The sequence below is a fragment of the Nocardia albiluteola genome, from assembly GCF_018860155.1.
Lineage (GTDB): Bacteria > Actinomycetota > Actinomycetes > Mycobacteriales > Mycobacteriaceae > Nocardia > Nocardia albiluteola.
In genome coordinates this window covers 186,181-243,569 of record NZ_JAHKNI010000001.1, presented here as the reverse complement: position 1 = coordinate 243,569, position 57,389 = coordinate 186,181, and the positions used below count along the sequence as shown (strand labels likewise).

General features: G+C 68.0%; 55 protein-coding genes and 3 tRNA genes (2 of these 58 only partly in view). 29 read left to right on the top strand and 29 right to left on the bottom strand.

Translation table 11 applies throughout. The features are described from left to right. Positions 1-1,462, bottom strand: the 5' portion of a protein-coding gene (locus tag KO481_RS01120) for an MFS transporter (protein WP_215915038.1). It extends 224 nt beyond the left edge of the window; 1,462 of the gene's 1,686 nt are visible here — the first part of the coding sequence; the start codon lies at positions 1,460-1,462; its stop codon lies off the left edge, out of view. 328 nt (positions 1,463-1,790) lie between these two features. Between KO481_RS01120 and KO481_RS01115 the strand changes: the two genes are divergently transcribed. The 6 genes from KO481_RS01115 (at position 1,791) to KO481_RS01090 (ending at position 7,397) form a co-directional block, all read left to right on the top strand. Continuing rightward, entirely contained in the window at positions 1,791-2,360 is a 570-nt protein-coding gene (locus KO481_RS01115) for a TetR/AcrR family transcriptional regulator (protein WP_308166205.1), read from the top strand. A gap of 145 nt (positions 2,361-2,505) precedes the next feature. Further along, positions 2,506-2,934: an ester cyclase gene (locus KO481_RS01110; protein WP_215915036.1), complete on the top strand. Its 429-nt coding sequence runs from the start codon at positions 2,506-2,508 to the stop codon at positions 2,932-2,934. 58 nt (positions 2,935-2,992) lie between these two features. Then, complete coding sequence (locus KO481_RS01105; protein WP_308166204.1) at positions 2,993-3,919, top strand: hypothetical protein; 927 nt, start codon at positions 2,993-2,995, stop codon at positions 3,917-3,919. Next, a complete protein-coding gene (locus tag KO481_RS01100) occupies positions 3,916-5,040 on the top strand; it encodes a DUF4129 domain-containing protein (RefSeq protein WP_308166203.1) in 1,125 nt (374 codons plus the stop codon). The genes KO481_RS01105 and KO481_RS01100 overlap by 4 nt, the downstream gene beginning before the upstream one ends. Positions 5,041-5,050: 10 nt before the next feature. Next, positions 5,051-6,034 carry an AAA family ATPase gene (locus tag KO481_RS01095; protein WP_215915035.1) on the top strand — a complete coding sequence of 328 codons (984 nt, stop codon included), beginning with the start codon at positions 5,051-5,053 and terminating at the stop codon, positions 6,032-6,034. A gap of 4 nt (positions 6,035-6,038) precedes the next feature. Next, positions 6,039-7,397, top strand: a complete 1,359-nt coding sequence (locus KO481_RS01090) for a DUF58 domain-containing protein (protein ID WP_215915034.1) — start codon at positions 6,039-6,041, stop codon at positions 7,395-7,397. 356 nt (positions 7,398-7,753) lie between these two features. On the opposite strand, the gene KO481_RS01085 is transcribed toward KO481_RS01090, so the two are convergent. Beyond that, positions 7,754-8,602, bottom strand: a complete 849-nt coding sequence (locus tag KO481_RS01085; RefSeq protein ID WP_215915033.1) for an RDD family protein — start codon at positions 8,600-8,602, stop codon at positions 7,754-7,756. Positions 8,603-8,769: 167 nt separating this feature from the next. Between KO481_RS01085 and KO481_RS01080 the strand changes: the two genes are divergently transcribed. Then, the gene (locus KO481_RS01080; RefSeq protein ID WP_215915032.1) at positions 8,770-9,720 is read left to right on the top strand and encodes a stage II sporulation protein M; all 951 of its coding nucleotides are present in this window, start codon (positions 8,770-8,772) and stop codon (positions 9,718-9,720) included. Positions 9,721-10,437: 717 nt separating this feature from the next. On the opposite strand, the gene KO481_RS01075 is transcribed toward KO481_RS01080, so the two are convergent. Together KO481_RS01075 and KO481_RS01070 are read right to left on the bottom strand one after the other, a co-directional pair. Beyond that, entirely contained in the window at positions 10,438-11,871 is a 1,434-nt protein-coding gene (locus KO481_RS01075) for a hypothetical protein (protein ID WP_372451866.1), read from the bottom strand. Between the two features lie 420 nt (positions 11,872-12,291). Beyond that, a tRNA-Leu gene (locus tag KO481_RS01070) sits at positions 12,292-12,374 on the bottom strand. Positions 12,375-12,608: 234 nt separating this feature from the next. Between KO481_RS01070 and KO481_RS01065 the strand changes: the two genes are divergently transcribed. From KO481_RS01065 to pknB, 7 genes are all read left to right on the top strand, one after another. Further along, positions 12,609-14,003, top strand: a complete 1,395-nt coding sequence (locus KO481_RS01065) for an FHA domain-containing protein (protein ID WP_215915031.1) — start codon at positions 12,609-12,611, stop codon at positions 14,001-14,003. Positions 14,004-14,189: 186 nt separating this feature from the next. Further along, positions 14,190-14,657, top strand: a complete 468-nt coding sequence (locus KO481_RS01060; protein WP_215915030.1) for an FHA domain-containing protein FhaB/FipA — start codon at positions 14,190-14,192, stop codon at positions 14,655-14,657. After that, positions 14,654-16,156 carry a PP2C family protein-serine/threonine phosphatase gene (locus KO481_RS01055; protein WP_215915029.1) on the top strand — a complete coding sequence of 501 codons (1,503 nt, stop codon included), beginning with the start codon at positions 14,654-14,656 and terminating at the stop codon, positions 16,154-16,156. Before KO481_RS01060 ends, KO481_RS01055 begins: the two co-directional genes overlap by 4 nt. Further along, on the top strand, positions 16,156-17,637 hold the full coding sequence (locus KO481_RS01050; protein WP_215915028.1) for an FtsW/RodA/SpoVE family cell cycle protein: 1,482 nt from the start codon (positions 16,156-16,158) through the stop codon (positions 17,635-17,637). The genes KO481_RS01055 and KO481_RS01050 overlap by 1 nt, the downstream gene beginning before the upstream one ends. Further along, positions 17,634-19,097 carry a peptidoglycan D,D-transpeptidase FtsI family protein gene (locus tag KO481_RS01045; RefSeq protein ID WP_215915027.1) on the top strand — a complete coding sequence of 488 codons (1,464 nt, stop codon included), beginning with the start codon at positions 17,634-17,636 and terminating at the stop codon, positions 19,095-19,097. Before KO481_RS01050 ends, KO481_RS01045 begins: the two co-directional genes overlap by 4 nt. A 31-nt stretch (positions 19,098-19,128) precedes the next feature. After that, a complete protein-coding gene (locus KO481_RS01040) occupies positions 19,129-20,745 on the top strand; it encodes a protein kinase domain-containing protein (protein ID WP_245400215.1) in 1,617 nt (538 codons plus the stop codon). Beyond that, positions 20,742-22,646: a Stk1 family PASTA domain-containing Ser/Thr kinase gene (pknB, locus tag KO481_RS01030; RefSeq protein WP_215915025.1), complete on the top strand. Its 1,905-nt coding sequence runs from the start codon at positions 20,742-20,744 to the stop codon at positions 22,644-22,646. The genes KO481_RS01040 and pknB overlap by 4 nt, the downstream gene beginning before the upstream one ends. Before the next feature lie 2 nt (positions 22,647-22,648). On the opposite strand, the gene KO481_RS01025 is transcribed toward pknB, so the two are convergent. Genes KO481_RS01025 through KO481_RS01015 form a run of 3 tightly spaced genes read right to left on the bottom strand, consistent with a single transcriptional unit; the run spans position 22,649 to position 24,492 of the window. Continuing rightward, positions 22,649-23,098, bottom strand: coding sequence for a deaminase (locus KO481_RS01025; RefSeq protein WP_245400214.1), 450 nt, complete (start codon positions 23,096-23,098; stop codon positions 22,649-22,651). A 25-nt stretch (positions 23,099-23,123) separates the two neighbouring features. Further along, positions 23,124-23,831 carry a RibD family protein gene (locus KO481_RS01020; protein WP_215915024.1) on the bottom strand — a complete coding sequence of 236 codons (708 nt, stop codon included), beginning with the start codon at positions 23,829-23,831 and terminating at the stop codon, positions 23,124-23,126. A gap of 22 nt (positions 23,832-23,853) precedes the next feature. Then, positions 23,854-24,492, bottom strand: coding sequence for an aminodeoxychorismate/anthranilate synthase component II (locus KO481_RS01015; RefSeq protein WP_215915023.1), 639 nt, complete (start codon positions 24,490-24,492; stop codon positions 23,854-23,856). 173 nt (positions 24,493-24,665) lie between these two features. On the opposite strand from KO481_RS01015, the gene crgA reads away from it, so the two are divergent. After that, entirely contained in the window at positions 24,666-24,929 is a 264-nt protein-coding gene (gene crgA / locus KO481_RS01010) for a cell division protein CrgA (RefSeq protein ID WP_215915022.1), read from the top strand. 163 nt (positions 24,930-25,092) lie between these two features. Then, entirely contained in the window at positions 25,093-25,539 is a 447-nt protein-coding gene (locus KO481_RS01005) for a PH domain-containing protein (RefSeq protein ID WP_308166201.1), read from the top strand. 7 nt (positions 25,540-25,546) lie between these two features. Here the strand turns inward: KO481_RS01005 and KO481_RS01000 are convergent, their stop codons facing one another. From KO481_RS01000 to KO481_RS00975, 6 genes are all read right to left on the bottom strand, one after another. Beyond that, positions 25,547-26,419, bottom strand: a complete 873-nt coding sequence (locus KO481_RS01000) for a rhomboid family intramembrane serine protease (protein ID WP_215915020.1) — start codon at positions 26,417-26,419, stop codon at positions 25,547-25,549. A gap of 23 nt (positions 26,420-26,442) precedes the next feature. After that, entirely contained in the window at positions 26,443-26,973 is a 531-nt protein-coding gene (locus KO481_RS00995; RefSeq protein ID WP_308166199.1) for a peptidylprolyl isomerase, read from the bottom strand. A gap of 308 nt (positions 26,974-27,281) precedes the next feature. After that, positions 27,282-27,488 (bottom strand): hypothetical protein, encoded by a 207-nt coding sequence (locus KO481_RS00990; protein ID WP_215915018.1) that lies wholly within the window; start codon positions 27,486-27,488, stop codon positions 27,282-27,284. Between the two features lie 64 nt (positions 27,489-27,552). Next, positions 27,553-28,389, bottom strand: a complete 837-nt coding sequence (locus KO481_RS00985) for an ABC transporter permease (protein ID WP_215915017.1) — start codon at positions 28,387-28,389, stop codon at positions 27,553-27,555. After that, positions 28,386-29,381, bottom strand: a complete 996-nt coding sequence (locus KO481_RS00980) for an ATP-binding cassette domain-containing protein (protein WP_215915016.1) — start codon at positions 29,379-29,381, stop codon at positions 28,386-28,388. Before KO481_RS00980 ends, KO481_RS00985 begins: the two co-directional genes overlap by 4 nt. Positions 29,382-30,092: 711 nt before the next feature. After that, on the bottom strand, positions 30,093-31,145 hold the full coding sequence (locus KO481_RS00975; RefSeq protein WP_215915015.1) for an adenylate/guanylate cyclase domain-containing protein: 1,053 nt from the start codon (positions 31,143-31,145) through the stop codon (positions 30,093-30,095). A 149-nt stretch (positions 31,146-31,294) separates the two neighbouring features. Here KO481_RS00975 and KO481_RS00970 point away from each other — a divergent pair, with 149 nt between their 5' ends. The 3 genes from KO481_RS00970 to KO481_RS00960 all read left to right on the top strand — a co-directional run bounded on the left by KO481_RS00970 (position 31,295) and on the right by KO481_RS00960 (position 33,569). Beyond that, complete coding sequence (locus KO481_RS00970; RefSeq protein WP_215915014.1) at positions 31,295-32,200, top strand: LysR family transcriptional regulator; 906 nt, start codon at positions 31,295-31,297, stop codon at positions 32,198-32,200. Positions 32,201-32,346: 146 nt separating this feature from the next. Further along, entirely contained in the window at positions 32,347-32,535 is a 189-nt protein-coding gene (gene dmpI / locus KO481_RS00965) for a 4-oxalocrotonate tautomerase DmpI (RefSeq protein WP_215915013.1), read from the top strand. Positions 32,536-32,753: 218 nt separating this feature from the next. Beyond that, the gene (locus KO481_RS00960; protein WP_215915012.1) at positions 32,754-33,569 is read left to right on the top strand and encodes an alpha/beta fold hydrolase; all 816 of its coding nucleotides are present in this window, start codon (positions 32,754-32,756) and stop codon (positions 33,567-33,569) included. Between the two features lie 70 nt (positions 33,570-33,639). Here KO481_RS00960 and KO481_RS00955 read toward each other — a convergent pair whose 3' ends face one another. From KO481_RS00955 to KO481_RS00935, 5 genes are read right to left on the bottom strand one after another with little or no spacing between them, the layout of a single operon-like run. Next, positions 33,640-34,083: a Fur family transcriptional regulator gene (locus KO481_RS00955; RefSeq protein WP_215915011.1), complete on the bottom strand. Its 444-nt coding sequence runs from the start codon at positions 34,081-34,083 to the stop codon at positions 33,640-33,642. Then, on the bottom strand, positions 34,055-34,903 hold the full coding sequence (locus KO481_RS00950; protein ID WP_245400330.1) for a metal ABC transporter permease: 849 nt from the start codon (positions 34,901-34,903) through the stop codon (positions 34,055-34,057). Before KO481_RS00950 ends, KO481_RS00955 begins: the two co-directional genes overlap by 29 nt. Positions 34,904-34,905: 2 nt before the next feature. Next, positions 34,906-35,805 (bottom strand): metal ABC transporter permease, encoded by a 900-nt coding sequence (locus tag KO481_RS00945; RefSeq protein ID WP_215915009.1) that lies wholly within the window; start codon positions 35,803-35,805, stop codon positions 34,906-34,908. After that, a complete protein-coding gene (locus KO481_RS00940; RefSeq protein ID WP_215915008.1) occupies positions 35,802-36,704 on the bottom strand; it encodes a metal ABC transporter ATP-binding protein in 903 nt (300 codons plus the stop codon). Before KO481_RS00940 ends, KO481_RS00945 begins: the two co-directional genes overlap by 4 nt. Before the next feature lie 9 nt (positions 36,705-36,713). Next, positions 36,714-37,652, bottom strand: a complete 939-nt coding sequence (locus tag KO481_RS00935) for a metal ABC transporter solute-binding protein, Zn/Mn family (protein WP_215915007.1) — start codon at positions 37,650-37,652, stop codon at positions 36,714-36,716. 222 nt (positions 37,653-37,874) lie between these two features. Between KO481_RS00935 and KO481_RS00930 the strand changes: the two genes are divergently transcribed. After that, entirely contained in the window at positions 37,875-40,556 is a 2,682-nt protein-coding gene (locus KO481_RS00930; RefSeq protein WP_215915006.1) for a helix-turn-helix transcriptional regulator, read from the top strand. 107 nt (positions 40,557-40,663) lie between these two features. On the opposite strand, the gene KO481_RS00925 is transcribed toward KO481_RS00930, so the two are convergent. After that, positions 40,664-41,989, bottom strand: coding sequence for an FAD-binding oxidoreductase (locus KO481_RS00925; protein WP_215915005.1), 1,326 nt, complete (start codon positions 41,987-41,989; stop codon positions 40,664-40,666). A gap of 29 nt (positions 41,990-42,018) precedes the next feature. Continuing rightward, on the bottom strand, positions 42,019-42,393 hold the full coding sequence (locus tag KO481_RS00920) for a DUF4267 domain-containing protein (protein ID WP_215915004.1): 375 nt from the start codon (positions 42,391-42,393) through the stop codon (positions 42,019-42,021). Positions 42,394-42,612: 219 nt separating this feature from the next. Here KO481_RS00920 and KO481_RS00915 point away from each other — a divergent pair, with 219 nt between their 5' ends. Both KO481_RS00915 and KO481_RS00910 read left to right on the top strand, forming a co-directional pair. Further along, positions 42,613-42,825 (top strand): hypothetical protein, encoded by a 213-nt coding sequence (locus KO481_RS00915; RefSeq protein WP_308166197.1) that lies wholly within the window; start codon positions 42,613-42,615, stop codon positions 42,823-42,825. A gap of 273 nt (positions 42,826-43,098) precedes the next feature. Then, complete coding sequence (locus tag KO481_RS00910; RefSeq protein WP_215915003.1) at positions 43,099-43,515, top strand: DUF3224 domain-containing protein; 417 nt, start codon at positions 43,099-43,101, stop codon at positions 43,513-43,515. Positions 43,516-43,691: 176 nt separating this feature from the next. Here KO481_RS00910 and KO481_RS00905 read toward each other — a convergent pair. Then, positions 43,692-43,764 (bottom strand) — tRNA-Ala (locus KO481_RS00905). Between the two features lie 112 nt (positions 43,765-43,876). On the opposite strand from KO481_RS00905, the gene KO481_RS00900 reads away from it, so the two are divergent. The 4 genes from KO481_RS00900 (at position 43,877) to KO481_RS00885 (ending at position 46,446) form a co-directional block, all read left to right on the top strand. Next, positions 43,877-44,791 carry an AraC family transcriptional regulator gene (locus tag KO481_RS00900; RefSeq protein WP_215915002.1) on the top strand — a complete coding sequence of 305 codons (915 nt, stop codon included), beginning with the start codon at positions 43,877-43,879 and terminating at the stop codon, positions 44,789-44,791. A 122-nt stretch (positions 44,792-44,913) separates the two neighbouring features. Further along, positions 44,914-45,453: an MmyB family transcriptional regulator gene (locus tag KO481_RS00895; RefSeq protein ID WP_372451916.1), complete on the top strand. Its 540-nt coding sequence runs from the start codon at positions 44,914-44,916 to the stop codon at positions 45,451-45,453. Positions 45,454-45,495: 42 nt separating this feature from the next. Continuing rightward, positions 45,496-46,311 carry an SAM-dependent methyltransferase gene (locus tag KO481_RS00890; RefSeq protein ID WP_215915000.1) on the top strand — a complete coding sequence of 272 codons (816 nt, stop codon included), beginning with the start codon at positions 45,496-45,498 and terminating at the stop codon, positions 46,309-46,311. A gap of 27 nt (positions 46,312-46,338) precedes the next feature. Continuing rightward, entirely contained in the window at positions 46,339-46,446 is a 108-nt protein-coding gene (locus KO481_RS00885; protein ID WP_215914999.1) for a DLW-39 family protein, read from the top strand. Between the two features lie 83 nt (positions 46,447-46,529). On the opposite strand, the gene KO481_RS00880 is transcribed toward KO481_RS00885, so the two are convergent. Further along, the gene (locus KO481_RS00880; RefSeq protein ID WP_215914998.1) at positions 46,530-47,411 is read right to left on the bottom strand and encodes a CE1 family esterase; all 882 of its coding nucleotides are present in this window, start codon (positions 47,409-47,411) and stop codon (positions 46,530-46,532) included. 226 nt (positions 47,412-47,637) lie between these two features. Between KO481_RS00880 and KO481_RS00875 the strand changes: the two genes are divergently transcribed. Further along, a complete protein-coding gene (locus KO481_RS00875; protein WP_308166196.1) occupies positions 47,638-48,582 on the top strand; it encodes a hypothetical protein in 945 nt (314 codons plus the stop codon). 184 nt (positions 48,583-48,766) lie between these two features. Here the strand turns inward: KO481_RS00875 and KO481_RS00870 are convergent, their stop codons facing one another. Continuing rightward, complete coding sequence (locus KO481_RS00870; protein ID WP_215914996.1) at positions 48,767-49,363, bottom strand: TetR/AcrR family transcriptional regulator; 597 nt, start codon at positions 49,361-49,363, stop codon at positions 48,767-48,769. A gap of 174 nt (positions 49,364-49,537) precedes the next feature. On the opposite strand from KO481_RS00870, the gene KO481_RS00865 reads away from it, so the two are divergent. Together KO481_RS00865 and KO481_RS00860 are read left to right on the top strand one after the other, a co-directional pair. Then, complete coding sequence (locus tag KO481_RS00865) at positions 49,538-51,106, top strand: FAD-dependent monooxygenase (protein ID WP_245400322.1); 1,569 nt, start codon at positions 49,538-49,540, stop codon at positions 51,104-51,106. Between the two features lie 108 nt (positions 51,107-51,214). Beyond that, a complete protein-coding gene (locus KO481_RS00860; protein ID WP_215914994.1) occupies positions 51,215-52,081 on the top strand; it encodes an NmrA/HSCARG family protein in 867 nt (288 codons plus the stop codon). Between the two features lie 377 nt (positions 52,082-52,458). On the opposite strand, the gene KO481_RS00855 is transcribed toward KO481_RS00860, so the two are convergent. The 6 genes from KO481_RS00855 to gyrA all read right to left on the bottom strand — a co-directional run. After that, positions 52,459-53,421, bottom strand: a complete 963-nt coding sequence (locus KO481_RS00855) for a LysR family transcriptional regulator (protein ID WP_215914993.1) — start codon at positions 53,419-53,421, stop codon at positions 52,459-52,461. Positions 53,422-53,572: 151 nt separating this feature from the next. Continuing rightward, on the bottom strand, positions 53,573-54,418 hold the full coding sequence (locus tag KO481_RS00850) for an alpha/beta fold hydrolase (protein WP_215914992.1): 846 nt from the start codon (positions 54,416-54,418) through the stop codon (positions 53,573-53,575). A gap of 520 nt (positions 54,419-54,938) precedes the next feature. Further along, entirely contained in the window at positions 54,939-55,298 is a 360-nt protein-coding gene (locus KO481_RS00845; RefSeq protein WP_215914991.1) for a hypothetical protein, read from the bottom strand. Between the two features lie 297 nt (positions 55,299-55,595). Next, positions 55,596-55,669 (bottom strand) — tRNA-Ile (locus tag KO481_RS00840). A 139-nt stretch (positions 55,670-55,808) separates the two neighbouring features. Continuing rightward, positions 55,809-56,723 (bottom strand): DUF3566 domain-containing protein, encoded by a 915-nt coding sequence (locus tag KO481_RS00835; protein ID WP_215914990.1) that lies wholly within the window; start codon positions 56,721-56,723, stop codon positions 55,809-55,811. A gap of 54 nt (positions 56,724-56,777) precedes the next feature. After that, positions 56,778-57,389 carry the 3' portion of a DNA gyrase subunit A gene (gyrA, locus tag KO481_RS00830; protein WP_215914989.1) on the bottom strand. 1,893 nt of this gene lie beyond the right edge of the window, so the window shows 612 of its 2,505 coding nt (coding positions 1,894-2,505); its start codon lies off the right edge, out of view; it ends in the stop codon at positions 56,778-56,780.

Sequence of the window (57,389 nt, the reverse complement as noted above, 5' to 3'; positions counted from 1 at the left end):
GGGATTCGCTGGCCGCCGCAGCCTGGGCGTCCGACAGACCGGACAGGTCCAGACCGTTCCGGAACACCGCCATCACCACGCTGCCCAGCACCGCGACGCCGAGTGCGAGGCCCGCCTCGTAGGCGGTCTCGGAGACCGCGGCCGCCGCACCGGCGCGCGCCGCCGGTGCCGAACCGACCACCAGATCCGACGAGATCGTCAGCGCCACACCGACACCCGTGCCGATGAGCAGGAAGCCCGCGACGAACGGCGCGATGCCCGGCCCCGAACCCAGCCACAGGAATGCGGCCGCGCCGAGCGCCGCTACCGCCAGTGCGCCCGCGAGCACCCGGCCCGGCCGCCACCAGCGCACCAGCCAGGCCGAGAACAGGGCCGCGACCATGCTCGCCAGCATCCCCGGCAACAGCAGCAGCCCGGCGTCCAGCGGCGAACGGCCCTGTACCAGTTGCAGATACTGCGAACCGAAGAACAGCACACCCGCCAGCGCGAACACCGCCAGCAGGTTGGTCAGCACCGCGGTGCGGAACCGCGGCCGCGCGAACAGCCGCAGGTCCAGCATCGGATCGGGCAGGCGACGCTGCCTGCGCACGAACAGCACGCCCGCGGCGACACCGACCGCCGCGATCATCAGTAGCAGCCCGCTCACGCCGTGTGCGGCAATCTCCTTGACCGCGTATACGATCGGCACCAGCGTCAGCATCGACAGCCCCGCGCTGACCAGGTCGAAGCGACCCGGCTTCGGATCCTTGGACTCGGGTAGCAGCAGTGGGCCGAGGGCGATCAGCACCAGCATCACCGGCAGGTTGACCAAAAAGACCGAACCCCACCAGAAATGCTGCAGCAGCCAGCCGCCCAGCAGCGGGCCCAGCGCCGCACCGCCGCTGGCCGCCGCACTCCACACCGCGATCGCGGTGGTGCGCTCGCGCGGATCGGTGAAGATGGCACGGATCAGGCCGAGCGTGGCGGGCATCAGGGTCGCACCGGCGATGCCCTGCAGGACACGCGCGGCGATCAGCATCGCCGGGCTCACCGACCACGCCGCCAGCACCGAGGCCAGCCCGAATCCGGCCGCGCCGATGAGTAGCAGCCTCCGCCGGCCGATCCGGTCGCCGAGCGCTCCCATCGTCACCAGCAGACCCGCCAGCACGAACGAGTAGACGTCGATGATCCACAACAGCTGCGGCGTGCTGGGTGCGAGATGCGCGCTGATCGCGGGGACCGCGATGTCCAGCACTGTCGCATCGACGGAGATGAGCAGCAGCGCGAGTACCAGGACGCCCAGCCCCGCCCAGCGTTTGCCCGCTCGATCGACCGGGCTTTCCGGCCCGCCGATACCTCGGGTTCGGGCAGCTTCGCGTCTCCCGTCTTCACCCGCACCGACTCGGCGAGCACCGACGACGGCCCGCACGCGCTGCTTTCCGGCACCGCCGACACCGCGAACATCCTCGCCGTTACAAGCCATTTCGCCCGCGCCGTCCGCTCGATCGACCAGCCTTCTCGGCCCGCCGACTCCACGTGTTCCGGCCGCTTCGCGTCTCCCGTCTTCACCTGCACCGACTCGGCGAGCATCGTCGTCGGCCCGTCCCGCGTGCGTTCCGGCACCCCCGAGGCCGCGGACTCTGTCGGCGTACCGGTCCGTTCTCCGGGCTTTCTCCACGGTACGACGCGCGGAACCGTCGCCGACGGACCTCTCCGTGGTCGCGTGATGGGTAGTCATGATCCCTTCCATTGATAAACCGTCCAGACGGTACAGTACCAGAGGCAACCGTCCAGACGGTACAGTGATTACCGTGACAGCGACCCGCGACCGGATCCTCGACGCCCTCGAAACCCTGCTGCTGGAGAAAGGCGTCTCCCAGGTCACCCTCGAAAACGTCGCCGCGGCGGCCGGGGTCTCCAAGGGCGGGCTGCTCTACCACTTCAAGAGCAAGGACGCGCTGCTCGCCGGGCTGGTCCGCCGCCTCGGCGAGCGCGCCGACCAGCAGCTGACGCAGGCCGTCGCGCAGGGTCGATCGGTGGCCGAGTGGTATCTGCAGAGCCCCAGCACCGACAGCGATTCCGATGCCCTCGAGCTGGCCCTGTACCGCTCGATGATGGCGGCCATGCGGACCGTCGATGCCCACGACCAGCGCGACAATGAGGCACAACGCGCGCTGACCGCGGTAATGGACGCCTGGAAATCAGGACTGGACACCGAATTCGACGACCCGGTGCACGCCGAGATCGTCCGCCTGGTCGGTGACGGCGTCTACCTGCGCGCCCTGCTCGGTCTCCCTCCGATCCCCCCGGACCACTACCGCGCGGTCATCGACCGCCTGCTCACCCCGGACCAGGATCACACCGCGCCCGCCGCGAACTGAACCAGCCAACTCGGAATGGCCCGAGCACCGGGCTGTTCCGCTCGCACACTTCCCAAAGGTGGGAAGCAGCGCACAGGTCCGCTCGGTAGCGTCGGCGCGTTCGACGGTGTCCAGTGTTTCGGAGTTGGTGGTTCCCATGCGGGATGTGGCTGTGCGGAGTCTGGAGATCATGGGGGCGGGTGAGCGCGCCGATTTCGATGCCGTTTATCACCCGCGGGCGCGAAATCGGGAGGCTCGACGGGAGCCGCTCGCGTGCCGGGAACCGGGACCGGCCGGGTTCTATGCGACCGCGCTGTGGCTGCGGGGCGCGTTCTCCGGCATCCAGCATCGGGTGAACACGGTCGTCGCCGAGGGGGATCTGGTGTGCCTGGACACCGTGATGAGCGGGCGTCAGGTCGGGCCGTTCGTCGTGTTCACGCCCGAGGGTGAGGTGGCCCGGGAGTTTCCCTCGTACGGCCGGACATTCGAAGTGGTACAGACACACTGGATACGCATCGAGAACGGCCTCGTCGTCGAGCACTGGGCCGCGCGCGACGACCTGTCTCGCGCCCAGCAGCTCGGCTGGATCGCCTGATTCGCACCGTATTGCCTGAAAGGCGGACAACCGACAGTTGGCGGATAGACTCTGCCACGTGCTTCCCGCTGCCGCCGATCGGGCCGGTCTGTCGTCCGGGCCCGCCGCGATGGCGCCTGTCCCCGGCTCCGATGCCCAGGACTTCGGGCTCGATGCCGGCGAGTCGGTACCGATCCGGCCGCTGTCGTTTCGCGAGCTGCTGGATCTGCCGTTCGCGGTGATCCAGGCGGACATCAAGAAGCTGGCGGCCCTCGGCCTGGCCGGGCTGGTGCTGGCCGAGGACATCGTCGTCGCGATCACCGTCGCCGGTTCCGCCGCGACGCAGGGCTCGGATGCCGGAACCGCCTGGTCCGCAATACTTTCCACGGCCGTCACCGGCTGGCTGCTGCGACTGTTCCTGCGCGGGGTGACCGTGCCGATCGGCCTGGCCGGTGTCCGCGGACGACCGATGACCTGGCGCGGGGCGCTGCGGCAGCTCGGCCGCCGACTCGGTCCGCTGCTGGGCGATCGGCTGTTCTACACGCTGCAGGGTATCGCCGTACCGGCGATGGGTCTGCTCGTCGTGTTCGCCGGAATCCTCGGGGCGATACCGCTGCTGGGGTGGCTGCGGGCGCGGCGACTGTGCCTGGTTCCGGCGCTGTTCGAGGAGCAGGCGACGTATCGTGGTGCCGTGGGGAGGGCGAAAATCCTTGCCGCCGGAGCGGAATGGCGGCTGGCCGGGCTGTGGCTCGCGCAGCGCGTACTTTTTCTGGTGATGGCGGTGCCGCTGCTTGGTGTGCCCCTGTTCATCTCGGACTTCTCCGGCACCCATCGCTGGGCGGTCATTGTCCTGGCCACCTCCGGCGTACTGCTCATCGCGGCATTCACCGAGGTCGTCGACGCGGCCACGAGTGTGGTCGGCTATGTCGACCGGCGCTGCCGCCGCGAGGCCATGGACGTGCGGATTCCCGATCCCGCCAAGCGAATTCCGGGGACGATACGGTGAACCGCGGCGACAGTCCAGAATTCGCCGCACCCGAACCTCCACCCCGGCCGATGGATGCGGGCGAGCGCGATGCCCCATTCCACGACCTGCCGGCATCGGGGGGACAGTACTTCGGCCCCGGCACGCCGTCGGTCCCCCCGGTTCCCGCGCTGGGCCCGGCGGGCACCCACCGCGCCACCGCGGATCAGGCTGCCCTGCACCGCGATTTCACCACCGCGCTGCGCGAACGCTTCCGCGCGGTGACCCGCGGACTGGAACAGAACGGCCTGCTAGAGGTCCAGCGCTCCCGCACCGCGCGGGAGACCGCCGACGCCGCGGCCACCACCGCACAGGCCACCGAACTGCCGAGCGCGGCACGGAGTTTCGACGAGGTCGTATACGGCGGGCGATCCGCCACCGAGGCCGAGTATCGCCTGCTCGAACAGGCCGACCGCTACTCGCTCGCGCCGCCGCCTCCCGACGAACCCGTCGAGACGATCGAACGCGAACGCCGGACCGTGCGGTGGCGGCCCCCGCCCCTGCCCGAGCTGCTGCGCAGCCCCAAGTTCTGGGCCGCGGTGTTCGGCGTGCTGCTCGTGGCGTTGATCATCTACGTGCTGCTGCATCTGTCCGGGGCGCCCAAGGCTCCGCCCATGCCCTCGGAACCGATCGTCCCGCCCGACGAGCCGAAGCCCCCGCCGCCGAATATCAATGACGCGGGCAGCGATTCGATCTTCGGGCGACTGCCGCACTGGCTGGCCTACGGCGGATTGCAGTGGCTGATCTGTGCCGTGCTGGTGGTCTGGTGGCGAGCGCGCCGGCGTGGTGCGCTGGTCGGTGAGCCGCGTCCGGTGCAGGTCGCGGCGAACGAGCTGCTCGCCGGGCAGGCCGCGCTGTACCGCCGCGCCAAGGATCGGGACCATACGGCCGCGAAGCTGCGGGCGGCGATGTTGCGCCGGATCCGGCCCGCACTGGGCTTGACCGCCGATGCCCCGCCGGAACGGGTGGTCGGGACGCTCGCCGCGCGCCTCGGGGGCCCCGCGGATCGGTACGGCGCGGCGCTGTACGGCCCGGTGCCCGACGACGCCACCCTGGAATTGATTGCCGCACAACTGGACCTGATCGAATCGGAGATCGTATGACGGAGATCGCATGACACGGGCGGATATCGACCACACCCCCACCGCACAGGACGCCCATCGCGCACTGGGCGCGCTGCGGGCCGAGATCGGCAAGGCCGTCGTCGGCAACGACCAGGCCGTCATGTTCCTGGTGCTGGCGCTGCTGTGCCGCGGCCATGTGCTGCTGGAAGGCGTTCCGGGCGTGGCAAAGACGCTGCTCGTGCGGGCGCTGGCCACGGCGCTGGAACTCGAGCATTCGCGCGTCCAGTTCACCCCCGACCTGATGCCCGGCGATGTGACCGGCTCGCAGATCTACGATCCACATTCCGCGGAGTTCACCTTCCGCCGCGGACCGGTCTTCACCAACCTGCTGCTGGCCGACGAGATCAACCGTACGCCGCCGAAAACCCAGTCGGCACTGCTGGAGTCGATGGAGGAGCGGCAGGTCTCGGTCGACGGCAAGCCGCGGCCGCTGCCGGATCCGTTCGTCGTGATCGCGACCCAGAACCCGATCGAGCAGGAGGGCACCTATCCCCTTCCGGAGGCGCAGCTGGACCGGTTCCTGTTCAAGGTCGACATCCGCCTGCCCGAGCGCGAGGACGAATTCCGCATCCTGCAGCGCCATGCCGCCGGCTTCGATCCGCGCGACCTGGACGCCGCGGGACTGCATCCGGTGGCGGGACCGTCGCATATCGCGGTGGCCCGGGCCGCGGTCTCCGAGGTGACGGCCAGCCCCGAGGTGCTGGCCTACATCGTCGACTTGTGCCGGGCCACGCGCAGTTCGCCCGCCGTGCAGCACGGCGCGTCGACCCGCGGCGCCACCGCGCTGCTGGCCGCCGCACGGGCGTTCGCGTGGCTCAACGGCCGCGGCTTCGTCACTCCCGACGACGTGAAAATCGTTGCGGTGGCTGTGCTTCGGCATCGCTTGCAGCTGCGGCCGGAGGCGGAACTGGACGGGGTGACCGCCGAGGGCGTGATGTCCTCGCTGCTGATGTCCGTCCCGGTTCCGGTGTAGCGCAATGGTTGTCAGCGGCCGGTTGGCCGCGGTCGCGGCGGTGGCGGCGCTCGTGGTGATGGTCGCGGCGCCCTCGTGGCTGGGCGTGCTCATCGTGAGTATGCTGCTGCTCGCGCTGATCGTGGCCGACAGCGCGGCGGCGGGAAGGGCGGCGAGCCTGGAACTTTCGCGCCCGTCGCTGTCCACGGTGCGCGTCGGGCGTGAGACCGCCGTGGAACTGACCGTCATCAATCGCGGCGCGCGGCCGATCCGCGGGTACCTCTGGGACGACTGGCCCGACAGCGCCCGCGCCGACCGCCGTATTCATCGCCTCCGCCTGGGACCGAACACCAAGATCCGGATCACCACCACCCTGACCCCGACCTATCGCGGCGACCGGGTGGCCGGTCCGGTCACGCTGCGCCTGCTGGGCCCGCTGGGCCTGGCCGGCTGGCAGTCCCGGCGGGCGGTGGATGCCCGGGTGCGCGCGCTGCCCGCGTTCCGCAGCGAGCGGGTGCTGTCCTCGAAGGTCAAGCAGCTCCAGCAGCTCGAGGGCCGCAACGTGGTGAACATCCGCGGACAGGGCGCCGAATTCGATTCCTTCCGTGAGTATGTCGCCGGTGACGACGTGCGCGCCATCGACTGGCGAGCCACCGCCCGCGCGACCGACGTGCTGGTTCGCACCTGGCGTCCCGAACGCAATCGGCACGTGCTGATGCTGTTGGACACCGGGCGGTACAGCGCCGGATTGGTCGGCGCGAGTTCGGGATTCGTGACCGGCGGCGCAACGACGCCCGACAGGCGTCCGGTCGACCCCGCCGAGGGCACTCGGCTGGAGGCGAGCATCGAGGCGGCGCTGCTGCTGGGCGGGCTCGCCACCGCGGCCGGGGACATGGTCGCCCTGCTCGCCTACGACCGGCAGGTGCGGGCCGAGGTGCGCACCGCGGGCGGAAAGGGACTGCAGTCCAGGCTGATGCACGCGCTGGCCGGTGTCGTCCCGGCGCTCGTGGATACCGACACCGCGGGCCTGGTGCGGGCAGCGATCCAGCGCGCGCGCCGCCGCAGCCTGGTGGTGTGGTTCACCGGCCTGGACGGCGCCATGGTCGAGGAGAACCTGCTCCCGGTGCTGCCCGTGCTGGCGCAGCGCCATCGCGTCCTGCTGGTCTCGGTCACCGATCCGGACATCGCCGCGGCCGCCACCCGCCGCGGCACCCCCGCTGACATCTACACCGCGGCGGCCGCGGAAAATCTGCTCGCCGAACGCGCCCTCGTCCGGGAATCACTGCGCCGCAAGGGGATCGACGTCGTGGCGACCTCCCCCGACCGCCTCCCCGAGGCCCTCGCCGACGAATACCTGGAACTCAAGCGCTCCGGCGCCATGTGATCCCGGCACTCCGGTCCCGAGTCGCATCGCGCCACAACATCTCTCACCACGAGGGCGCATTGCCCCGCCACTAGGAGTCCACTGTCGCGATGGGCCGTGCGCCCAAGTCCGTGCCACGAATCGGCGATCGCCAGCCGGGGAACCGACAGAGCCTTGATGAGGTGCAATCCGCCTTCGCCTCCGGCGATCGTGAACTTCGGGGGCACCACACGTACACCGTTGCGATCGCGAGCGGCAGCGCCCGCGAATTATGGTGGGTTGGAGATGGAGCCGGCGCGCCGATGATGCGCGCGGCGGATTCACTGACGACGCCAGATCAGGTCGGCATCCGGCGATCGATCGGCCGGGCCTCGGGATCAGGCCGGGCGCTGCCAACCCGAGTCGATGGAGGGCGCGAAAGGTGTGGGCGCGAAGGACATCGGGGCTACCAGAACCGGCGCCGCGACCACCGATCGCTGGACGGTGAGGGTGCGGCGCTGGCGTTCGGAGATCAGGGCGCCGAGGATCTGCAGTGGGGGGTGGCCGGCGGGCGGGACGACCCGCAACTGGGTGCAGACGGCGGCGACCAGGGCGTTGCCGAGGTTATACTGCACCTCGGGGGTGAGGCTGGCGTAGCGGGTCAGGTACTGACGGATCGGCAGGGCCAGATCTTCGCCCAGTCCGGACAGGTCCAGGTGCTGCGCCCAGCCCTGCAGCCAAGGCGGCGCAACGGCCAAGGCGGGCAACGGAATCGTGGCGCGATCGTGCACCACGACGGTGCCTGCGAGCACATCACCCACGCGGCGGGCGCGCGGCGAGCACAGCGAGGTGACGACCGCGACCGCGCCGAAGCCGCCCAGGCTCCAGAAGTCCACGATCACCCAGGACAGGCCGCGGGTGAGCGCGTGCCGGAAGTCGATGGGGCCGCCGTCGCCGCGCACCACGCGCAGGCCCAGCACGAGCTTGCCGACGGTCCGGCCGTGCATCAGGGTTTCGCAGGTGACCGGATATCCGACCAGGATGGCGACGAAGGTGACCAGGGTGATGGTGTTGAACCACGCGCTGTCCGGCTGGATTTGCAGCATGACCGCGGCGATGGCGAGCACCAGGATCCAGCCCACCATTGCCTGCAGCAGAAGATCGATCAGCATCGCCGCGGCCCGGGTCGGGATCCGCGCGATGGGAAGGTCGAGGGCGACGGCCTCGCCGGTGGTGAATACGGCCATGATCTGTTCACCATAACGGGCGTCGTGACCGGCCGGACCGACAGCGAACGATTCGTCGGACCGGAGAGATACCATCCCCGTGCGGCCCGCGCGGAGCGTGCCGCGAGAGCGAAGACGCGGCCGGACGCCGCACGGAAACCGGAGCGCGGCGGAGGGGCACGAAGACAGTGGACGTGGACGCATACACATACACGCACCGCCAGTCGTGGTACCGGCTCGACCAGCTGTCCCGGCAGCACCGGCTGTCCGGCGCGGAGGCCGACGAGCTGATGGCGCTGTACCGGCGCACCTCCCAGCAGTTGTCCCGGTTGCAGTCCCATTCGCCGGATCCGGAGCTGATCGGCGGCCTGTCCGCGCTGCTCACCAGGGCACGCGGCCGGGTGCTCGGCACCCGGGTCGAGGCGTGGCGCGCGGTCGGGCGCTTCTTCACCCACAGCTTTCCCGCGGCGGTCTACCGGATCTGGCCGTGGTGGACCGGCGTGGCCGCGGCATTCGTGGCGATTGCGGCGGGGCTGGGTGTCTGGGTCTCCGGATCCGGTTCCGCGCGCAGGATTTTGGGCGTGCCCGCCGATCCGGGCAGCCTCACCAGCCCCGGCGGCGAGTTCGAGACCTACTACTCCGCGCACCCGCACGACGCGTTCGCCGCGCAGGTCTGGACGAACAACGTCTGGGTGTCCGCGGTCGCGCTGTTCACCGGGCTGCTGATCCTCCCCGCGGTGTACGCGCTGTTCATGAACGCGCTCAACGTCGGCGTCTCGGCGGGCCTGATGGCCGATGCGGGCCGGTTGGACGCCTTCTTCGGATTCATCCTCCCGCACGGCATGCTCGAGCTGACCGCGGTCTTCGTGGCCGGGGGCGCGGGCCTGAAGCTGGGCTGGACGCTGATCGATCCGGGCCGGCGCAGTCGTGCGCAGGCGCTGGCGCGGCAGGGCCGGGCCTCGGCGACCGTGGCGCTGGGCCTGGTCGCGGTGCTGGCGGTATCCGGGACGATCGAGGGTTTCATCACGCCCAGCGGCTGGCCCGCGCCGGTCCGGATCGGCATCGGGCTGATCGCCGAGCTGGGCTTTCTGGTCTACGTGTTCGGGGTCGGCCGTCGGGCCGCGAAGGGGTCGGTGTAGTTACCGCCGGGCGCACAATCGGCTAACAGCGCGTAATTGGCTTGCGTAGCGAGGCGCGGTGACCCAAGATCGAGTCGGATAATTTGAGAGCCACTGGCCGCAGCGAGTCCAGCTCAGCTGCGGCCAGCGTTACCGTCAACTCTACACAATCGTTATCCCGATGCAACCTCCCCTCCGCCTGGCGCGTGTGTAGGTCACGGCCCGAAAGCGGTGGTCCGGCAGGGACAATCGATCCTTCGGCAAATCCGTAGCGCCCACTCTGTTGCGAGTCCGGAACATCCAGCGTGGCGTTGTGCCCGATCCCTCCCATTCGGCCCGGAACGGGCTGCGGCATATGTCCGAAAACGCCCATCGCAAGGTTAACCAGCCTCGTAGAATCGCCACCTTCTAGGCACATCAACACCGCACAACCAGGGCATATACCACGGAAATTACCGATGACGGAACGGTTGCCATATAGTAAACAAACCTCAAGTTTGTTAATGCGGGCCAATTCCGGAATGCAGTTAGGTGATAGGGCCTTATCTGCGTACGGACACCCAAATACGCGGCGGAGATACCGCTCCGTGATCATTTTGTTCGTGCCCGCAACCAAACCCGCGCGCCCCGCGCCCTCACCGTGGATGCGGCGAAGATCACACCGCGACGGAAAACCTTCGCCCGGACCTCGTCCGGGATTCACCACCGGTACACGCGAATCGGTCCGGGAGCGAGTCGCTAACCGATGCGCAGGATGCCGCTGAGTGTGCCCTGCAGTATCCGGTGGTCCCGGGTGATCAGCGGCGCGGTCTGCAGGGGATCCTCGGCGATCGTGCCGGGCAGCGGGCTGCGCGAAACGACCGCCCCGGTCTCGGCGTCGACCGCGGCGAACTCGAAACCATCCAGCGGCGTGGCGTCCGGCAGGCCGACCCGGTCCACCGTGTAGATCAGGCCGTCCGCCGCGGACAGGATCGGCACCGCCGAGCTGCGCACCGGGCTGTCCCAGACCGTGTGACAGCCGTCCGCGCCGACATCCACCCGCGTCATGCCGCCGGTGAACGACGCACTCGACGGCACGGACGGACCCGCGCCCTGCGGCAGCGTCGGATACGGATAGCCGTAGGTGCTGGCCACGACCACCGTGCGGCCCAGGCCGATCGGCGCGTTCTCGCTACCCGGGCCGCCGCGCGTCAGCACCGGCTGGCTGCACACCAATTGCCCGGTGCCGGAACGAAATACGAGCAGATGCGCGGCTCCGGCGGCATTGTCGACGATGGTCACGTAGTCCGCGCCGGTCTTCGGGCCGAAGTAGACGGGTGTGGATCCGGTGCCCCAGCTGAGCTGCCCCGGCTTGCGGCCGGGGCCGCGGTCGTAGGCGCGGCGCCAGGAGATCTCGGGGCGGCCGGAGTCACCAGTGTGGAATTCGTAGAGCGCGAACGTGGTGGCGACGGCGATTCGGCCGTTCGGGGTCGCGGAGATGCTGTTCTCGACCATCTCCCCGGCCGGAAGGGAGACCGCCGAGACTCCCCCTGCCGCGCCCACCCGCCCGACGACCGCGTGCTCGGTGGCGAACCACACCGCGCCGCTGGAATCCGGAACCAGTCCCACGACACTGTCGCCCGCGGGCACCACGCCGGACAGATCGACCGACGACGTCACCGCGAGGGCCCATCGTCCCGCCGCGTCCCGCGCGTGCCCGATGCGCAGCAGGTGGCGGTTCCCGTCGACGACCACCAGCCGGTTCTCGTTGTCCAGGAAGGCATAGACGCCGCCGAGCAGTCCGCCCTTGGCCAGGGTCAGGGTCGCCGCGGCGGTTCCGAAACCGAGCGGTCCGGTTGCCCGGGGACCGATGAGTTCCACGGTCGGCGCCCGGTCGGCGATCGTGGTGCACAGCGCCACGACCAGCCCGTCCGTACCCTGCAGCAGCGTGGGACAGGCGTCCGCCAGCGGGTAGACCGTCGCGGAGACCGGCCGTGCACCCGGTCCGGCCAGCGGAGTCGCATCGGACGATCCGGCATCCGAATGCATCGTCGCCGAACCGAGCGGACCCAGGTAGGGGTTCGGCGCGGCGAATGGGCCCCATCCGGTGGAGGCCTGCGCGGGCGCGGCGAACGCCAGCAGCCCGGCGGTGCACAGTGCGGTCGCGATCATCCCGGGAAGACGTCGAATCATGGTGTGCACCTGCCCATTCCGCTGCGGTCACGGCATGGTCACGCCGCGACTCGAGCACAGTACCCGACCAGCCCGCACCCGACCCGACAGTCAACTGACCAAAAGATGGAAGCACCGGTCGCACCCGTTGGGCAGTTCGACGCCTGACCAGCTGGTCGTCGGCCGTCCGGTTCCCGTCGACGAGTGACCCGATGACACGCCCGGCCGCGTGAGACGCGTCTCTCACCCCGGACAGCGGCAATCAATCCTCGCGCGGTGACACAGAACATGTGTCCGGTCCGGACACAACCGCCCGATCTCGCTGCCCAGCACCGGGAATGGCGCGGGCCGAGGTGAGAAGAGACACAGCATGACGACGGCGGGTCAATGACAAACAGAAAGGCCGCAGACCGAATCCGGTCTGCGGCCTTCCCGCACCTGTGGGCGAAGGGGGACTTGAACCCCCACGTCCCGAAGGACACTGGCACCTGAAGCCAGCGCGTCTGCCATTCCGCCACTCGCCCGAGCGACTTGGAGACAGTAGCACGGGGTCGCGATCGGAACGAAATCGCCTGTTCACGGGCCTACACGGGGGATGGACAGCAGATGGGAACCGCCGAGCGTTGCCAGGAGTTACAGGTGTGGACGATCGTGGATATCATGCAATGACCGTGTCCGACCGTCGACACGCCCTATCGGCGTGTCGCGAATCCTGAACAGACGACCGACGCACACGCATACCGAAGGGAGGGTCGGCGATGGGGATAGTGACCAGGTTCGAACGGCGCCTGAAGGATGCCGTCGGCGACGGCTTCGCCCGTGTCTTCGGTGGCAGTGTCGTCCCCCAGGAGGTGGAGGCGGCGCTGCAGCGTGAGGCTTCCGATCGGGTCACCGAACTCGACGGCGGCCATCTGCTGGCCCCCAACAGCTACACCATCACCATCAACGCGGCGGACCTGCGGCAACTCGATGCCGACCATGACCTCACCACCCGGGCGTTCGCCAAACATCTGCAGGAATACATCCGCGATCAAGGGTGGCAGACCTACGGTGATGTGCATGTCGAATTCGAACCATCCCCTACGCTGCACACCGGGCAGTTCAGGACACGCGGACGGGTAGACCCGGACGCGGGCCGTCGCGAACAGACGGTCCGCGGTCCATCTCCCGGCCGTTCCGGACCGCCCCGACAACGAACCGCACACCCGCAACCAGGAGCTGGCCCCATGACGCAGAACTCAGGCTACGACCCCAGCCGTGAGCCCGCGGAGTCCGATCCACGCAACCGCGGGTACGCGCCGCCGCCCGCGGGCCGCCCGGGTCAGCAGGGCTACGACGAATACGGCCAGCAGGGCGGGTACCAGGCTCCCGCGGGTGGCGGATATCAGGCGCCGGGCGGCGGCGACTACGGCGAGTACCAGAACGGCCACGACTACCAGCAGGGCGGATACGGCCAGCAGGGTGGCTACGAGCAGCACGGCGGGTACGAGCAGCAGGGCGGCTACGGCCAGCACGGCGGGTACGAGCAGCAGGGCGGCTACGGCCAGCAGCAGGGCTACGGCGACCAGGCGTACGGCCAGCAGCAGGGGTACAGCGACCAGGCGTACGGCCAGCAGGGCTACGAGCAGCAGGCCGGCCACGGCCAGCAGCAGGCGTACGGTCAGGCCCCCGGCGGGTACGACCAGGGCTACGCCCAGTCCCCCGGCGGGTACGAGCAGGGCGGCTACGGGCAACAGCAGGGCTACGGCCAGCAGGGGTACGAGCAGCAGGGCGGGTACGGCCAGCAGCAGGGCTACGGCCAGCAGGGCGGTGCCCAGGGGGGCGGCTACGGCGCGCCCGCACAGGCCGCTCCCGCGGGCGGGTCGAGCTATTCGGCCACTCTCCAGCTCGACGACGGCAGCGGGCGCACCTATCAGCTCCGCGAGGGCAGCAACATCATCGGACGCGGCCAGGACGCACACTTCCGGCTCCCCGATACCGGCGTGTCCCGCCGCCACATCGAGGTCCGGTGGGACGGTCAGGTCGCGATGCTCTCGGACCTCGGATCGACCAACGGAACGCTGGTCAACGGGTCGCCGGTGCAGGATTGGCAGCTCGCCGACGGCGATATCATCCGCGCCGGACATTCCGAGATCCTGATCCGGATCGTCTGATCCCGTAAGCTCGCCGATACAGATCACGTTATGGCGCGAAATCCTCGCCCGTATCGTGATCGCAACCGGTCATCGGCCCTATGATGCTGCCAGCCCTCGCCCCGGCAGCAGGTCCGTGCTGACCCAGCAGGCCGGTTGGGGGACAAGGCGTCGTACTCGACTCGGTCGAACAGGAGGTGGAGCACCGTGCAGGGACTGATCCTGCAACTGACCCGTGCGGGGTTCCTACTGTTGTTGTGGCTGTTCGTATGGGCGGTGCTCCGTACCCTGCGCAGCGACATCTACGCGGCATCCGGCATCCGGATCCAGCCCCGGGCCGCACGCGGTTCCGCGGTGCTGCCTTCCTTCAGCCGTGGCCAGAAGGGCGCCAAGTATCTAGTGGTGACTCAAGGTTCACTCGCCGGCACTCGAATCACACTCGGCGCGCAGCCGGTGCTCATCGGGCGTGCCGACGATTCCACGCTGGTACTCACCGACGACTATGCCTCCACCAGGCATGCTCGGCTCTCGCCGCGCGGCGACGACTGGTACGTCGAAGATCTAGGATCCACCAATGGGACGTACCTCGACCGCGCGAAAGTCACTACCCCCGTGCGGGTTCCGCTCGGGTCCCCCGTCCGTGTCGGTAAGACAGTGATCGAGCTGCGATCGTGACCCTTGTTCTCCGTTACGCGGCGCGCAGCGACCGCGGTCTCGTTCGAGGTAACAACGAGGATTCCGTCTACGCGGGCGCGCGCCTGCTGGCGCTCGCCGACGGCATGGGCGGCCACGCCGCCGGCGAGGTGGCCTCCCAGCTGATGATCGCCGCCCTGGCCCATCTCGACGACGACGAGCCCGGCGACGATCTGCTGGGCAAGCTCGACCGGGCGGTGCACTCGGGCAATGCCGCCATCGCGGATCAGGTCGAGGAAGAGCCCGAACTGGACGGCATGGGCACGACGCTCACCGCAATCCTGTTCGCGGGCAAGAAACTCGGCCTCGCGCATATCGGCGATTCGCGCGCCTACATGTTCCGCGACGACGTGCTGACCCAGATCACCCGCGACGACACGTTTGTGCAGTCACTGGTCGACGAGGGCCGCATCACCGCCGAGCAGGCGCACACCCACCCGCAGCGATCGCTGATCATGCGGGCGCTGACCGGCAACGAGATCGATCCCACACTGACTATGCGCGAGGCGCGCGCGGGCGATCGCTACCTGCTCTGCTCGGACGGCCTGTCCGATGTGGTCAGCGACGAAACCATCGCGAATACGTTGCGCGAGGGCAATACCGACGAGTCCGCGGACCGGCTCATCGAGCTCGCCCTGCGCAGCGGTGGCCCCGACAATGTCACGGTCGTCGTCGCCGATGTCATCGACCTGGACTACGGCCAGAGCCACCCGATCGTGGCCGGCGCCGCCTCCGGCGAGGACGAGGACACCCCGCCCCCCAATACGGCAGCCGGACGCGCGGCGGCGATGCGCCCTCCTCGCGCGGCGCCGCGACGACCCTCAGTGGCCCCGGAACCACCGGAGCCGCGTAAGAGTCACAAGCTCCGCTGGATCCTGCTGACGCTGGCGCTGATCGCCGCCGTGGTGGTCGGACTCGTGGTGGGCTACAAGATGATTCGCAACAACTACTACGTCGGCGCCGATAACGGCAACGTGGTTATTGTGCGCGGGCTGCCCGGATCGGTGCTCGGATATTCCATCCATGACGTGGATCAGCTCGCCTGCGTGCAGCGCGACGGCCAGGTGGGCCTGGCGAGCCCGGGAGAGGACTTCCCGGACGGATGCCGGCAACTCCAGGTCGCCGATCTGCAGCAGACCGGACGCGACAAGGTGAACAGCGGCCTGCCCCCCGGCGCGCTGGACGATGCGCACCGCCAGCTGGACAAGCTCGCCCAGCAGGATCTGTTGCCCGCCTGCACGACCACCGTCCCGGTCTCGACGCCGCCGTCGAGCACTCCCACCGCCGCCTCGCCCACGCCCACCGCTCCGGGCGGCGCCCCGGGCAGCACCGGCACGCCCGGCACTTCCGGCGTTCCGATTCCCGCCAGCAGCGATGCCCGGCCCGGTACTCCCGGACCGGCCAGCGCCGTACCCGCCCCGCCGACGACCACGTCGTCGGTCCCGCAAACCCCGGGGGAGAACTGCAGGAAGGCGGACTGATGTCCGCACCGGCACCGCCATCCGCGGGGGCCTTCCCCAGCCCCCCGGGCGGGTTCGCCCCCGCTCCCCCGCCCTCGACCCGTCGCAATATCGAACTATTGCTGCTGGTGGTCGCTGTCGTCATCACGATGGTGGCGATGGTGCTGGTGGAGGCGAGTCTGGACCAGCGGCTCTCCTGGGAGCTGGCCAAACTCGGCCTGTCCTATCTGGCCCTGGTCGGGGTCGCCCATCTGGCGGTGCGCCGGTTCGCCTCGTTCGCCGATCCGCTGCTGCTACCGATCGCGGCGCTGCTGAACGGGCTGGGCCTGGTGCTGATTCACCGCCTGGACCTGGCCGGCCCGCAGACCGTCGGCGGCAGCGACGCCGACCACCAGATGCTCTGGACCGCCGGCGCGGTCCTGGTGTTCGCCGCGGTGCTGGTGGTGGTGCGCGACTACCGCACCCTGGCCCGATACAATTACACGCTCGGACTGATCGGCGCGGCCGCACTCCTGGTTCCAGCCGTGCTGCCCGAGAGGTATTCGGAGACGAACGGGGCCAAGATCTGGCTGCGGCTGCCCGGATTCACGGTGCAGCCGGGCGAATTCGCGAAGGTGCTGCTGGTCGTCTTCGTCGCGGCGTTGCTGGTGGCCAAGCGCGATCTGTTCACCGCCGCCGGACGCCGCGCGTTCGGGGTGGAGCTGCCGCGCCCGCGCGACCTCGGTCCGATCCTGCTGGTCTGGGTCGTCTGCGTCGGCGTGCTGGCGTTCGAGCGGGATCTGGGTGTGAGCCTGCTGATCTTCGCAACCGTGCTGGCGCTGCTGTACATCGCGACCGAGCGGGTGGGCTGGCTGGTCACCGGCGGAGCGCTGCTGATCCTCGGACTTGCCTTCGCCTACAACACATTCGGGTTCATGCGGACCCTGGTGCACACGTGGCTCGACCCGTTCGCGGTGTACAACAGCACCGGCTACCGGATCGCCCAGTCGCTGTTCGGGCTGGCAACCGGCGGCCTGGCGGGCACGGGCCTGGGCAGCGGGCGCCCCGATCAGGTGCCCTTCGCCAAGACCGACTTCATCGTCGCCACCGCCGGTGAGGAGCTGGGCCTGATCGGGCTGGCGGCGATCCTGCTGCTGTTCACCGTGTTCGTCGTGCGCGGGCTGCGCACCGCACTCGCGGTGCGGGACAGCTTCGGCAAGCTGCTGGCGGCCGGGCTGGCGTTCACCATCGCGGCACAGGTGTTCCTGGTCGTCGGCGGTGTGACCAAGCTGATCCCGCTCTCGGGCCTGGCCACCCCGTTCGTCTCCTACGGCGGCTCGGCGCTGCTGGCCAACTATGCGCTGCTGGCACTGCTGATCCGGATCTCCGACTCCGCGCGCGCCCCCGCGCCGGTCCGCAAGCGCGAGCCCGCACCCACCGAGGTGTTCGGCGCGGTGAAAACACAGATCATCAAACCGGACAAGACCGACTTGATCCGCCTGGCTGAGGGGGAACCGGCATGAACACACCACTGCGCCGCGTCGCCATGGCCGTGCTGGTGATGATCGTCGCGCTGCTACTGAACGCCACCTACGTCCAGGTGATCAAGGCTGACAGCCTGCGCAGCGATCCCCGCAACTCGCGTGTGCTGCTGGACGAGTACTCCCGCCAGCGCGGGCAGATCTCCGCCTCGGGCACGGTGCTGGCCAGCTCGGTCGCCACCGACGACCGCTACAAGTACCTGCGCACCTACCCCACCGATCCGGCGGCGTACGCGCCGGTGACCGGGTTCTATTCGATGCAGTACGGGCGCACCGGACTCGAGCTCGCCGAGGATTCGGTGCTCAACGGATCGGACAGCAAGTTGTTCGGCCGCAGGCTGATCGACCTCATCTCCGGTCGCGATCCGCGCGGCGGCAATGTGGTCACCACGATCAACCCGATCATGCAGAAGGTCGCCTACGACCAGTTGACCAGCAACGGCTACACCGGCTCGGTGGTCGCCATCGAGCCGAGCACCGGCCGCATCCTGGCCATGGTGTCCACCCCGAGCTACGACCCGAACCAGCTAGCCTCGCACGACGGCGCCGCCAGCACCAAGGCGTGGGACCAGCTCAGCTCGGACCAGAAGCAGCCGCTGCTGAATCGCGCGATCTCGCAGACCTATCCGCCCGGATCCTCGTTCAAGGTGATCACCTCGGCCGCGGCGCTGGAGTCGGGCATCCAGACCACCGATCAGTTCTCGGCCGACCCGCGAATCACGTTGCCCGACACCAACACCACGCTGGAGAACTTCGACGGCGAGCACTGCGGCAACGGCGCCACCGCGACGATGGAGCTGGCCTTCGCCCTGTCCTGCAACACCGCCTTCGCGCAGATCGGCATGAAGGTGGGCGCGGCCAAACTCAAGGACACCGCGGCCGCATTCGGCATCGGCACCCACTCGGGCATTCCGCTGCCGGTGGCCGACAGCACGGTCGGCACGATTCCGGACCAGGCCTCGCTCGCCCAGAGCAGCATCGGCCAGCGCGACGTGGCGATCACCCCGCTCGACGACGCGGTCGTCGCGGCCACCGTCGCCAACGGCGGCGTGCGGATGGAACCGCACCTGATCGATCAGACCCAGGGGCCCGACCTGAGCGAGCTGTCCCGGACCAAGCCGGTGGCGGCCGGTCAGGCGATCAGCCCGCAGGTGGCCTCGACGCTGACGAACATGATGATCGACTCGGAGAAGAACACATTCCAGGGCAATACAACCCCCTTCCAGATCGCCTCCAAGACCGGCACGGCCGAACACGGCGCGGATCCCGGCACGACTCCGGCGCACTGCTGGTACGTCGGCTTCGCCCCGGCGCAGAACCCGAAGATCGCGATCGCTGTCGTCGTCGAGAACGGTGGCAACATGGGACTGCGGGGCACCGGCGGATTCGTGGCATCCCCCATCGCACGAGCCGTGCTCGAGGCCGGTCTGCAGGGGGGCTGAACGTTATGAAACAGAGCCTACGGGGGCTGGAATGCTGACCAATGGTGCGCTGATCGCGGACCGCTACAGACTTCAACGCTTGATCGCCACCGGCGGCATGGGCCAGGTATGGGAGGCGCTGGACACGGTGCTGGACCGCCGGGTGGCCGTGAAGGTACTCAAGGCGGAGTTCTCGGCCGATCCGACGTTCCGGCTCCGGTTCCGCACCGAGGCCAAGACGACCGCGCAGCTCAATCACCCGGGCATCGCCGGCATCTACGACTACGGCGAGACCATGGACCCGCAGGGCGGCGAACTCGCCTACCTGGTCATGGAATTGGTGCAGGGGGAACCGCTGAACGCGGTGCTGAACCGGCTCGGGCGGCTGTCTGTCGTGCAGGGGCTGGACATGCTCGAGCAGACCAGCCGCGCGCTCGAGGTCGCCCATGCCGCCGGCGTCGTGCATCGCGACGTGAAGCCCGGCAATATCCTGGTGACCCCGACCGGCCAGGTGAAGATCACCGACTTCGGCATCGCCAAGGCCGTGGACGCCTCGCCGGTGACCAAGACCGGCATGGTGATGGGCACCGCCCAGTACATTGCGCCCGAGCAGGCGACCGGCGAGGACGCCACCTCCTCCAGCGACGTGTACTCGCTGGGTGTCGTCGGCTACGAGGCCCTCGCCGGGCAGCGGCCGTTCACCGGCGACGGCGCGCTGACCGTCGCGATGAAGCACGTGCGCGACACCCCGCCGCCGATGCCGTCGGATCTACCGCCCAATGTGCGCGAGCTGATCGAGATCACCATGGCCAAGGATCCGGCGCGGCGTTATCGCAGCGGCGGGGAGTTCGCCGACGCGGTCGCCGCGGTGCGGGCGGGCCGGCGTCCGCCGACGCCGCGCAGCATGCCCGGCGGACCGCTCCCGGCCGGTGCGGCGCGGGTGTTGCCGCCAACGGGCGCGACCACCGTGCTGCCCCGCGACTACGACCGCGATTACGACCACGACTACGACGACGAATTCGACGACGACGCACACTATTCCGCCCATCCGCCCGGGGCCACCACGGGCCTGCCCGGCGGCCGCGGCACCGTTCCGCCCGGTACCCGGGCCGCCGCCGGCCTGGACGACGAGCCCGGGCTGAGCCGGGCGGCCAAGGCGATGATCGGCCTCGGGGTCGGCGCCGTGCTGCTCGGCGGCGCCGCGGCGTGGGTGCTGTTGAGCGGGCATCCGCCGCAGAATTCCGTGACTCCCTCGGTGCGGACGTTCACCTCGACCGTCGCCCCGACGACCACCACGACCGCACCGCCGACCACCACCGAAGAAACGACGACCACGAGGCGGTACGTGCCGCCTCCGGTCACCACGACCACCACAGCCCCGTCCACGACGACCACGACGCCGTCGGCGACCACCACCCCCTCCGACACGACCACCGAGGATTCGACCACCCCGACAACCACCCGCAAACACCGTCCGGGTGTACCGCCATGGGCCACGGGTGACCAGACTTACCCCACCTGGGAACTACCATATCCAGGGGTTCCGGGTGCCAACGGAACGAGCAGCGAGAACACTCCGGGTCGGTACGGGCAGGGCCCGTACGGCCCCTACACGCACGGCCAATACAACAACAGCGCCCCAGCTACCTCCTCGCAAGGAACGCCATGACCACCCCGAAGAATCTGTCTTCTCGCTATGAGCTTGGCGAGATCATCGGATTCGGCGGTATGTCCGAGGTCCACAAGGCCCGGGACGAACGGCTGGGCCGCGATGTCGCCATCAAGGTGTTGCGCGCGGATCTGGCTCGCGACCCGACGTTCTATCTGCGGTTCAAGCGGGAGGCGCAGAACGCCGCGGCGCTGAACCATCCGGCGATCGTCGCGGTCTACGACACCGGCGAGGCGGAGGTCGACGGCGGGCCGCTGCCCTACATCGTGATGGAGTACGTCGACGGCGACACCCTGCGCGACATCGTGCGTGGCAAGGGGCCCATGGCGCCGCGGCGCGCCATGGAAGTCATCGCCGATGTCTGTGCGGCACTGGATTTCAGCCACAAGAACGGCATCGTGCACCGCGACATGAAGCCGGCCAACATCATGATCAACCGCCACGGCGCGGTGAAGGTGATGGACTTCGGCATCGCCCGCGCCATCGCGGACGGCGCGAATTCGATGACCCAGACCGCGGCGGTGATCGGTACCGCACAATATCTTTCGCCCGAGCAGGCCAGGGGCGAACAGGTCGACGCGCGCTCGGACGTGTATTCGGTCGGCTGCGTGCTCTACGAAATCCTCACCGGCGAACCGCCTTTCACCGGCGATTCCCCGGTGGCGGTGGCCTATCAGCACGTGCGCGAGGATCCCCAGCTGCCTTCGCACGTGCACCCGGGAGTGCCGCGCGAGCTGGATTCGGTCGTACTCAAGGCGATGAGCAAGAACCCGGCCAACCGGTACCAGACCGCGGCCGAGATGCGCGCCGACCTCATCCGGGTGCTCGGCGGGCAGAAGCCGCAGGCGCCCATGGTGATGACCGAGGAGGACCGCACCACCCTGCTGGGCAGCGCCGACGCGCAGCCGCGCTACCGCGGCGGCGACCGCGACAGCGATACCGCCGAACATGAGGCCGTCGGTTCGCGGGACCCGCGCCGCACGCTGCTGATCGGCGCGGTCGGGGCGGGCATCGTGGTGGTGCTGGTCGCGCTGTACTGGGTGTTGTTCGGCCCGGACGGCAGCTTCAATCAGGCGACCGTCCCCGACATGACGGGCAGGGCCGCCTCACAGGCGGTCGACCAGCTGCAGAAGGCCGGTTTCTCCGTCGCGACCCAGGACCGGGCCGACAGCAAGATGGCCACCGGCAACGTCATCTCCACCCAGCCCTCGGGCGGCACCCGGGCGCCCAAGGGCAGCACCGTGACCGTGCAGGTCTCCTCCGGACCGGCCCAGATCCCCGTGCCGCGGCTGGCGCAGCTCACCCAGCAGCAGGCCGAGCAGCAGCTCAACGCCCTCGGCCTGCGGCTGGATCCGAATATCGGCCACGACGCGTCCAGCATCGACGACAAGGACAAGGTGGTGAACCAGAATCCGCCGGAGGGCAGCAAGATCGACTCCGGCGCCGCGGTCACCATCTCGCTGGGCAAGGGTCCGGACCAGGTGCGCGTGCCGCAGGTGGTCGGGCAGTCGATCAGTGTCGCGCAACCCAACCTGACCGACAGCGCCGGATTCAAGATCGTCGTGCAGCAGGTGCCGTCCCCCCGCCCCAAGGGCGAGGTGATCGCGACCAACCCCGCGGGCGGATCGATGGCAGACAAGGGTTCGACCGTGACGGTGCAGGTGTCGGGCGGCGATCAGATCGCGATGCCGGACCTGAACGGGATGACGCCCGTGCAGGCGGTGGACGCGCTGCATGCGGCGGGCTGGACCGGTGGCGCGGGACAGATCGTCCAGTCCACCCAGGGCACCTTCGACGCCGGGAACGTCGGGCGGATCGTGGATCAGCAGCCCAAGTCGGGCACCTCGGTCGGAAAGACCGCGACGATCACGATCGTGACCGGAGTGCTCGGCCCGCCCTAGCTTCAGCTCAGCACGAGGTGGCGGTTCATGGACATGGCCTCGTCGGCCATGTCCACCAGCTCGACCACCTCGATGCCGTGATCGCGCAGCTTCTCCACCCCCACGCAGTCGGCGACGAAGGTGGCCGGCTCGCGCCACGCGATGACGACACGGCGGATGCCCGCCGCCAGGATGCGATCGGTGCACGGCGCGCGATCCGCCGACGCGCGCTGCGAGCAGGGTTCGAGCGTGCTGTAGATGGTGGCGTGTGCGAGACGCGGATCGTCACCGAGCTTGTCCAGGGCGGACTCCTCCGCGTGCACCTTCTCGTCGGTCTCGCGGGAAAACCCGTGTGCCAGTTCGATATCGTCCGCCCCGACGATGACCGCGCCGACCGAGAACGCGGTCGGGCTCTTCGGACACAACCGCGCCAGGCCGATCGCGTGCCGCATCCACTGGCGATCCTGGTTCAACTCATCCGCCTCTCCAAGCATCGAGTCAGTTCGCACGTCGAGGATTCTCGTCCGCTGGCGGGTCGACGCGCCGGGGTAGGTAGCGCAGCAGGGCGACGTCACCGATCCGCGCGACGTCGGCCAATTCCATTCTGCGCCGTGAGCCACCGGGATAGGCGGCGGGATGCAGAAACCGGGGCGCGTCCGGATCCCCGACCAGTAGGGGCGCGACGGCCAGCAGTAGCTCGTCGGCAAGGTCCTGGGACAGGAACGCGGTGTGGATCCAGCCGCCGCCCTCGACCATCAGGCGGCCGATGCCGCGGCGGCCGAGGTCGTCCAGGAGCGCACCGAAATCCACCGTCGCGCCGAGGGATACGACCTCGGCAAGTCCGGACAGGGTGCGTCCCAGGCGCACCGCGCCGGCGTCGGTGGTGTAAACGAGTTTGTCGCCGCCGCCGTGCCAGACCCGCAGCTCCGGATCCAGCTCGCCGCTCGCGCTGATCGTGACCTTGAGCGGGTGCTCGGGTTTTCCGTGGACTACCCGCCGCTCACGCCGGGCCGGGCTCGAGATCAGCAGGCGTGGGTTGTCGCGGCGCAGGGTCCGCGCGCCGACGAGGATCGCATCGGAGTCCGCGCGCGCCGCGTCGACGCGGTCGAAGTCCTCCGGATTGGACAGCAGCAGCCGATCGGGGCTCGCGTCGTCGAGATAGCCGTCGACGCTGACCGCCGCGGACAGCAGAACATGGGGGCGCACGGTTTGAATCACACCACGCCACTCAGACCAGGGCGGCGACCTCGGCCTCCAGCGTTTCGATCAACCCCTCCGAAGGCCGGGCACCGCAGACCTCCAGCCAGTTGGCGAGCATCCGGTGCCCGCCCTGGGTGAGCACCGATTCGGGATGGAACTGGACCCCGTGGATGGGCAGGGTGCGGTGCCGCATCGCCATCACGATCCCCGAGTCGGTGCGTCCGAGCACCTCGATCTCCTCGGGCAGCGTCTCCTCGAGCACGGTGAGCGAGTGGTAGCGGGTCGCGGTGAAGGGGTCCGGCAGGCCCGCGAGCACGCCTTCGCCGGTGTGGAACACCGAGCTGGTCTTGCCGTGCAGCAGTTCGGGCGCGCGGGTGACGGTGGCGCCGAAGGCCTCCCCGATCGCCTGATGCCCCAGGCACACCCCGAGCAGCGGCACCTCGTGGCGGGCACAGGCGCGCACCAGGTCGATGCTGGCGCCCGCGCGATCGGGCGTGCCGGGACCGGGGCTGATCAACAGGCCGTCGAACGCGGTGACGACGCTGTCCACATCCGCCAGTTGCGCGTCGTCGTTGCGCCACACGATCGCCTCGACGCCCAGCTGCCCCAGATACTGGACCAGGTTGAACACGAAGCTGTCGTAATTGTCGACGACCAGAACACGCATAACCGAAAGCGTACGGGGTGGCCCGCCACGCCGTCGCGGGGAATACCCGGGAGACATGATGACAACGGTCCGGGACGCGCACGAATACCCAGCTGAGATAGCCTGAGTACAGACCGGCAGCGCCGGGCGCGCGCCCCCGCCGGTACGACCTGTACCCCGAATACGAGGACGTCATGCCCAAGTCGAAGGTCCGCAAGAAGACCGATTACACGATCAACCCCGCCAGCCGCACCCCGGTGAAGATCAAGGGCGGACCGTCCCCGGTCTGGTATGTCGTGATCATGCTCGGCTTCATGCTGGCCGGGCTCGCCTGGTTGCTGGTGTACTACCTGGCCAACGACAAGATCAGCTGGATGGCCAACCTCAACGCCTGGAACTTCCTGATCGGGTTCGGACTCATGGTCATCGGCCTGGTCATGACGATGCGCTGGCGCTGAATCGATCAGACCGGGTCATTACATCCGTGTCATTCATACACACCTGTGGATGAGCCTGTGGACAACTCGAGGAGCGAGTGGGGATTGTGACCGAGCGCAGCGAGGGAACCATCAGCCCAGCACGGCCTGGCACAGCGGAGCCGAGCGCCAGCGAGGCGCAGCTGTGACTTCCGAGCCCGTATCCCGGCTGCAATGGTCCACCCCGCCGCTCGCGCTGGCCGCGTCGGGCGCGGGCGGGATCGCGCTGGCGGCCGTGGCCATGCTCGCCGACGACGCGCCGAGCCGGCTGCTGGTCGGGATCGCGGCCGTGCTGTTGCTGGCGCTGGCCGCCCTGGGCCTGCGGCAACGCCCGCGCCTGACCATCGTCCCTGGTGAGCGGCCCGAGCTGATCGTGCGCGGCCTGCTCGGGGCGGCGCACTATCCACGGGAGCGAATCGTGCGGGCCCGCGTGGTGAGTTTCCGCCGTCTCGGGCGCAAGGTGCCGAATCTCGAGCTCGACATCGACCACCACGGTGAGGACCGGCTGCTCATCTTCGGTCGCTGGGACCTCGGCACTCATCCACAGGACGTGCTGGACGCGCTCGTCGCCCACGGCCTGGCCGTGGTCTGAGCCGGACTCACGAACCGATCGCCGCCGGCGCCACTCCGATGAGCACGATCGCGAGCACCGCGACGAGCGTCAGGGCGGCCCAACCGATGCGCACGCCCATCCCCTGCGTGCTCGCCCGCAACCACCGCGGCACATACAGCAGGCCCGCGGTCGCCAGGGTGCCCGCGGCCAGTCCGCCGAGATGTCCCCACAGTGAGATTCCGGGCACCGACACGCTGATGATGAGGTTGATCGCGATCACCACCAGCAGTTGAGTCGGACTGCGCCGCAGCCGCAGCAGCACCACGGTCAGCGCGCCGAACAGGCCGAAGATCGCGCCGGAGGCGCCCGCGGTCGCGGTGTTCGAGTTTGCGAGCCACATGACCGAGGCCGCGCCGCCGAGCATCGAGATCAAATAGATCGCCAGATAGCGCGAGCGGCCCAGCACCGTTTCCGCGTCGCGGCCGAGGACGTACAGCGCGAACATGTTGACGGCCAGGTGCACCGGGCCGTAGTGGAGGAAGGCGCTGCCCACCACCCGGATCCACTGTCCGTGCCCGACCACCTGCGGTACCAGCACCCAGTCGTAGAACAGCGTGGAGTAGCTGTTGCGGGACAGGCTGTGCGCCTGCGCGACGGTGACCGCGAAGACCGCGACATTCAGCGCGATCAGCGCGTAGGTCACGTACGGCGTGGGCCTGGTGGCCACCGCGGCGCCGGTCGGGGTGCGCGCCTGACGCGTGTCGCGCTGGCCCTGTGCCACACATTCCACGCACTGCTGACCGACGGCGGCCTGCTGCAGGCAGTCCGGACAGGCCGGCCGCCCGCACCGAGTGCACGCCAAACCGGTGACCCGATCGGGATGGCGGAAACAGGTCGGCGCGGGCGGTTGAGGGTTCACGAAACTCCGTGTGCTTCTTGCGGTTACTGACTCAGGGTGATGCCGGAGATGACGACCGGATCCTTGGGTCGGTCGTTGCGGTCGACCGCCGTGGTGCCGATGGAATCCACGACCTTGCGCGAATCCGGGTCGACGACCTCACCGAAGATGGTGTGCTTGCGGTTCAGGTGCGGCTGCGCGCCGACCGTGATGAAGAACTGCGACCCGTTCGTCCCGGGTCCGGCGTTCGCCATGGCCAGCAGGTAGCCGCGGTCGAAGCGCAGTTCGGGGTGGAACTCGTCGCCGAATTCGTACCCCGGGCCGCCGCGTCCGGTGCCGGTGGGATCGCCGCCCTGGATCATGAACCCATCGATCACACGGTGGAAGACGCTGCCGTCGTAGAACGGGCCGCTGGTGCCCTTGCTCGCATTCTGCGTCGAATACGGGGCGGAGCCATCGGCGAGGCCGATGAAGTTGCGCACCGTCTTCGGAGCGTGGTTACCGAAAAGCGAGATCTTGATATCGCCGTGGTTCGTGTGCAGCGTTGCCACGGAGGTCTGATTCGGTGAAGTCACGCCGAACATGGTGGCATACCCGCCTCTCCGCGCCTCTGCGTACCAGCGAGTGGCGCGAGATCTGATTTGCGGACCGGCGATTAACGGCCCGCTCGAGTCAGCCCGTCCCCGGTGAGTTACCCATGTGCTGACGAAATCAGTTATCCCGCTGGCATCCGCACCGGCATGTGCCACTAAAGCTGCGTCGCGGACCGGCGGTGAGTGGCCAACTCGAGTTCTGGGTGTGCCCGACCGAATGCCCATATATTCACGAAGCGAATTGCCGCGCGGTGCAGGACGGTGCATCACAGGACCCGAAGAGGTTTGCGTTAAGACTGGACTGCGCGGTGGGGGCTCACACCGTAGCTCACACCGTTGGTGGAGTAGCCCAGGCGCGGGGGCTCCTGGGCCGGCGCCGGGAGTTGAGGGCGGCGCGTGAGCGCCCGCCATGCGGAGCCGCCCGCGGCGGCGATCACGACTGCGATGATCAACCGGTTGCGCAACCGGCCGGACTTGCCAGAGGTCCCCAACTGCATGCGACCACTGTGTCACAGCCGCGCAGTTCGTGCAGTATTCACAGGTCAGCGCGGGCTGGCCGGATCACCTGCTGACCGCGCGCCTGAACTGTCGCAGCGAGAGCGGAATGAAGACCGCCAGCAACACCACCACCCAGATCAGCGTGGTGATCACGGGATGCCGCATCGACCACACATCGGAGGTCGGCATGAGCGGGCTGGTGTTGCCGAACAGGTCGCGGGTGGCCTGGGTGACCGCCGAGACGGGATTCCAGTCGGCGAAAACCCGTAGCGGCGTGGGCAATTCGCGGCTCGGCACGAAGGTGTTGGCGATGAAGGTGAGCGGGAAGATCACCACGAAGCTGGCATTGTTGAAGACCTCCGGGGCCCGCACCAGCAGGCCGACCACGGCCATCATCCACGACACCGCGTAGGCGAACAGCAACAGCAACACATAGCCGAGCACCCCGTCCAGCAGTGACCCGCGAATCCGCCAGCCGATCAACAGGCCCGTCACCGACATCACCACCAGGCTGACCACGTTGATCACCACATCGGCGACCGTGCGCCCGACCAGCACCGCCGCGGGCGCCATGGGCAGCGAGCGGAACCGGTCGATGATGCCCTTCTGCATGTCCTCGGCCAGGCTGGATCCCGTGAACGTCGCGCCGAAGACCGCTGTCTGGGCGAAGATTCCGGCGATCAGGAACTCGCGGTACGAGGTGCCCTGGAGTTTGATCGCCGAGCCGAAGATGAAGGCGAACAGCAGCACGAACATGATCGGCGACAGGGTCGAGAAGACCAGCACGTCGGGCACCCGGCGGATCTTGATGACGTTGCGCTTGGTGATCGTCACGCAGTCGCTGACCAGCATGGCCAGCCGCGCGAGCGGCGCCGGCTCATCGATGACGAGTGAGCTCATCGCAGCTGTCCTTCCGTGGCATTTTCCAGTGCGCGATCGCCGTTGACCAGCTCCTGCGCATCGTGTCCGGTGAGGGTGAGGAAGACATCGTCGAGCGACGGACGCCGCAGGCCGACATCGTGAATCGTGACCTCATGGGCGGTCAGGCGCCCGATCGCGTCGACCAGCGCGGCCGAGCCGTCGCTGACCGGAACCGTGATGCGGCGCAGGCCCGGTTCCAGGTGGATCTCCCCGACCGCCAGACCCGCCAGGGCCTGCTGCGCGACCCCGAGGCTGTCCACATGGTCGACGGTGAGCTCGATGCGATCGCCGCCGACGCGGGTCTTGAGCTCGTCGGCGGTGCCGCGGGCGATGACTCGGCCGTGGTCGATCACCGCGATCGCATCGGCCAGCCGGTCCGCCTCCTCCATGTACTGGGTGGTGAGCAGCAGCGTGGTGCCGCCCGCGACCAGCTCCTCGATGACATCCCACAGATCCATCCGGGCGCGCGGATCCAGCCCGGTGGTCGGCTCGTCCAGGAACAGCACCGGCGGGTTGGCGACGAGGGCCCCGGCCAGATCCAGGCGGCGGCGCATGCCGCCGGAGTAGCCCTTGACCGGGCGGTCCGCGGCATCGGCGAGCCGGAACCTGTCCAGTAGCTCGCGGGCGCGCTGCTTACTGCGGGCCACGCCGAGGTGGTAGAGCCGCCCGACCATCTCGAGATTCTCGAATCCGGTGAGGTATTCGTCGACGGCCGCGTATTGGCCGGAGGCGCCGATATGGGATCGCAGCCGCTGCGGCTCGCGCATCACATCGATCCCGGCGACCGTGGCGCGGCCGGCGTCGGGGACGAGCAGCGTCGTCAACACGCGGACGGTGGTGGTCTTGCCCGCGCCGTTGGGGCCCAGGAGGGCGGTCACGGTGCCCTCGGGCACCGTGAGATCGAGTCCGTCGAGGGCGACCAGACGGCCGTACTTCTTGATCAGACCCTCGGCAATAATGGCGTCGGGCATGACACTCCTGACGTAGGTGACGGTCATGTGACGAGTGGTTTTCGCGGCCAAGTATCGCCCAGACCACCGACAAGTTCACCCGAATAATGCCGCCACCTGCGGCGTGAGGATCACGGGGCCGCGGAGTTGTCCCGGACACAGGGAGGCCGCATCCCGGGGGTCCGGCGGGTGCTCGGGGGTGCCGGCGGGATGCGGCCGATGCAATCGTCGCTCGCGCACGGGTCTACGGGCACGAGTAACGCACTACCCGGGTCTGCCGCGAGGCGGTACTCGCCCGGCCCGCCGACCTCCTACCCTGACACGCCCGGGGGTCCATCCAGCGGGAAATCTTCGGCGCCGAATCGTGGCCTATATCGCATATCAACCGATCGATGGCAATCGTGAGGCACACCTCATATGAGGCCAATCCGTGGCATAACTATTTGCACGGCAACATCTTTCACATGAAACTATCGCCATTCAAGATCGCTAGCAAATATATCGCTACCATGGCGGCAGGCCCGCCGGCGAAACTTTCCGAAAAGTGGCGGCCCTCATACGTACACAATCACGAATCGTCGCGTAGGATCATTCACGTCGGCCCCTCCCCCCCGGGCCGACCCTACGCGGGCCTCGGCAAACTCCCCCCCTTCGCCGAGGCCCGCTCCTAATTTTCGGGTAGGTTCTCCCGAGGCGGCCCGCCACGATGGGCGGGCCCCGGCGAGGCAGCCCTCAGTAGTAGTACTCGACATCTTCCGTGTGATCCGTCGCGCGCCGCAGCACATGCGAGCGCAGCCGGTCGATGCCCCGCACGTGCACGCTGCGCAGGTGCCGCATCGCGAATTCCGGCTCCCCGGCCAGCTGCGCCGCGGCGCCGTCATCGATCAGCACCGTCCTGGGCCGGGCCACGCCGGTCAATCGCGCCGCGACGTTCACCGTCGATCCGTACAGGTCCCCGAAACGCTGCAGCACCACCCCGTACGCGAGGCCGACCCGCAGCTCGGGCATCGTCGTGGCGTCGGACTCGCCGCGCCTGGTCTGCGCCGCCGCGTCCCGCTGGATGTCCAACCCGATGCGGGCACCCACCGCCGCCGTCTCGGCGGCGAACATCACCTCATCGCCGACGTTCTTGATCACCCACCCGCCGTTCGCGGTGATGGCGGCCGTGGTCACCGCCTCGAAGGTCTCGAGCAGCTCGGACAGCTCCTCGGCGATCAGGTGCCGGGTCAGGCGGGTGTAGCCGACCATATCGGCGAAGCCCACCGCCAGTTCCCGGGTGATGTCGGCGGGGCCGCCCAGCGCCCGCTCGAGGGCGGCGGCCAGATGCCGCCGCCACGCATAGGCCTGCAGGCGCTGCAGGGTCGTGACCACCTCCTCGGTGGCCTCCCGCGCGACGACCTCGGTGTCCGCCCCCGGATCCTGCGCGGTGATCGACTCGATCCGGTTCGCGATCTCCTCGACCACCAGATCAACCTGCCACTCCGCCAGCCGCGCCATCGACTGGCCCATGGTGCGCACCGCGGCGGACTGCTTGCGCGCGTCGTCCGTCGCCAGCGCTTCCAGGCTGTGGAAGTCCCGCAGCGCGGTCAGATCGCCCTCGGCGTACTCGATGGCCGCATCGTCCGGATCGGCCGCGAAGCCGAGCGAAACCCACAGGCGCCGAGACACATCCCGCGGCACCTCGGCATGACGGCGCAGATCGGCCCGGCTGTACTTGCGCGGGCCGCCCAGCAGATACGGCTCGACGACCGACTGCATCAGCCTCGACAACTCCGCCTGATCCATGGTCAACGACGATACGGCGCGAAGCGGGCACAGGGCCCCTGCACTGTGCTGTGTCACAACCCACAGATCCCCCGCGCGACGGGCCGAGCAGGGACGATGCGCGCCGGTGATGGTTGTATGGGCCGAAGCGAGATCGAGGAGTCCGAGCCGTGGAACTACGCCAGCTGCGCTACTTCGTCACCGTCGCCGAGGAGTTGCACTTCGGCCGGGCGGCCGAGCGGCTGCACATCGCCCAGCCCGCGGTCAGCCAGCAGGTGCAGCGGCTGGAACGGGAACTGAAGGTGCAGCTGCTGGACCGGTCTCCGCGTCGGGTCCGGCTCACCGAGGCCGGACAGCGATTCCTGCCCGCCGCGCGGTCGGTCCTCGCGGCCGCCGACGCCGCGCGCGCCACGGTGGCCGAGCTGGCCGGCGGGCGCGCGGAGGTGCTGCGGCTGGGCACGATCACCGGCCTGGGCGAGCGGCTGGACGCGATCCTGGACGGCCTGGCCGATCGACTCCCCCGGCTGCAGGTCGAACTCATCTCGCTGCCGGTGCACGAACGGCTGGCGCAGGTGTCCGACGGGCGGCTCGACGCGGCCTTCCTGCGCTCGCCCTCCCCGCAGGACAGTCCCGAGCTGGAATTCCTTGCCGCCTGGGACGATCCACTGGTGGTGGCGCTGCCCGCCCGGCATCCCCTGGCACGGCAGGACTCGGTCGCACTCGCGGACCTGGCGGCGCTGCCGCTGCGGCTGACCGAGCGGCGTAACCATCCGGCGCTGGTGGATCTGGTGCTGACCGCGTGCCAGCGCGCCGGATTCGAACCGATACCGGCGCAGGCATCGAGCACCCTGCAGGACACCCTGGCCGCCATCGGCACCGGAACTCCCATGTGGACAGTGGTATACGCGGCCAATGCCCACCCGGCGGCGAACTCGCGGGTGGTGTTCCGGCCGTTCGAACCGGGCCTGTCGCTGCCCATCGGGGTGGCCGTGCGCAAGGGCGCGTCGACCCCGCAGCTCGCCCTGGTGCGCATGCTTCTCGAGCAGGGCAATTCCCAAGTCCACCAGGGACGATAACGAATCCTTATCCCTGCGTGAACGGACTGCCCATTGGTCGGCGACCGGTTCTGCGGTGAACTGTTCTCAGGCCGCCGAACACCCCGGCGAACCGGTCAGAGAGCCAGAAAAGCCTGTAGCCCAACGAAATTCACCAGGAGACAGTCATGCCCATCGTTACCGTGCAGCAGGGTCCGCGCACCATCGAGCTCAAGCGCGATCTGGTTCGCCGGATCACCGACGCGTTCGTCGATGCCCTCCAGATTCCCGCCGAGGCCGTGCAGGTCTGGATCCAGGAGGTGCCCACCGACAGCTGGGCCATCGGCGGGGAGTTGACCGCGGACAAGAAGAAGTAGGTCCGGGACCGTTCGGTCCGCCGCGGTCCGGGCTCCACGCACCACCCGCGGCAGGCCGTGCGGCGCCGCCGATCTCGCGCGATCGCTCCTCACGGCGCGCATGCGCCACCGCTCGACGCCGTCGGCCGCAGCAGGAATAACCAGCTGTTCCGCGCTGTCGAATACATCCGGGAGCCGGTCCACCGTCCCACCCCAACGACCGTATGTGGAGATCTCCCATGCCTTTCGCGCCCGTCACCCTGAGCAACGGTGAGAGCAACGTCGAATACCTCGTCACCGGAACAGGTCCGGCCGTGGTCATGGTGCACGGCACCTTCGCCACCAACGAGGGGAACTACGAACCCCTCATCGCGGAGCTCGCCGACCGCTTCACAGTCATCGCGCCGAACTACGCGGGATCCGGCGCGACGACCGCGCCCGATCGGGTGAACGTCGACGACCTGGCCGATCAGGTTCTCGCGGCCGCCGCTCACGCCGGCGCCGAAACCTTCCATCTGGCCGGTCATTCGCTGGGCGCCGTCACCGCCGCAAACCTCGCCGCACGCTACCCGGATCGGGTGGATTCCCTTGTGCTGCATGCCCCCTGGGCCGCGACCGATGAGCGTGGACGCACTCAGTTCGACCTGTGGAATTCTCTGCTGCGCACCGACAAGCGCCTGCTCGCCCAGCTGATCACGCTCACCGCACTGCGGCCGGAGGTCACCTCGGCCTGGACCGCGGAGGAATACGCGGCGAACATCGACTACTTCACGAGCATCATCGAACCCGCCCAATCGGTGCAGGTCGCTGTCGATCGCGAGGTCGACATCCGCGCCCTGCTGCCGCTGATCACCGCTCCCACACTGGTTCTGGCGAGCGGACAGGACCAGATTGTGCCCATCGCGGACCAGCGCGAGGTGGCCCAGGCGATCTCCGGTGCCGAATACCGGGAATTCGACGCCGGTCACGGCCTGCCCGCGGAGGACGGTCCGGGCTTCGTCGAGGCGATCGCCGGGTTCTTCGATCGTCAGGCCGCGCGAGTCGCGGTGTCCTGACCCGGTTTCGATGACACCGTGCCGACGGATTTATCCACAGCCGTCCTGTGATGCCTGTGGATAAATCCGATTACTCCCCCGCGGACCCGACCGCACAGTCCGGACAGGTGCCGTAGAGGTCGATGTGATGGCTCACATCGGTGTATCGATGCTGCACGGCAATGTGCTCGGTGGCGTACTCGAGGTCGGCGTGCGTGAAACGCTCGGCGCGACCGCAGATTCGGCACAGCAGATTGTGGTGATGCTCGCTGCCGCCGCGGATCCGATAGAGGACCTCCCCGTCCTCGGCGCGCTGCGTCTCCACCAGGTGCTGCTCGGTGAGCCGGTGCAGGATGCGGTAGACGCTGGTCAGCCCGATGCGAATGGTAGCGCCGGAGTGCAATTCGGCGTGCAGCTGCTGGGCGCTGCGAAAACGATCGTTGCGCCGCAGCACATCCAGCACCACGCGCTGCCGCACCGTGGTGCGGCAGCGCTCGGGCGGGCGCTCAGCCGACGAGCAATCCGGTGCGGACATGGAGGTTTCGGTAGCGACGGAACAGATCCACCGCGACGGCCGCGAGATAGCAGGCCGCCGCGACGGACATGATGGTGAAACTGGCCGGCGCGGCGGGTATCGCATACGACAGCGCGACTCCCGCCCACACCGCGGCGACGGCCAGCACGGCCGAGACCCAGAATGCCCGCCAGGGCCGCGCGGTCAGCCGCGCGGCGGCGGCAGGTGGGGCGGCCAGCAGGCCGAGAACGACCACGGCACCGACGATTTGGGTGGCCTCGGCGACGGCGACCCCCACCAGCCCGAGGAACACCGCGCCCACGCCCCGGACCGGAACGCCCGCCGCGCGGGCCACGATCGGATCGATGGTCGCGAACAGCAGCGGCCGCGCGATCACCAGCAGCACCGCGACCGCACCGGCCGCGACCAGCGCGGCGGTCGTCGCGGCCGCAGAACTGATCCCGAAGATGCTGCCGAACAGGACATTCACGTTCGCGGTGGAATTTCCGGTGGCCCGATGCGTGGTGTACAGGGTCAGGAACAACGCGCCCAGGCCCAGCACCCACGAGAAGAACGACCCGATCGCGACATCGCCGACGCCGCCCCGGGCGCCGGTCACCCCGAGCGCGATCGCCACCGCCACGCAGGCGGCGAAAAGCCCTATCCGCAGGTTGAATCCGGCCGCGAGCGCCGCCATCGCCCCGGTATAGGCCACGTGTCCCAGCGCGTCGCCGGCGAACACCTCGCCCCGCTGGACAACGAAATAGCCGGCCAGCCCGCACAGGATCGCCACGGCGGTCCCGGCGATCAGCGCGTACTGGATAAAGGGATGCGACAGCATGCTCACGCCTGCACCTCGCTGGCGCTCGGCTCCGGCGCGCGCGCTCGCAGCCGGTCCACCGCCGCGCGGTATCCGGCACACGCCAGATAGGCGGCAAAGGCGAACGTGCTCACCCAGAATCCGATCGGATACGGCGTGAAGTACGCGAATCCCATTCCGGCCCAGGTGGCCACGAGCGCGATGCCCACCGATATCGCGACCCCGTACCCGGGACGACCGGTGAGCTGATGCGCGGCGGCCCCCGGGGCCACCAGCAGCGCGAAGACCAGCAGGCTGCCGGTGACCTGGCTGGTGCCCGCCGCCGCGATTCCGAGCAGCAGCAGGAACAGCACCCCGACGAGCCGCACCGGAACCCCCTGCGCCCCGGCGGTTTCGGGATCGATCGAGGCCCACAGCAGCCGCCTGCCGATCAGCAGCAGCACCAGCAGGCAGGGCACCGCGGCAATCAGGAGCACCAGCACCTGCTGATCGGTGACGCCGTCAATGGTGCCGAACAGCAGGTTGGTCAGCCCGGACAGAAAGCCCTTGTACAGGCTCACGAACAGCATCCCGGCGGCCAGTGCGAGGGCCTGCACGATGCCGATGACCGCGGACCGCTCCCCACCACCGTGCATCCGGACCGATGCCGGGACCGCGGCGAACACCAGCGCCGCACCGATGCAGGCCGCGAAATAGCCGTACCCGGAGGCGAATCCGAGCCAGGTGGCCGCGGCCGCGCCGGGGAATCCGATCATCGCCAGGGTGTGCCCGGCGAAGCTCTCGCGGCGCAGCACCATCACCCAGCCCACCGCCCCGGCCACGACGGCGACGATCGTGCCCGCGCGTACCGCGTTGACCATGAACGGATAGGCCAGCAGCTGGCGGATGTCGTCCGCCAGATTCCAGGTGGCCACGGGGTTCACGGCTTCATCCCCGGTGCGGCGGCAGTATTGGCGATGCCGTGGCCCGCCGGTACGTCGGGCTGCCCGACGACGACCAGTCGTCCGGCGCTGTCCCGCAGCACCTCGATCGGAATTCCGTACAGGGCAGTGAGTTTCTCCCCTGTGATGATGCTCTCCGGGTTACCGCTCACGGCCGCGCCGCGCGCGACATAGATGACCCGGTCCAGATACGGCAGGATCGGGTTCACGTCGTGGGCGACCATCATCACCGCCACCCGTTCGTGGTGGCAAATGTCCCGGATCAGCGCGCTGATGCCCGCCTGGCTGGGCACATCGAGGCTGTCCAGCGGCTCGTCCAGCAGCAGCAGACGTGGACGCCGGATGAGCGCCTGGGCGATCAGCAGGCGCTGCTGCTCGCCGCCGGAGCACTGCCCGATCGGACGATGCGCATACGCCGTGGCGCCGACCAGGTCGATGACCTCGTGCACCCGCTGCTGCCGTGCCCGGAACCGTTCGGGGGAAACGATTTTCGACAGCCACGGCATCGGGGTGCCCCAGCGCGCGCCGTCCAGGCCCAGGCGCACGATGTCGATGCCGCGTATGCGCACGCCCGCATCGAAGGCGCGCCGCTGCGGCAGGTATCCGATGCCGGTATTGCGGCGTCCGGGCGGTGCGCCCAACACCTCTACCGTGCCATCGGGAGTCGAGGTGAGCCCGAGCACCGCGCGCAACAGTGTGGATTTCCCAGCGCCGTTGGGTCCGAGCACCGCGACGAACTGCCCCGGACGCACCTCGAGTGAGACGTGCGACCAGATCTGCCTGCCGCCGACCACCGCCGCAGCGCCGTTCATGCGGACCACGGGGTCGTCGGAAGGTGTTGTGGCGGACGTGATTCCGTTCGCCGCGGTACTCGTCTCCATGGCAGTCACCTACTTGCTGGTCGCCTGGTGCAGCGCGTCCTCGAGCGCCGACAGCTGGCCCGTCTGCCAGTCCTGGAACGACGCGTTCGCGGGCGCGAGGGTCTCGGTCACGGTGGAGACCGGGATGCCCTGCTTCTTCGCGGCGTCGACCTGGGCCTGCACGTCAGGGGTGCTGTTCTGGCTGTTGAAGACGTAGACCTTGATGGCCTTGGCCGCGATCTGCTGATCGATGGTGGACTTGTCCGCCGGGGACGGATCGGTGCCCTCGCTGATCGCCTTCAGGAATTCCGCGGGCGTGAGCAGGTTCAGCCCGAGCGCGTCCGAGAGCGGGGCGAAGATCGATTCGCTGGCGCCGACCGGGGTGCCCGCGTACTTCTGCTTGATGTCGGAGACCAGGCTGTTGTACTTGCCGAGGCTGTCGGTCAGGAAAAGCTGCTTGCGCTGATCGAAGTAGGACGAGTCGGCCGGATCGGCCTTCTTGTAATCGTCGGTGATGGTGTCGACGACCTTCGCGACCGAGGTGGGCGAATACCACTGGTGCGGGTTGCCGTCGTCGGGCACGCCCACCACCTTGCCGACCGTGATCTCGGTGCGGCCGGCGCCGGGATTGGCGGCCAGCAGCTTGTCGGCCCAGGCGTCGTAGCCGATTCCGTTCTCCACCACCACCTTCGCGTTCGCGAAGGTGCGGGCGTCGGCCGGGGTCGGCTCGTAGGAGTGCGGATCGGTGTCCGGATTGGTGATGATGCTGGTCTCGTGGATCTTGTCGCCGCCGAGCTGCGCCGCGATGCTGCCCCAGGCGTTGATCGTCGCCACCACCTCGAGCTTGCCGCCCGACGGAGCCGACTGTGAGGAGGCGCCGCCACTGCTGCACGCCGTCGCCATCGCGGCCAGCACCGCCGCCCCCATCGCCACACCGATCACACGCTTGCCGCAACCCGGACCGCTCATCGTGCTTACCTCATCAGATCTTGAAATTGGAAACCGTTATCATTAACGATAACAGACCGATTGCCGGTGCACGAGATGAGATTCAATCCTTCCGACCGGAAAAACCACAGGTCAAGCGAACGCCCGAACAAGTCGACGAGCGCCTCAACCGCTTCGGACTACACCCGATGGCGACACGAGCGGTTCTTGCCGCCGGGGCGTGACGCGCATACGTTTGCGGGCGTGCTGTACGGACGCCAGGGCGAAGTGGACCGAATCCGCGGGTTGCTGGACGAAGCGGACAAGGGCTGGAGCAGCTCGCTGGTCCTCGTGGGCGACTCCGGCGTAGGAAAATCCGCGCTGCTCGACCTGGCGGCAAGCCTGGTCGGCGACTCCTGGCGGGTGCTGCGCTGCTGCGGCGTCGAATCCGAGTCCGAATTGCCGTTCGCGGGGTTGCAGATGCTGCTCATCGCCGGTCTGGACAGCCTCGACGCACTGCCTGCCAACCAAGCCGATGCCCTGCGCTGCGCTTTCGGCGGTGACAGCCCAGATCTTATTTCCGACCGCTTTCTGATCGGTTTGGGAACCCTATCGCTGCTGGCCGAAATGTCCGGCACCGGGCCGGTACTGTGTCTGATCGACGATGCCCAGTGGCTGGATCAGGCGTCCATCTGCGCCCTGGTCTTCGCGGCACGCCGGATGCGGGCCGAGGGCGTCGTCCTGCTGTTCGCCGGACGCGCGGAGTTCGCTACCACCGGACTGCCCCAGCTGCGAGTGACTCCGCTGGCGGCCGGCGCCGCGCGCGAGTTGGTCGCCGCCAACGCACCCGAGCTGGAGCCGGAGAAGCTGGAGCGAGTGGTCGCCGAGGCAGCGGGCAACCCACTGGCCCTGCTCGAACTGCCGCGCATGGATCTGGACGCCCTCTCGGTGAGCCCGCTGCCCCTGCCGGATCAGTTGCGGGCCGGTTACCAGCACGACATCGTGGACCAACCGGAGTCGGTGCGAACGGCGCTGCTGGTGGCGGCCGCCGAGGAAACCGGAAATCTGACCCTGGTGCTGCAGGTGCTCGCCGGATTCGGGATGACGGAGGAGGCGCTGGCCGCTGCCGAGCAGACCGGCATGCTGGTGGTGTCGGGTCAGTCGGTCGCCTTTCGACATCCACTTCTGCGCGCCGCCGTCTACAACCTGGCCACCTCGAGTCAGCGTCGGGCCGTACACAGGCGCATCGCCGACCTCACGGGCGAACCCGACCGCCGGGCGTGGCATCTCGCCGCCGCAGCGACCGGTCCGGACGAGCAGGCCGCCGCAGCGCTGGCGGCGGCCGCCGAGAACGCGCGCGGCCGAACCGGTTACGCCGCCGCCGCGATCGCGCTCGAACGATCGGCCCGGCTGACGCCCGATCCGGCCGACCGAACGCGTCGTCTGATCCTGGCCGTCGAGGCGGCCGCCGACGCGGGTCGCACCGACCACGCGCTGCGACTGATCGCCGAGGTCGAACAGTCGGCCGTGGGCCCGCGCGCGGCCGCCCAGCTCACCGCCGCGCGGGCGCGGATCGAGTTCGAGCGAGGCGCGGTACCAGTGGCATACAAGCTACTGCTGGATGCGGCTGCCCGGGTGGTCGGGGACGATCCGGATATGGCGGTCACCATGCTGATCGAGGCCGCCCATGCCGCCTGGACCGAGGGCGATCTGGCCGGCGTCGCCGCCGTGCGAACCCGGCTGAGCGAAATCTCCTCGGGCACAGCGCATACCGCACTCCCCCTCGTCGAGGGTCCGCTGGGACTGCACTCGCCTGACCCGTCCGCGGGCGTGCGGCTGATCCGCGCCAGTGTCGCACGGGTCCGGTCGATGCCGGCGGCCACGCTGTCGATGCGATTGGCCTTGGCGTTGCAGGCAATTCTGGCCAGCGATGTCGACGACGCGCGGGACATGCTGCGCGAGTTGAGCACCGAGTGCCGGGATCGAGCGATGGTCGGCTGGCTGCCGGTGGTCGGCTGCGGCCTCGGGAAGGCCGAACTGTTGATCGGCAATCTGCTTGCGGCGGAGGCGATCTCCAGCGACGCGCTGCGCATCGCCGAGGATATCGGGCAACACGACCGGATTCGTCAGGCTCGGTCGATCCTGTCCATTGTCGCGGCCAACCGCGGCGACGAGGACCTGTGCCGCGAGCTCGCGGCAGGCGCCGTGAGCTCGGTGCCCGGCGGCGTCAATTCCATTGCCACCGCCCACGTGGGGTGGGCACTGGCGCTGTCGGATCTCGGATACGGTCGCTACGAGGCGGCACTCGACCGCATCGAGGCGCTGTACCGCAGCCCGAATCGCGCGCTCGGCCAATGGGTCCATCTGCTCAGTGACGGCGTGGAAGCCGCGGTGCGCCTGCGCGCCCCGGAGCGCGCGGCCGAGCTGGCGGCCGAACTGCGGCAGTGGTCCGCCGCCACCGGCTCGGCCTGGGTGCGGGCGCACGAGCTCCGGTGCCGGGCCATGCTGGACAACGACGGCGAATTGTTCGCGGCCGCATTGGCTTTGCACGCCGAGCTGGGCCGCTGGCTGGATCACGCGCGCACCGGGCTGCTGTACGGGGAATGGTTGCGCCGGGAGCGCTTCAAGACCGAGGCACGCTCCGAACTGCGCGCCGCGCTGGCGACCTTCGAGCGCCTCGGTGCCGAACCGTGGGCCGAGCGGGCACGCAGCGAGCTGCGCGTCGCGGGCGAGAACACGGCCGGACGCGCCGCCTCCGGCTCGGTGGCCACGCTCACCGCGCAAGAGTTCCAGGTGATTCGGTTGGCCGCCACAGGCGCAACCAATAGGGAAATCGGCGCCCAGCTCTTCCTGAGCCCGAAGACCGTTGGAAATCATCTCTACCGCGCTTTTCCAAAACTGGGCGTTACCAACCGAATCGAACTTGCCCGCCTCGACCTGGACTGAGACAGCTCAACTCGGGTGAGTGAAAACCGTTGCTACGGAGCCACTCGTCCGGTTTGATGTCAGCCGCCCCAGGGTGGGATAAGGGGCGGTCGCGCGGGAACGGCTCTTCAGATGGCGCGGAGGGCGGCTTGGGCGACGGGGAAGTTTGACCGGAAGACGTTGTGCGGGTCCCGCTGTCGTTTGATAGTGCCCAGCCGATCAAGGGTTCCGGCCTCGAAGGTCGCGGCGGGGGTGTCGCCCGCGCCCAGGGAGGTGAAGGGCTTCCGGCCGCTCACCCGGTGGCCGAGGTCGGATATCACCCGCCGCTGGGTTTCGCGTACCTGCTGCTGTGCTTCCGCCGTGGGACCGAGGCCCTGAAGATAGACCGCATACGGTTCGGTCACCGCGGGATGAGCGCCGGTGCCGGGCTCGGCGAGCGCTCCGCCGAGTTGGCGCAGCTGTATCCCGAACAGCGGATCGATCGGCCCGGCGAAGAGCACCTGCTGGGCGTGCTCGTCGAGGTCGGTCAACAGCTCCGAACGCATCATGCCGTAGCCGGGATCGGTCGGCTCCGAGGTCACGGCGCCGAGCTGTGACGCGGCGAACGACCCGCGGCTGTCGTTGACCGCCCCCGGAATGGCGTCGAAACCCCGGAGCAGCTCCCGGCCCTCGGCCGCGTCGCCGAGATAGGCGGCGGCGATGGCAACCAGACCAGGTCCACCCGAAAACTGCAGCCTATTGAGGAATACCGTCAGCTCCGCCGGGGCCTGTGCCACCAGGTCGAGATACACGGCCAGCACTTCCCGGGTGCGCGACGCGTCCCACATGACATGCCCGCCATACAGATTCGGCGCGGGGAAGAGCTCCAACTCGGCGGCCGTCACAATGGCGAAGTCGCCGCCGCCGCCGCGCAGCGCCCAGAACAGGTCGGGGTCGGAGTCGGCCGATACCCGTGCCGGATCGCCGAACGCGTCGACCACCTCGAAGGCTCGCACGCTATTGGCCGCGATCCCGTGCGCGCGGCCGAACCAGGACATGCCGCCGCCGAGGATATAGCCGACGACACTGACCACCGGTGAGCTGCCTGCCAGACCGATCAAACCGTGTGGTTCGGCCGCCGCCAGCACCCTGCCCCACGCCACACCCGCGCCGATCCGGGCGACCCGGCGCGTGGGGTCGATGGTGACTTCGTCGAAGCGGTTGGTGCGCACCACGATCGCGTGATCCGTATTGCCCGAAGCGCCGTGTCCATTGGGCTGCAACGCCAGGGCGATGCCTTCCTTTCGCGCATACCGCACCAGCGCGACCATGTCATCTACATCAGCAGGTTCCGCCACGGCCGCCGCCGACTGCTCCACGGTCAGATTCCACGGTTGCCGCACACGGTCGAAGTCATCGTCGTGGGGCAGCCAGACCCGGCCCTCGATGGCGGTGCGCACAGTGTCTTCAATCATGTCGATTCCCCGATTCGTCGGATGGGTGGTCAGCTGAGGAACAGCAGGGCGGCGCTGATCAGAACGACCACGGCGGTGGCAAAGTGAATGCCGAAGGCATCGGCCTTGCGGCCGCCATTGCGCAGCACGATGCCGGCGTCCCCGAACGGAGTCAGTGCGGCCGCGACCATGAACCAGGCCTCGGCGTGCGCGCCGACCAGCCCCAGCAGGACCAGGCCGACAACCCCGGAGGTGAAGTCGCGCAAGCCCTTTACCGTCAGATATGGGCCAGCGTCTCCGGCGGATTCGGCAGGCAGGCCGAAGGCCGCGGCGGCGGCGTCCGGCACCAGGAAGAACCGCAGCCCGACAAAGATGATGAGCAGATCGATCAGGATGGCGAGCCCGTAGGCAACGGGGGTGAGCATGTCTCTCCTCGTGCGTTGTGACGTGGAAAAACATAGGACCGGCCGCTCGGCGGCGGTATGAGGCGAATGCCTCTACTTCCAGCACCCCAATTGGGTAACAACCTCCTGGGCAAAACCAACGTCATGGCCTGATGTACCTAGTTGTACTGTCCGGATCAGTTAGGGTCGGCGCTGGTGCCGGACTGCAGACTGGCCCGTCGGTTCGATTGGGAGTTGGCAGTGAGCTCGTTGTTCGCGGCGTTCCTGCCGCTCGCGCTGGCGTTGGTGATGTTCGGTCTCGGTTTGGCGTTGACCACGGCCGATTTCGTTCGGGTGCTGCGTTATCCGAAGGCAACGGTAGTGGCGCTGGTGTGCCAGATGGTCGTGCTACCGACCGTGTGCCTGGGCTTGGTCTACCTGTTCCGGCTCGGGCGGCGTCGATCGCGGCGGTGACCATGTCTGCGCCGATGTGGTCAGCGATCGAGTAGCCCAGGGCCTTGCGGGTATGGCCGTCGCGGGCCGCGCAGAGGAACATGTCGCCTTCGCCGCAGGTCAAGTAGGTTACGCCCGCACGCTGCGGTGTACCGGCAAGGTCGTACGCGTGAAAGGCGAAGGGCTGGTGCGGGTCGCGAAGGACGATGGGAATACCGGCCACATCGACGACTGTGGCACGAATACACTTCAGACCGTCTCCACAGCGGGCATCGCCCCCGAAGAAGGAATCTCATGAGTGACGCATCCCCTGAAAAGACCCACGCCACAGGGAAAATCACGGTGCACAAGTACGAGCCGGCGGTATACGAGGAGCCCACGCAGGGGCCGACACTGACGCGTATCCACGTCGAGGAGAGCTTCGCCGGCGACATCGAGGGCGATGGCGTCGTCGAATTCCTGCAGTCCCAAAATGCGGACGGCACAGCTAGTTTCGTCGGCATCGAGCGCGTCAGCGGCACCGTCGCCGGACGCACGGGCAGCTTCCTGCTGCAGGACCAGGGCACCGTGGCGGACAGCATTGTCGAAGGCGAATGGTTCGTCGTACCGAATTCGGGCACAGCCGAGCTGACCGGGCTGCACGGCACCGGCGGCTTCCGCGCGAATCTCGGCGAGAACGCGGACATCTGGCTCGACTACTGGTTCGAGTGAGGCGACACCACACCGATAGCGAACAAGGCTCATGCTCTACCTGAGGATGAGCTTGGTGTGGAGTGTGCCTGACACTCCACAACCCGAACAGGCCCCTCAGGGGCTCGGGGGCCTACCTCGACGATAGGCGAAACGAGAAAGGCGAGCGCTCTTCGCGAGCGCTCGCCTCCGACGAGTGGAGCCTAGGGGAATCGAACCCCTAACCCCTGCCTTGCAAAGGCAGTGCTCTGCCAATTGAGCTAAGGCCCCAGGCATGTGTCACACGGACAGTGTGAACAACCTTCAAGACGGTACCCCCCGGGCTGGTCCGGGGTCAAAACATGCGGTCGGCAACCGGGCGGACGGCCGGTACCGTAGCGCTGTGGACATCCTCAGCGACACCGTCTCGGCCATTCGCACCGGGAATCCGACCTCGGGGATGTTCGTCCGGCATGCGCCGTGGGGGCGGGCATATCCGGTGGTGCCCAGCGTCGGGCTGCACGTGGTGCTGGAGGGTTCGTGTTGGGTGGTACCCGGCACGCCGGGTGAACCGTTCGCGATGGGCGTCGGCGACGTGCTGCTGATGCCGCGCGGCGCCGATCACGACCTGGTGGATCGCCTGGACACCCCGGTAACCGAGCGCGCGCACCCGGGTGAGCCGCGCGAACTCGCCGGATCCGGCGCGCGCACCGTACTGCTCTGCGGCGCCTACGAATTAGGGCGGCAGCGACACCATCCGATGCTCGCCGAGCTACCCGAATTCATCCATCTCCCGGCGCTGCCGGGCCGTCATCCGTCGTTGCGCGCCGCGGTCGGCCTGCTGGCCGCCGAGCTGACCGAGCCGCGACCGGGCAGCGCCGCCGCGGTGCCCGCGATCCTGGAAACGCTGCTGCTGTTCGCGCTGCGCGCCTGGTTCGACGAGCAGTCCGCGGGGTCGGGCTGGGCGGGTGCCTTCGCCGATCCCGCCGTCAACGCCGTCCTGCGCGCCGTCCACGAGAACCCCGCCCATCCCTGGACGGTGCCGGAGCTGAGCGATATCGCGAACGTGTCGCGGGCCACCCTGGCGCGCCGGTTCACCGCCACCGTCGGCGAGGCGCCGCTGGCCTACGTGACTCGCTGGCGCATGCTGACCGCCGCCCGGATGCTTCGCGATACCGACGCCTCGCTCGGCGCGATAGCCGGAAAGGTCGGCTACGCATCGGAATTCGCCTTCGCCAAGGCATTCAAGCGCGAATACGGTTCGGCCCCCGGCCAATACCGCCGCGGGCGGGATACTCCGCCGCTGATCGCGGTGTGATGCGTCGACTGCGCGCGGCCCTGGCGTGCAGTCCGAATCCCCTGTCCCCCAGGTCCTCCACCCCGGCACGCAGCCGCGGCGACGGCATCTCGTAGTCGCCGCCCGACCAGCGGCGGCCCGAACTGCTGCGCGTGCTCGATCTCATGCCCGACACCCCCGCGTTCCTCGCCGACCACCGGCTCGAGGTGCTGGCCGCGAACCCGCTGGCCGAGCTGCTGTACGGCCGGCGGCCGCTGCGCGGGACAAATATCGCCCGGCACATCTTCCTGGATCCGGCCGCTCGGGCGCTGTACACCGAGTGGGACCGCTGTACCGGCGACACCGTCGGACAGCTGCGCCTCGCGGCGGGTCGATACCCCGACGATCCGCAGCTCGCGGCCCTGATCGGCGAGCTGGCCATGCGCAGCGAGCGGTTCGCCGCACTCTGGGCGCGCGCCGACGTGCGCTGCCGCACCCACGGCCGCAAGTCCTTCACCCATCCGCTGGTCGGAAATCTGGACCTGCATCAGGAGAACTTCACGGTGCCGGACGATGCCGGCGTCGAGCTCGTGATCCTGTCGCCCGCACCCGGCAGCGCGGCGCACGACGGCCTGCGGCTGCTGGCCAGGCTCGGCGCCACCGATGATCGCGAGCGCGAGTTCGGCCCGGTCCACCCGGCCTAGATGCAGTAGCCTGCGGGCCGCGCAGCGGTCATGATGGCTGGTATGCCCGCCCTACCCGACTGGTCGCCCGACGACATCGACCCGCAGATCCCGAGTTCGGCCCGCATGTACGACTACGTGCTGGGTGGATTCACCAACTTCGAGGTCGATCGCAAACTGGCGGATTGGGTCCAGCAGACCATGCCCGAGGTGGCGCAGGGTGCCCGCGACAACCGCGCCTTCCTGCGACGCCTGGTCGGCTTCCTGGTGCAAGAGGCCGGTATCGACCAGTTCCTGGACCTGGGCTCGGGGATTCCGACCGCGGGAAACGTGCACGAGATCGCCCAGCGGCTGCGTCCGGGCGCGCGGGTGGTGTACGTCGACATCGATCCGGTGGCGGTCTCGGCCAGCCGGCAGCTGCTGGCCGACAACCCCGACGCGACCGCGATCCGCGCCGATCTGACCGATGTCGAGGAGATCCTGGCAGCTCCGGAGGTCGCCGGGCTGCTCGATCTCAGCCGCCCGGTCGCGGTGCTACTGGTGTCTGTCCTGCATTTCGTGCCCGAGTCGGCAGATCCCGCGGCAGCCATCGCGCGGCTGCGCGAGGCCATGGCGCCGGGGAGCTACCTGGCGATCTCGCACTTCACCGACGAGGGCCGCGAGGGCGATGCGCAACGAATCGTCGCCATGTCGCGCCAGACGCCCACCACGACGACGCCGCGCAGTCGCGCGCAGATCGAGGCGCTGTTCGACGGATTCACCGTGCTCGAGCCCGGCATGGTGGACGTGTCCACTTGGCGACCCGAGGAGTCCGCCGACGGCGCGCCCGCGTCGTTCTCGGGCTGGTACTGCGGTGTGGGAGTGCTTGCGGGAGAGTAACTTCGAACGACGAGTAGGGTGGGCATCATGAAATTTCTTCTCACCCTCGGGGTCGTGGTCGGTGTCATCTTCGCCATCAACAAGTTCCGTCAGCGCAACGATGCGGACATGTGGCATGAGGTGACCACTCGCTGAGCTTTACCCATATCGGGCTCGTGGCGCTGGAGAATCGCTTCCAGCGCCATCACCCCGCGCCGCTGCGGATGGCCGCGTTCCGGTCACCGTCCCGCGGCGAGGCCGAAGAATTCGGCGATCACGGTCACCGCGTCGATCGCACGCGTAGGTGACCCGAACATCAATCGACCCCCCTGCGAGGCCCCGGGAATCTGATGACCCGCGCCGACGAGGGTGTACAGCGTGACCGGCGGACAGCCCGGCCCGCGATATTCGGTGCGGCAGACCTGCCCCTCGGTGACCCCGTCCTCGGGTCCGAGCCATCGGAAGGCCGGGGAGGTGTGAATCCCGTTGCGGCGGGCGAAATATGCCGCCGTCCGGGCAGCGCCGAGATGATTACCCTTGGGGAACCAGCCTCGGAGGCTGACGCTTCCACCGTCGAATCGGGATAGCGGATCGGCGGTGCCGTGCATGGCGATCAGCGGCACGGGCACGACGGTGCCCCGATGCACCGCCAGGGCCTCGGGTGTCGGCTGGTTGGCCGACAGCAGGGCCGCCCCGGCGAGCAGGTCGGGCGCCTCGTGCACCAGCCTGATGACCATCTGACCGCCCAGTGAGAATCCGATCGTGTAGACGCGACCCGTGCCGAGCGTCGTGGCGACCTCCTGGGCCAGCATCCGGAGAAATCCGACGTCGTCCACCTGCTTGACGTCGCGAAACAGCATTTTCGCCCGCCGCGCCCCATTCCATTCGCGGTGCAGTGCATCGGGATAGACCACGACGTTGCCACCGAGCGCGAGCCGATCGAAGGCATCCTCGCTGAACTCCCGCATCGAGTCGGCGCTCTGCATGGTGCCGTGCAGTACCAGCACCAGGGCCGCACCGGGGGCCGGTTGCCGCGGGCGCACGACGGTATAGGTGCGGCGGCGCCGCCCATGGGTGAGTGCCCGCCGTTCCACGACGAGCTCGGACGCTGGATTCCGCACAAGAAAAGAGTCTGCGGGACGACCGGAACCGCGGCAATCCGTCCTAGCCGTAGCCGCGGCCGGACCGGACGGGCGGTCATTGCAGTTGCGCTGTAACTGTATAGACTGGCCCGTTGCCCGAAAAACGCCAGGGCGCTGGAGGAAATTATCAGGGGGAGGACACGTGTGGTATTTGGTCGATGCCGCCGACCCGAAGCGGGTCATTCGATTCCAACCGTCCGAAGGCGTGGCGCGTGAGCGTCTGCTGCATCGAGCCGTAAGACCGAACTCCATTGCAGCACTGGCAAATTCGGCCATCGGATACACCATCGCCACCGGCCGGGAGTACACGGGGCAGATCCGGGTCCGGGGCGAGATGTACACGACGACAACGCTTCCGGTCGCCGGCCTCGATCAGCGGCCGCTGGCGGTGCAGATCTGGGTTGCCGGACCGGACGTTCCGCGCGAACCGGCGCCCGGCGTCGACGCGTTCGTCTGGGACGGCCGGCAGTGGACGGTCACGAGTAGCGGCGTGGGCGGCCCGGTCCTGCCCCCTGGATTCCCCCTGCTGCACGCGGCGTGGTTCCTGAGCCGGATCATCGAATGCGAGGAGCGCGACAAGCTGATCACCGCGGCCCTGAACCCTCGCCCCGGCACCTCCTGGTCCGGGTCCATGCGGGTGCTCGCGGCCGACAACACCGGCACCACCAGGGTTTTCGGCCATTTCCGATACCACTCCGAGGAGAAGCTGTACGGACTGCTGCTGCGGGCCGACCGAGAGAGCGAGCCGGGCGTCGTGCTGCCCACGTACCGCAACGACGCCGCGGCCGTACTCCTGCGCGGCACCACCGCCCTGATCGACCTGGATCGCATGCAGATCATCGAATGGCTCACCCCGCCGCTGCACGACATCGCCTGGCGGCACCATCCGACGCCGCGCGCCCTGGACCCCACCGACCGAACCGAATTCAGCCTCGTCACCACCCATGTGATCCACCCCGACGACCACCCCGAATACCTCAGGGCCATGCGAGATCTGGCCGCAGGACGCATAGACACCCACCGCGGTATCGTCCGGCTGCTGACCCTGCGCGGCGGCTGGCAACCGGTCGAGCTGTACCACACCCGGCTCCCCCAGGGCCTGCCTCGATTCCTGATAGTCCTCATCCGCCCCCTGGAGGGTGCTGGTTGACGCTGCCTTTTCGCTGTCTACGCAGCGGAATTCCCGCGAAAGCCGCCGAGACGAACACGCCACCCCGACGTGCTGGCCGCCTAACGCCGAAGTGCCCGCGTCCGCAGCGAACGCCAACAACGCTGGGGCCGACCACGAATCAACACAACCACCGCCTGATCGGCAAACGTTCGTGGTCAACGCACTAGTCGGAGACGGTGAGCATACCTTCACAGATGATGGCTACGACTTGGTGTGCTCGCCCGCGTTGCTGAGCGCGACGTGCGGTGGTGGCGCTGCCGACCAAGAGGTCCACCACGTCGTAGACATCGAGGTTGGAGCGGATCCGACCTGCGTGCTGGGCGCGAGTGAGTAGAGTAGTCAACGCGTTGAGGAAGGCGTGTTCGACCGTCGACGTTGCTTTGAAACCAAGGTTGGTGCCGGCATCCATGACGTCGCACAACGCTTGATTGAGTGCGACCTGTCCGACCACCTCGGTGAAGAATTCGATGAACGCCGCACCAGGGTCGTCGGCGTCGGCCAGCGCGACAGCGGTTTCGATGAACCGTTCTATCCGGCTCAAGATGATTGCCTCGAACAGCGCTTCTCTGGTGGGGAATGTCCGGTACACCGTGCCGACACCCACTCCGGCCCGCCGGGCGATCTCATCGAAGGACACGGACAGTCCCTGCGCGGCCAAGGTTTCCTCGGCGGTCGCAAGAACAACTTCGCGGTTGCGGCGAGCATCCGCGCGCAACGGTCTTCCGGTGTTCGTCCGCGTCTGTGTCTGTCTGCCGGCCACCCGTATCACGGTACTGCTACCCCCCGAGTTGCAACTGGAGAACTCTCTCCATATAGTCGCATCGTATCTGGAGAGTTTCCTCCAGATATAGCGACCGGAGGGTGTTGTGTGACCGAATCGAACAGTGCTCCATCGGCTGGGGCGCGGGAAAACGTACACAGTGCCCACCAGAGTATGGCTGTGGAGTGCACCGAGGTCCTCGTGATAGGCGCGGGGCCTGTCGGCTTGCTACTGGGGTGCGAGCTCGCCCGGCGCGGAGTCGCTGTGCGGGTGATCGACAAGAAGCCTGGAACCGTCCCGACAGGCGCTCGCGGCCGGGCACTGTCCGCGCGGAGCTTGGAAGTCCTGGACGATGTGGGTGTCGTCGACCGGATCTATGCGCGTGGTAAAACAAATCCGAAAGCGCGTCTGTATGACGGGGATACGCTGGTACGCGAAGTGGATCCTCGTTCGAACGCGGCGAACCTGCCCACGCCGAATTCGCCGCACAGGTGCTCATTCGTGGAGCTGCCCCAGCAGAGTACCGAGGACATCCTCGCCGAGCATCTGGAATTGCTGGGTGTACGCGTCGAATTCGACTGTGAACTGATCGACCTGGATCAGAGTCGGGATCAAGTCACTGCCACGGTACGGGTCGACGGCGTGAACCGCCAGGTACGGGCTGCCTATGCGGTGGGTTGTGACGGTGGCGGCAGCCGCACGCGCAAATTGGCCGGCATCTCGTTCCCGGGGCAGACTGATACTGCGGATACCTTCGTTACCGGATGTGCCATTATCGATGGACTCGACCCGGATTACCTGCACATCTGGGCGAACGGCGTTCTGCTGACCTGGCAACCGGATTTGGGGCGCTGGGTGTTCTTCGGTCCGATCACCCCGGACGGCGATGGAGGGATAACTCCGTTTCCGGCGGACGCATTACGCCGCGTCTTCGACGAGCAGTGCGGACTACCCGGCATCACGTTTCGCGAGACCTCGCAGACATCCATCTGGCGGCCGAATATCCGGATGGCGACGCATTACCGGAAAGGCCGCGTGTTCCTCGCTGGTGACGCCGCACACATCCACCCGCCGACTGGCGGTCAGGGGATGAATACCGGACTCCAAGACGCCTACAACCTCGGCTGGAAGTTGGCGCATACGCTCCGCGGTGCGCCGGAGGCACTGCTGGACACCTACGAGGCCGAACGTCTCCCAGTGGCGCGAGAGGTGCTGGCGACGACATCGCAACGCTTCGACTCGGTGACTCGCACATCCGATCCACGCGAACGCCTCCGAACTGCGAGCAACACCCTCTCGGCCACAGACATATTCGCCGACACCACCCAATTGAGCATCACCTACCGCCATGGTCCGCTGGCGCGCGACCTCGACGACACCGTCGGGATCAGGGCTGGTGATCGTGCTCCGGATGCCCCCGGCCTCCGCTGTGGCGACAGGTCCACACGCCTGTTCGACCTATTCCGTGGCCCGCACCTCACCTTGCTGCATTTCGGCACGCACATTCAGACCGCCCCCGCTACCGGCGACCTGGTGCGAGCGCTGACCATTGTGCCTAGAGGCGAGGCTGCACCGGCGAACGGCGGCGTTTTCGTCGACTCCGGCAATCACGCACACCACGCCTACCGCATCACCACCCCGGCAACAATCCTCGTCCGCCCCGACGGCTACATCGCTCTGACCGGAGCCGGGTATGACGAGACAGCGATCGCCGACTATCTGCACCTGGTTGTACCGCGTTGAGGCGGGCGTCGCTCCGCGGTCCGAATCCGCACACGTTCGGGCCTTGATCAGTCCTCATTCCGACCAAAATGGAGTTTCTCTCCAATTACAAATAGAGAAGGCCAGAATATGAACCAGCTTGTTTTCGTGACCGGCGCCACCGGGCAGCAGGGCGGAGCGGTGGCCGCTCGCCTGCTGGCAGACGGCTGGCAGGTGCGGGCACTGACTCGCAACCCCGACAGTTCGCAGGCCCGGGCCCTCACCGAGGCAGGCGCGGAGGTCGTCCAGGGATCGATGGAGGACGCCGTGACGATTGCGCGCTACGTCGACGGCGCGTATGGGGTATTCAATGTGCATCCAGGTCCGCTTGCCCCGGAGCAGGACGAGGTGTCGGCGGGTAAGAACATAGTCGATGCCGCGGTGAAATACGGTGTCGCGCATCTGGTTTACAGCTCGGCTCTGGGTGTCGATCGGGGCGTGCAGCCGAACAAGGGCGAGATCGAGCAGTACATAGCATCACAGGGCATCTCGGCCACCGTTTTGCGGCCGAGCTCGTTCATGGAGAACCTCTACAGCCAGTCGGCTACAGTCGGCGTCCGCGACGGCGCATTGCGCACGCCGGCGGCCCCGCATGTGCGCCAGCAATTCATCGCGCTGGACGATATCGGCGCATTGACCGCACTTGCGCTGGCTCGTGCAGACGACTATCGCGGTCGTTCGCTCGACCTCGCCGGTGATGTACTCACTCCACCGGAAGTCGCGGCGGCGCTCAGCGCAGCCATCGGGCACGAGGTGCCTTACATCCAACGGCCCCTTGACGAGCTGCGGCAGATCAACGAACGCTTTGCCCGCGGTTACGAACTGCTCAACAATGGCGACGGCAGCGTGCCGGATATCGACATCGACAAGCTGCGTGTATTGCACCCCGATCTGATGACACTCGAAACCTGGCTGGCCCGCAGAGGTATGGAATTGCTTCGCCCGCTGCTGAGTTGATTCAGCCGCACTGGAACCCGGGGCCTAGGCCTTCTGGTGAAGTGAGGATTTCACCTGCGGTTTCCGGTGTGTCGTTGGGGGTGGGCACAGCAGCAGCCGATGATGATCGTGGCTGTCTACGCCGGAACATCCGAAAGCTGTTGCTGTGCCAGCAGTCTCATCATTTCCTGTTGGCGTGGTCCCTATCGGCCAGCGGTCCGGCGGCCAGGCCGATTCCGCTGAATCCTGCCCACAATCCGATCGCCCGGACTCGTTGTTGCGCAACGGGATAGACGGCGGCAAGCAGTGCCGGCGAGGCGGGCTCAGTGCCGCGGCGCCGATGCCCCGCACGACCCGTCCCGGGATCAGCCTGAACGCTACGCGAATGTGCAGTAGTGCTACATGATTGCGGTGTGGTCGACGTCCAGCCAGCCGGCTCGCCGCCCGGTCCGGGCGCACAGAATCGAGAATTCGGCAGCGAGGCGCGACGAAGCGATCGCTGGCCAGAAGGTGTGCAAGGTGAACGGTTGCAGACCCTCGACGTGGATCAGTTCGGCACGGTCACGCAGTAGATCCCAGGCGGGGGTGTCGGCGATGGTGGCGTGGGTGAGATGAATCAGCTGCTGGTCGATGGCGGTATCGATGAAGCTCTCCAGATGCTTCGTCGTCTGCTCGACGCGTTCGATCGGTCGGCCAGCCGGGGTGAGGGCCGGTACCCAGCTGGTGCCGATGCCCATCATTGATCGGTGGTCGATGATGGGTTGGTCGGCGAGTTCCTCGGCGTCGACGCTGGTGCGCCCCTCGAACGGATGCCCGGGAGGCACCACCAGCGCGGCTTGCGCCTTGTACAGGGCCGGGCCCGTGGTCAGGAAGAGATTCCCGAGCCGACGCGCGCCGGGTGGCAACCAGAGCAGCGCCACGTCCAGCTCGTGCCCGGAACCGTGGTTCCACATGTACATGTCGTACATGCGATCCTGTAGCCACACCAGTCGGCTGCCCGGCGTGGCCACCTCGAATGCGCTGCTCAACCCTTCGCGGATGTATCCCGGCAGGGTGATCGTGTAACCGGCGCGCACATTCGACGCCACCGCGCCCGCAACGTGCCGGGCTGTGTCGAGCCCGCGCGTCAGCTGATGGAACGCCGGACGCCAGTCATCGAGCAGTCGCTGCCCGATCGGAGTCAGCCGAACCCATCGGCTCGTTCGATCGAAGACCGGCGCCCCCACCCGCTGTTCCAACGCCCGGATCCGCTGGCTGACATTCGACGGGGTCATGTGCAGCCGGTGCGCTGCTCTCCCGAAGTGGAGTTCGTCGGCTACAGCCAGGAACGCCTCGATCTCACGTACGTCTATAGCCGACACGGCTCGAATGTACCCAACGGTCCGCACTGCCGTCCTGCCCCGAAATCGTCCCCCGCACACGGGCTGGTCAGCGGCTGGATTGATCGTACCGGTCGGGCACGAACGGCTGGCCCGATCCGGATCCGGCCTCAACCGCCCGGAGGCTAGGTGGTCACACGTGGGTGTCGAGGAAGTCGAGGATCGATCGGGCGACACGGTCGGCGGAATCGGCTTGCGGGTAGTGGCCGGAGCCTTCTATCAGGGTGATGCGGCCGATTCCGGGTTGCAATTTCGCGACGATGCCTTCGGCCTCGGCCTTCGGGTTGGCGAAGTCCGGTTCCTGGGTGCCCATGATGATCAGTGCGGGGCACTTGATCTCGGCCAGTTTCGGGTCGGACTCGGAGACGTCGGACTTACCGGTCTTCATGAATTCGGCGAACCGGCCGGGCTCGCTCAGTTTCGCACGCAGGGCGGCCATGTCCTCGGCATGGTCGGCGGGCTTGATCGGGTGGGCGACGTCCTGGTAGCTCATCCACATCCCCAGGCTCTTGAACAGCACGGTGCCACCCAGCCGCAGCATGCCCTTCCGATAGCGCGGAACCGTGAACAATGCCGCCAGCGAGAAACCTTGAGTCTGGGTGAAGGGGCCGATCTCGACGACGGCGGTGACGAGATCAGGGGCGGTGGCCGCCGCGATGGTGGCTGACCCGCCGGACATGGAGTTGCCCACGACCACGGCCGGGCCGCCGAGGTGCCGGATCAGGTCGAGGATGTCGTTGGCGACATCGGTCTGGGTGATGCCATCGCCGCCCGTGTGCGAAGGCCAGTTCATCGAGGATTCGCCGTGCCCGCGCATATCCATATTGGCGACGCGGTATCCGGCGTCGGCGAGCAGCGGCAACAGGTGACGGTAGGTCTGGCGGTGGCTACCCATGCCGTGCGAGAGCACGATCAGTGGCCCGGTCCCGGCAAGGTCGTAGGCGAGAGTGCCGCCGGGGAGGGAAAGTAACTCGGTCATGGCGTTCTCCGTTTCGAACGTTCGACAGCGCTGTTGTCGGTCGACGTCCTGCATTTCGGGGATGGTTTATCGGGTGCGCGGCAGCAGACTTGCGGCCGGAAACGGCCTGCCGCTCCTTCGCATTCAGTTGCGGTGATATCGCCTCGACGAAAGCGGCGGAATATCGGTCCTCCCTTGCTCCGCAAACAGCAGATATACCTTCAGACCGTCATGGAGGCAATAGCATTCGTGGGCGCGCGACACTCGGTACCACAGTGACCGGCGAAAACGCCCCAGCAGGCGGCAATCGGCTCACCCACTCACCCGAAGCGGCGTTCAACGTCGCTACCTCCAGCGTGAAGCACATGGTCCATGATCGTCGACCATGACCACAGCAACGAGAAGATGGTGGTCGAGTTTCTTGGAATCACGTGTCCACGAACAGATTTCGCGCGGATTCGGCAACGCGCTCCCGCTGCGCGAATCCGATGACGAGGGCCCGCGGCAGCTTCGAGGTATTGCTCGATGCCGCAACGCGGGCTCAGCCGTGTGGACGGACCTGCGCGAACCGCGCCGCGAGCGATGGCCCGAGAAGTGCGACGATGGCGTATCCACGGCTGCCGGGAGCCGGGAGGCTCCACAGGAACGAGTCGCCTATGACAATGTTGTCCTCGAGGTCACCATTGGTGGATCGGACCTCCAGAAAGTCCAGTACCGGCATCCAGGCGGCCAGCGAGCCATCGTCGTTGATCATGGACTGTACGATCTCGTCGATGAGATCCCATAGAAACACGTGCGGCAGTAGTTCCCCGAGGTTGTTGTACAGGTGGCACGCATAGGACTCCGCGACCCCGGGGAACCGACGAGCCATCTCCTCGATGAGCCGCACACCTGGATACATCAACAGTCCTTCCCGAACGGCACAGTCCATGTGGGCACAGCTTGCTGCGGTTCAGATGTCCCAGGTTGCAGGGGCCATCTGGCCGGGTGTCCGGCCCCGATCGCGATCAGAGAGCACTGCGCCTTAAAGGCCCTGACCAGAACAGATACAAGCCGGATTCGACACGATCCGCGGATTCCTCGGCGACGAACCGGCTGCCTTTTCGCTGCCTCGCCCGGCGAAACCGACCAGGAAAGGTCTCCTGAATGACGAAAACCCTCGACCATGGCTGCTGGTCGGGGGTTTTTGTGTGTGGGGTGGGCCTAGGAGGACTTGAACCTCCGACCTCTTCGTTATCAGCGAAGCGCTCTAACCGCCTGAGCTATAGGCCCGTATGACTTTCAGGATTGCTCCCGAGCCGAGAGCAAAGATTACCCGACCTGCCCGCGATCGACAAAACGGCTGGTCAGCGCGGCGGGGACAGTGCGGCCGGACCACGCCGTGGTGGCATGGTCCGGCCGGCGCCGAGTACTAGTCTGGGTCGGCCAGGGTGACCTGGATGCCGCCGACCAGGTCGGTGCACTGGTTGTAGATGAACACTCCGACCGTGGACAGCGCGGTGAGCAGAACCACGTTGATCAGGCCGATGACCGCGGCATAGCCGAATACCGTGCCGGCGTCGATCAGCGAGGAGGACCCCGAGCCGTTGTCGGAGACCATGTCGGTGAACGTGCTGTTCAGGCGGTCCCACACACCCATGCCGGACAGCACGATGTACAGGAAGCCGACCGCCAGCATCCACACGAAGAACATCGCGACGCTGATCACCAGCGAGATCTTCAGCGTCGACCACGGGTCGATGTGACGCAGCTGCACCGTCGCGCGCAGCGGCTCACCCGTGGCGGCGGCCTGGACCACCGCCGCCGGCACCGCGGGCGAGATCGGCGGCGGCGATCCGGTGGTCTCGTTCGGCGGCAGCGGATGGCGCAGCTCGGACAGGTCGGGCATGTCCTTGATCAGCTCGGGGCGCGCGATGCTGCGGGTGGGCCCGTCGATGCCGACGGACTTCACCATCGCGGCCTCCTTGCGGGCCGCCTTGGCCGCGAGGTCGGCGGTGGTCCGGGCATTGCCGGAGCCGCCCAGGTTCACCGACGACGGCGGACGTCCCGCGACCGGCGCCTGACCGGGACGGTTCAGATTCGACTGCGGTTCACGTTGCGGCAACTGCGACCACCCCTCCTCGAATCGGGAATTCCCCTCGACCGCGGCCGATTCGCCCGATTCGACACCGGCTGAGTTGTCGCCTTTCTCGGACGGATTGCCCGATCCGCCCTCAGCCGTGGACCCCGGCCGCGGAATCGGGCGCGGCGGAATCGGTGAGGGGGCTATCCGCTCGGTCACACCGTTGGCGTGAGGCCGCTCGTCGTTCGGCTGGTTCGTGGTCAATGGGGATTCCTTAGATCCGTTGTGCCGCCGGTGCTCGAGTCGAAACTACTGCTTCTAGGAACCACTGGTGTCATCTTCGCCGGGAACCTCGTCGCGTTCGTCGGCGTTACGAGCGATCGCAAGCAACGTATCGCCCTCGCCCAGATTCATCAATCGCACACCCTTGGTCTGGCGACCGGCCTTACGAACCTGCTTCGCCGCCGTCCGGATGACACCGCCGCCGGATGTGATGGCGTAGAGCTCGTCCTCATCGTCGACGATGAGGGCGCCCACCAGACTGCCACGGCGCTGGTCGTATTGGATAGTCAATACACCCTTACCGCCGCGGCCCTGCGCGGTGTACTCCTCGATCGCGGTCCGCTTGGAATAGCCGCCGGCGGTGGCCACCAGCAGATATGTGTCCTCGCGAACCACATTGAGCGACAACAGTTCATCGTCGGTGTTGAACCGCATGCCCTGCACACCGGAGGTCGCGCGGCCCATCGGGCGCAGCACCTCGTCGTTGGCGGGGAAGCGGATCGACTGGCCGTGCGCCGAGACCAGCAGCAGGTCGTCGTCGGCCGAACACAGTGCGGCGCCGACCAATTCGTCACCATCGCGCAGATTCACCGCGACGATGCCGCCGGTCCGGTTGGAGTCGAAATCGGTCAGCTTCGACTTCTTCAC

Excerpts from the sequence above, each read along its gene's own strand:
- KO481_RS01095 (WP_215915035.1), top strand. The coding sequence starts at position 5,051 with ATGACACGGGCGGATATCGACCACACCCCCACCGCACAGGACGCCCAT.
- KO481_RS01090 (WP_215915034.1), top strand. The coding sequence starts at position 6,039 with ATGGTTGTCAGCGGCCGGTTGGCCGCGGTCGCGGCGGTGGCGGCGCTC.
- KO481_RS01085 (WP_215915033.1), bottom strand. The coding sequence starts at position 8,602 with ATGGCCGTATTCACCACCGGCGAGGCCGTCGCCCTCGACCTTCCCATC.
- KO481_RS01075 (WP_372451866.1), bottom strand. The coding sequence starts at position 11,871 with ATGATTCGACGTCTTCCCGGGATGATCGCGACCGCACTGTGCACCGCC.
- KO481_RS01065 (WP_215915031.1), top strand. The coding sequence starts at position 12,609 with ATGGGGATAGTGACCAGGTTCGAACGGCGCCTGAAGGATGCCGTCGGC.
- KO481_RS01050 (WP_215915028.1), top strand. The coding sequence starts at position 16,156 with ATGTCCGCACCGGCACCGCCATCCGCGGGGGCCTTCCCCAGCCCCCCG.
- KO481_RS01045 (WP_215915027.1), top strand. The coding sequence starts at position 17,634 with ATGAACACACCACTGCGCCGCGTCGCCATGGCCGTGCTGGTGATGATC.
- KO481_RS01040 (WP_245400215.1), top strand. The coding sequence starts at position 19,129 with ATGCTGACCAATGGTGCGCTGATCGCGGACCGCTACAGACTTCAACGC.
- pknB (WP_215915025.1), top strand. The coding sequence starts at position 20,742 with ATGACCACCCCGAAGAATCTGTCTTCTCGCTATGAGCTTGGCGAGATC.
- KO481_RS01015 (WP_215915023.1), bottom strand. The coding sequence starts at position 24,492 with ATGCGTGTTCTGGTCGTCGACAATTACGACAGCTTCGTGTTCAACCTG.
- crgA (WP_215915022.1), top strand. The coding sequence starts at position 24,666 with ATGCCCAAGTCGAAGGTCCGCAAGAAGACCGATTACACGATCAACCCC.
- KO481_RS00990 (WP_215915018.1), bottom strand. The coding sequence starts at position 27,488 with ATGCAGTTGGGGACCTCTGGCAAGTCCGGCCGGTTGCGCAACCGGTTG.
- KO481_RS00985 (WP_215915017.1), bottom strand. The coding sequence starts at position 28,389 with ATGAGCTCACTCGTCATCGATGAGCCGGCGCCGCTCGCGCGGCTGGCC.
- KO481_RS00980 (WP_215915016.1), bottom strand. The coding sequence starts at position 29,381 with ATGCCCGACGCCATTATTGCCGAGGGTCTGATCAAGAAGTACGGCCGT.
- KO481_RS00975 (WP_215915015.1), bottom strand. The coding sequence starts at position 31,145 with ATGGATCAGGCGGAGTTGTCGAGGCTGATGCAGTCGGTCGTCGAGCCG.
- dmpI (WP_215915013.1), top strand. The coding sequence starts at position 32,347 with ATGCCCATCGTTACCGTGCAGCAGGGTCCGCGCACCATCGAGCTCAAG.
- KO481_RS00960 (WP_215915012.1), top strand. The coding sequence starts at position 32,754 with ATGCCTTTCGCGCCCGTCACCCTGAGCAACGGTGAGAGCAACGTCGAA.
- KO481_RS00955 (WP_215915011.1), bottom strand. The coding sequence starts at position 34,083 with ATGTCCGCACCGGATTGCTCGTCGGCTGAGCGCCCGCCCGAGCGCTGC.
- KO481_RS00950 (WP_245400330.1), bottom strand. The coding sequence starts at position 34,903 with ATGCTGTCGCATCCCTTTATCCAGTACGCGCTGATCGCCGGGACCGCC.
- KO481_RS00940 (WP_215915008.1), bottom strand. The coding sequence starts at position 36,704 with ATGGAGACGAGTACCGCGGCGAACGGAATCACGTCCGCCACAACACCT.
- KO481_RS00935 (WP_215915007.1), bottom strand. The coding sequence starts at position 37,652 with ATGAGCGGTCCGGGTTGCGGCAAGCGTGTGATCGGTGTGGCGATGGGG.
- KO481_RS00925 (WP_215915005.1), bottom strand. The coding sequence starts at position 41,989 with ATGATTGAAGACACTGTGCGCACCGCCATCGAGGGCCGGGTCTGGCTG.
- KO481_RS00920 (WP_215915004.1), bottom strand. The coding sequence starts at position 42,393 with ATGCTCACCCCCGTTGCCTACGGGCTCGCCATCCTGATCGATCTGCTC.
- KO481_RS00910 (WP_215915003.1), top strand. The coding sequence starts at position 43,099 with ATGAGTGACGCATCCCCTGAAAAGACCCACGCCACAGGGAAAATCACG.
- KO481_RS00890 (WP_215915000.1), top strand. The coding sequence starts at position 45,496 with ATGCCCGCCCTACCCGACTGGTCGCCCGACGACATCGACCCGCAGATC.
- KO481_RS00885 (WP_215914999.1), top strand. The coding sequence starts at position 46,339 with ATGAAATTTCTTCTCACCCTCGGGGTCGTGGTCGGTGTCATCTTCGCC.
- KO481_RS00865 (WP_245400322.1), top strand. The coding sequence starts at position 49,538 with ATGGCTGTGGAGTGCACCGAGGTCCTCGTGATAGGCGCGGGGCCTGTC.
- KO481_RS00860 (WP_215914994.1), top strand. The coding sequence starts at position 51,215 with ATGAACCAGCTTGTTTTCGTGACCGGCGCCACCGGGCAGCAGGGCGGA.
- KO481_RS00850 (WP_215914992.1), bottom strand. The coding sequence starts at position 54,418 with ATGACCGAGTTACTTTCCCTCCCCGGCGGCACTCTCGCCTACGACCTT.
- KO481_RS00845 (WP_215914991.1), bottom strand. The coding sequence starts at position 55,298 with ATGTATCCAGGTGTGCGGCTCATCGAGGAGATGGCTCGTCGGTTCCCC.